This window comes from Streptomyces sp. NPDC104202 (assembly GCF_055584185.1).
In genome coordinates this window covers 1-56,101 of sequence record NZ_JBVJMN010000011.1, presented here as the reverse complement: position 1 = coordinate 56,101, position 56,101 = coordinate 1, and the positions used below count along the sequence as shown (strand labels likewise).

49 protein-coding genes (1 of these 49 cut by a window edge) are annotated in these 56,101 nt (G+C 73.3%); 25 read left to right on the top strand and 24 right to left on the bottom strand.

All coding sequences use genetic code 11. The annotated features are described in order from the left end of the window. The 5 genes from ACZ60W_RS10395 to ACZ60W_RS10375 form a co-directional block, all read right to left on the bottom strand. Positions 1-1,191: the 5' portion of a hypothetical protein gene (locus ACZ60W_RS10395; protein WP_469754930.1), read on the bottom strand. The gene continues 174 nt to the left of window position 1, outside the view; 1,191 of the gene's 1,365 nt are visible here — the first part of the coding sequence; it begins with the start codon at positions 1,189-1,191; the stop codon falls past the left edge of the window. A 109-nt stretch (positions 1,192-1,300) separates the two neighbouring features. Next, on the bottom strand, positions 1,301-1,651 hold the full coding sequence (locus ACZ60W_RS10390) for a hypothetical protein (protein ID WP_469754929.1): 351 nt from the start codon (positions 1,649-1,651) through the stop codon (positions 1,301-1,303). Beyond that, a complete protein-coding gene (locus ACZ60W_RS10385; protein ID WP_469754928.1) occupies positions 1,648-2,016 on the bottom strand; it encodes a hypothetical protein in 369 nt (122 codons plus the stop codon). The genes ACZ60W_RS10390 and ACZ60W_RS10385 overlap by 4 nt, the downstream gene beginning before the upstream one ends. Before the next feature lie 78 nt (positions 2,017-2,094). Next, a complete protein-coding gene (locus tag ACZ60W_RS10380; RefSeq protein ID WP_392301650.1) occupies positions 2,095-2,322 on the bottom strand; it encodes a hypothetical protein in 228 nt (75 codons plus the stop codon). Between the two features lie 4 nt (positions 2,323-2,326). Beyond that, positions 2,327-2,578 (bottom strand): helix-turn-helix domain-containing protein, encoded by a 252-nt coding sequence (locus tag ACZ60W_RS10375; protein ID WP_392301651.1) that lies wholly within the window; start codon positions 2,576-2,578, stop codon positions 2,327-2,329. 174 nt (positions 2,579-2,752) lie between these two features. Between ACZ60W_RS10375 and ACZ60W_RS10370 the strand changes: the two genes are divergently transcribed. The 3 genes from ACZ60W_RS10370 to ACZ60W_RS10360 all read left to right on the top strand — a co-directional run bounded on the left by ACZ60W_RS10370 (position 2,753) and on the right by ACZ60W_RS10360 (position 4,966). Beyond that, entirely contained in the window at positions 2,753-3,196 is a 444-nt protein-coding gene (locus tag ACZ60W_RS10370) for a hypothetical protein (RefSeq protein ID WP_392301652.1), read from the top strand. A 133-nt stretch (positions 3,197-3,329) separates the two neighbouring features. Then, a complete protein-coding gene (locus tag ACZ60W_RS10365; protein ID WP_392301653.1) occupies positions 3,330-3,530 on the top strand; it encodes a hypothetical protein in 201 nt (66 codons plus the stop codon). A gap of 71 nt (positions 3,531-3,601) precedes the next feature. Next, positions 3,602-4,966, top strand: coding sequence for a tyrosine-type recombinase/integrase (locus ACZ60W_RS10360; protein WP_469754927.1), 1,365 nt, complete (start codon positions 3,602-3,604; stop codon positions 4,964-4,966). A gap of 134 nt (positions 4,967-5,100) precedes the next feature. Here ACZ60W_RS10360 and sodN read toward each other — a convergent pair whose 3' ends face one another. Further along, on the bottom strand, positions 5,101-5,496 hold the full coding sequence (gene sodN, locus ACZ60W_RS10355; RefSeq protein ID WP_360786109.1) for a superoxide dismutase, Ni: 396 nt from the start codon (positions 5,494-5,496) through the stop codon (positions 5,101-5,103). A 162-nt stretch (positions 5,497-5,658) separates the two neighbouring features. On the opposite strand from sodN, the gene sodX reads away from it, so the two are divergent. Next, on the top strand, positions 5,659-6,093 hold the full coding sequence (gene sodX, locus ACZ60W_RS10350; protein WP_469754926.1) for a nickel-type superoxide dismutase maturation protease: 435 nt from the start codon (positions 5,659-5,661) through the stop codon (positions 6,091-6,093). On the opposite strand, the gene ACZ60W_RS10345 is transcribed toward sodX, so the two are convergent. Next, positions 5,997-6,626 carry a CGNR zinc finger domain-containing protein gene (locus tag ACZ60W_RS10345; protein WP_469754925.1) on the bottom strand — a complete coding sequence of 210 codons (630 nt, stop codon included), beginning with the start codon at positions 6,624-6,626 and terminating at the stop codon, positions 5,997-5,999. The genes sodX and ACZ60W_RS10345 overlap by 97 nt on opposite strands. A gap of 108 nt (positions 6,627-6,734) precedes the next feature. On the opposite strand from ACZ60W_RS10345, the gene ACZ60W_RS10340 reads away from it, so the two are divergent. Next, positions 6,735-7,484, top strand: a complete 750-nt coding sequence (locus ACZ60W_RS10340) for a class I SAM-dependent methyltransferase (protein WP_469754924.1) — start codon at positions 6,735-6,737, stop codon at positions 7,482-7,484. Positions 7,485-7,542: 58 nt separating this feature from the next. Here ACZ60W_RS10340 and ACZ60W_RS10335 read toward each other — a convergent pair whose 3' ends face one another. Genes ACZ60W_RS10335 through ACZ60W_RS10325 form a run of 3 tightly spaced genes read right to left on the bottom strand, consistent with a single transcriptional unit; the run spans position 7,543 to position 10,264 of the window. Further along, a complete protein-coding gene (locus tag ACZ60W_RS10335) occupies positions 7,543-8,304 on the bottom strand; it encodes an amino acid ABC transporter ATP-binding protein (protein WP_469754923.1) in 762 nt (253 codons plus the stop codon). Then, entirely contained in the window at positions 8,301-9,257 is a 957-nt protein-coding gene (locus ACZ60W_RS10330; RefSeq protein WP_469754922.1) for an amino acid ABC transporter permease, read from the bottom strand. The genes ACZ60W_RS10335 and ACZ60W_RS10330 overlap by 4 nt, the downstream gene beginning before the upstream one ends. Before the next feature lie 29 nt (positions 9,258-9,286). After that, on the bottom strand, positions 9,287-10,264 hold the full coding sequence (locus ACZ60W_RS10325; RefSeq protein WP_469754921.1) for an ABC transporter substrate-binding protein: 978 nt from the start codon (positions 10,262-10,264) through the stop codon (positions 9,287-9,289). A gap of 536 nt (positions 10,265-10,800) precedes the next feature. Here ACZ60W_RS10325 and ACZ60W_RS10320 point away from each other — a divergent pair. The 3 genes from ACZ60W_RS10320 (at position 10,801) to ACZ60W_RS10310 (ending at position 14,697) form a co-directional block, all read left to right on the top strand. Continuing rightward, entirely contained in the window at positions 10,801-12,012 is a 1,212-nt protein-coding gene (locus ACZ60W_RS10320; RefSeq protein WP_469754920.1) for an NAD(P)-dependent malic enzyme, read from the top strand. 194 nt (positions 12,013-12,206) lie between these two features. Beyond that, the gene (locus tag ACZ60W_RS10315) at positions 12,207-13,172 is read left to right on the top strand and encodes a zinc-binding dehydrogenase (protein ID WP_469754919.1); all 966 of its coding nucleotides are present in this window, start codon (positions 12,207-12,209) and stop codon (positions 13,170-13,172) included. A gap of 82 nt (positions 13,173-13,254) precedes the next feature. After that, positions 13,255-14,697: a cellulase family glycosylhydrolase gene (locus ACZ60W_RS10310; protein ID WP_469755028.1), complete on the top strand. Its 1,443-nt coding sequence runs from the start codon at positions 13,255-13,257 to the stop codon at positions 14,695-14,697. Positions 14,698-14,985: 288 nt separating this feature from the next. Here ACZ60W_RS10310 and ACZ60W_RS10305 read toward each other — a convergent pair whose 3' ends face one another. Next, a complete protein-coding gene (locus ACZ60W_RS10305) occupies positions 14,986-15,885 on the bottom strand; it encodes a helix-turn-helix transcriptional regulator (protein WP_469754918.1) in 900 nt (299 codons plus the stop codon). 1 nt (position 15,886) lies between these two features. Beyond that, entirely contained in the window at positions 15,887-16,756 is an 870-nt protein-coding gene (locus tag ACZ60W_RS10300) for a DUF4097 family beta strand repeat-containing protein (RefSeq protein WP_469754917.1), read from the bottom strand. Between the two features lie 149 nt (positions 16,757-16,905). On the opposite strand from ACZ60W_RS10300, the gene ACZ60W_RS10295 reads away from it, so the two are divergent. After that, positions 16,906-17,721: a hypothetical protein gene (locus ACZ60W_RS10295; RefSeq protein ID WP_469754916.1), complete on the top strand. Its 816-nt coding sequence runs from the start codon at positions 16,906-16,908 to the stop codon at positions 17,719-17,721. A 269-nt stretch (positions 17,722-17,990) separates the two neighbouring features. Here the strand turns inward: ACZ60W_RS10295 and ACZ60W_RS10290 are convergent, their stop codons facing one another. After that, positions 17,991-18,176 (bottom strand): DUF6104 family protein, encoded by a 186-nt coding sequence (locus ACZ60W_RS10290; protein ID WP_024761804.1) that lies wholly within the window; start codon positions 18,174-18,176, stop codon positions 17,991-17,993. Between the two features lie 96 nt (positions 18,177-18,272). On the opposite strand from ACZ60W_RS10290, the gene ACZ60W_RS10285 reads away from it, so the two are divergent. From ACZ60W_RS10285 to fxsT, 7 genes are all read left to right on the top strand, one after another. Continuing rightward, a complete protein-coding gene (locus tag ACZ60W_RS10285; protein WP_469754915.1) occupies positions 18,273-18,986 on the top strand; it encodes a CU044_2847 family protein in 714 nt (237 codons plus the stop codon). Beyond that, positions 18,983-21,010 (top strand): VMAP-C domain-containing protein, encoded by a 2,028-nt coding sequence (locus ACZ60W_RS10280; RefSeq protein WP_469754914.1) that lies wholly within the window; start codon positions 18,983-18,985, stop codon positions 21,008-21,010. The genes ACZ60W_RS10285 and ACZ60W_RS10280 overlap by 4 nt, the downstream gene beginning before the upstream one ends. 121 nt (positions 21,011-21,131) lie before the next feature. Beyond that, positions 21,132-22,148, top strand: a complete 1,017-nt coding sequence (locus tag ACZ60W_RS10275) for an AAA family ATPase (protein ID WP_469754913.1) — start codon at positions 21,132-21,134, stop codon at positions 22,146-22,148. Between the two features lie 7 nt (positions 22,149-22,155). Beyond that, on the top strand, positions 22,156-25,365 hold the full coding sequence (locus tag ACZ60W_RS10270; RefSeq protein ID WP_469754912.1) for an SAV_2336 N-terminal domain-related protein: 3,210 nt from the start codon (positions 22,156-22,158) through the stop codon (positions 25,363-25,365). Between the two features lie 114 nt (positions 25,366-25,479). Then, on the top strand, positions 25,480-25,677 hold the full coding sequence (locus ACZ60W_RS10265; protein WP_469754911.1) for a hypothetical protein: 198 nt from the start codon (positions 25,480-25,482) through the stop codon (positions 25,675-25,677). A gap of 198 nt (positions 25,678-25,875) precedes the next feature. Next, entirely contained in the window at positions 25,876-27,180 is a 1,305-nt protein-coding gene (locus ACZ60W_RS10260; RefSeq protein ID WP_469754910.1) for an HEXXH motif domain-containing protein, read from the top strand. A 37-nt stretch (positions 27,181-27,217) separates the two neighbouring features. Continuing rightward, on the top strand, positions 27,218-30,241 hold the full coding sequence (fxsT, locus tag ACZ60W_RS10255; protein WP_469754909.1) for an FxSxx-COOH system tetratricopeptide repeat protein: 3,024 nt from the start codon (positions 27,218-27,220) through the stop codon (positions 30,239-30,241). A gap of 78 nt (positions 30,242-30,319) precedes the next feature. On the opposite strand, the gene ACZ60W_RS10250 is transcribed toward fxsT, so the two are convergent. From ACZ60W_RS10250 to ACZ60W_RS10225, 6 genes are all read right to left on the bottom strand, one after another. After that, a complete protein-coding gene (locus tag ACZ60W_RS10250; RefSeq protein ID WP_469754908.1) occupies positions 30,320-34,111 on the bottom strand; it encodes a multifunctional oxoglutarate decarboxylase/oxoglutarate dehydrogenase thiamine pyrophosphate-binding subunit/dihydrolipoyllysine-residue succinyltransferase subunit in 3,792 nt (1,263 codons plus the stop codon). A 290-nt stretch (positions 34,112-34,401) separates the two neighbouring features. Next, a complete protein-coding gene (locus ACZ60W_RS10245) occupies positions 34,402-35,493 on the bottom strand; it encodes a HAMP domain-containing sensor histidine kinase (RefSeq protein WP_469754907.1) in 1,092 nt (363 codons plus the stop codon). Positions 35,494-35,519: 26 nt separating this feature from the next. Next, positions 35,520-36,257: a response regulator transcription factor gene (locus ACZ60W_RS10240; RefSeq protein ID WP_017236227.1), complete on the bottom strand. Its 738-nt coding sequence runs from the start codon at positions 36,255-36,257 to the stop codon at positions 35,520-35,522. 82 nt (positions 36,258-36,339) lie between these two features. Continuing rightward, entirely contained in the window at positions 36,340-37,011 is a 672-nt protein-coding gene (locus tag ACZ60W_RS10235; protein ID WP_469754906.1) for a spermidine synthase family protein, read from the bottom strand. Positions 37,012-37,114: 103 nt separating this feature from the next. After that, entirely contained in the window at positions 37,115-38,176 is a 1,062-nt protein-coding gene (surE, locus tag ACZ60W_RS10230; protein ID WP_469754905.1) for a 5'/3'-nucleotidase SurE, read from the bottom strand. Between the two features lie 183 nt (positions 38,177-38,359). After that, positions 38,360-40,105 carry a glycoside hydrolase family 3 protein gene (locus tag ACZ60W_RS10225; RefSeq protein WP_469754904.1) on the bottom strand — a complete coding sequence of 582 codons (1,746 nt, stop codon included), beginning with the start codon at positions 40,103-40,105 and terminating at the stop codon, positions 38,360-38,362. Positions 40,106-40,285: 180 nt separating this feature from the next. Here ACZ60W_RS10225 and ACZ60W_RS10220 point away from each other — a divergent pair, with 180 nt between their 5' ends. After that, a complete protein-coding gene (locus ACZ60W_RS10220) occupies positions 40,286-40,927 on the top strand; it encodes a TetR/AcrR family transcriptional regulator (protein ID WP_469754903.1) in 642 nt (213 codons plus the stop codon). 118 nt (positions 40,928-41,045) lie between these two features. On the opposite strand, the gene ACZ60W_RS10215 is transcribed toward ACZ60W_RS10220, so the two are convergent. Together ACZ60W_RS10215 and ACZ60W_RS10210 are read right to left on the bottom strand one after the other, a co-directional pair. After that, a complete protein-coding gene (locus tag ACZ60W_RS10215; RefSeq protein WP_469754902.1) occupies positions 41,046-41,594 on the bottom strand; it encodes a hypothetical protein in 549 nt (182 codons plus the stop codon). 195 nt (positions 41,595-41,789) lie between these two features. Further along, complete coding sequence (locus ACZ60W_RS10210) at positions 41,790-42,428, bottom strand: GNAT family N-acetyltransferase (protein WP_469754901.1); 639 nt, start codon at positions 42,426-42,428, stop codon at positions 41,790-41,792. A gap of 130 nt (positions 42,429-42,558) precedes the next feature. Between ACZ60W_RS10210 and lon the strand changes: the two genes are divergently transcribed. Both lon and ACZ60W_RS10200 read left to right on the top strand, forming a co-directional pair. Beyond that, positions 42,559-44,970, top strand: a complete 2,412-nt coding sequence (lon, locus tag ACZ60W_RS10205) for an endopeptidase La (protein ID WP_469754900.1) — start codon at positions 42,559-42,561, stop codon at positions 44,968-44,970. 109 nt (positions 44,971-45,079) lie between these two features. After that, positions 45,080-45,673, top strand: a complete 594-nt coding sequence (locus ACZ60W_RS10200) for a DUF4240 domain-containing protein (RefSeq protein WP_469754899.1) — start codon at positions 45,080-45,082, stop codon at positions 45,671-45,673. A 130-nt stretch (positions 45,674-45,803) separates the two neighbouring features. Here ACZ60W_RS10200 and ACZ60W_RS10195 read toward each other — a convergent pair whose 3' ends face one another. Both ACZ60W_RS10195 and ACZ60W_RS10190 read right to left on the bottom strand, forming a co-directional pair. Continuing rightward, the gene (locus tag ACZ60W_RS10195; protein WP_469754898.1) at positions 45,804-46,688 is read right to left on the bottom strand and encodes a lytic polysaccharide monooxygenase auxiliary activity family 9 protein; all 885 of its coding nucleotides are present in this window, start codon (positions 46,686-46,688) and stop codon (positions 45,804-45,806) included. Between the two features lie 208 nt (positions 46,689-46,896). Next, positions 46,897-47,727: a lysozyme gene (locus tag ACZ60W_RS10190; protein WP_469754897.1), complete on the bottom strand. Its 831-nt coding sequence runs from the start codon at positions 47,725-47,727 to the stop codon at positions 46,897-46,899. Positions 47,728-48,002: 275 nt separating this feature from the next. Between ACZ60W_RS10190 and ACZ60W_RS10185 the strand changes: the two genes are divergently transcribed. Continuing rightward, a complete protein-coding gene (locus ACZ60W_RS10185) occupies positions 48,003-48,581 on the top strand; it encodes a MarR family winged helix-turn-helix transcriptional regulator (RefSeq protein WP_469754896.1) in 579 nt (192 codons plus the stop codon). A 144-nt stretch (positions 48,582-48,725) separates the two neighbouring features. Here the strand turns inward: ACZ60W_RS10185 and ACZ60W_RS10180 are convergent, their stop codons facing one another. Next, complete coding sequence (locus tag ACZ60W_RS10180) at positions 48,726-49,517, bottom strand: hypothetical protein (RefSeq protein ID WP_469754895.1); 792 nt, start codon at positions 49,515-49,517, stop codon at positions 48,726-48,728. 372 nt (positions 49,518-49,889) lie between these two features. Between ACZ60W_RS10180 and ACZ60W_RS10175 the strand changes: the two genes are divergently transcribed. The 5 genes from ACZ60W_RS10175 to ACZ60W_RS10155 are packed head-to-tail and all read left to right on the top strand — an operon-like array spanning position 49,890 to position 55,804. After that, positions 49,890-52,940 (top strand): nitrate- and nitrite sensing domain-containing protein, encoded by a 3,051-nt coding sequence (locus tag ACZ60W_RS10175; RefSeq protein WP_469754894.1) that lies wholly within the window; start codon positions 49,890-49,892, stop codon positions 52,938-52,940. Then, positions 52,937-53,428, top strand: a complete 492-nt coding sequence (locus ACZ60W_RS10170; protein ID WP_469754893.1) for a roadblock/LC7 domain-containing protein — start codon at positions 52,937-52,939, stop codon at positions 53,426-53,428. The genes ACZ60W_RS10175 and ACZ60W_RS10170 overlap by 4 nt, the downstream gene beginning before the upstream one ends. Beyond that, positions 53,425-53,838, top strand: coding sequence for a DUF742 domain-containing protein (locus tag ACZ60W_RS10165; protein ID WP_469754892.1), 414 nt, complete (start codon positions 53,425-53,427; stop codon positions 53,836-53,838). The genes ACZ60W_RS10170 and ACZ60W_RS10165 overlap by 4 nt, the downstream gene beginning before the upstream one ends. Further along, positions 53,819-54,532 (top strand): GTP-binding protein, encoded by a 714-nt coding sequence (locus ACZ60W_RS10160; protein ID WP_469754891.1) that lies wholly within the window; start codon positions 53,819-53,821, stop codon positions 54,530-54,532. The genes ACZ60W_RS10165 and ACZ60W_RS10160 overlap by 20 nt, the downstream gene beginning before the upstream one ends. A gap of 36 nt (positions 54,533-54,568) precedes the next feature. Then, entirely contained in the window at positions 54,569-55,804 is a 1,236-nt protein-coding gene (locus ACZ60W_RS10155; RefSeq protein WP_469754890.1) for a styrene monooxygenase/indole monooxygenase family protein, read from the top strand. The last annotated feature ends 297 nt before the right edge of the window (positions 55,805-56,101 follow it).

Sequence of the window (56,101 nt, the reverse complement as noted above, 5' to 3'; positions counted from 1 at the left end):
GGCGGTGATCTGCTGGCGGAGGAACTCGCGGCGCGCGGCCTGCCCGGACACGTCGCCGGGGTCGGCGAGGCAGAGCGCGAGGCGGGTCCGCTCGAGCGGGTCGAGGAACAGCGCGGCCGGCCGTCCGGTGTCCGTGTTGGTGCAACAGACGATGGTGTTCGGGTCGTTGCCGTCCGGCGGCAGGACGGTCCGGTCCCAGCGCAGCGTGCTCGGCGTGGTGGTGGCCGGGGCAGCGGCGTTGTCGATGGCGGCTCGGACGGTGGTGACCCACTCGGGCACGGGGAGCGGCTGCTCCCAGCGGGTGGCCTGCTTCTCGGCGGCGTCGCACAGGTCGTGCACGGCGTCGAGGCAGCTGCTGAGGTAGGCCATCTCCTCGGCGATCGTCGGCTCGGCGCCGACGTACTTCTTCAGCTCGGTCTCCAGCTTGGCGACCTGGGTCCGCAGCTGGGCGCGGCTGCGCCGGGCGGACTCCCACGCGGTCCGGAGCCGCGGCGGGGGCTTGGCCGCGCGGTCGTACAGGGCGATGCCAGCCACGATCGCGTGGCAGCACCACAGGAACGCCGGGTCGTAGTCGCGGAGGTCCCACTCCCACGTGTCCTGGCCGAAGGTCCAACCCTTGAACTCGAAGTCGTCGATGAGCTCGCGGGCCTCGGCCTCGTGGTGCATGCTCCGGTTGAGGACCTCGGCGCGCAGGGCCTTGCCGAGCCCGGGCGGGGTGTCGCTCCAACGGACGGCCTCGACGAACTCCTCGGCGATGCGCTGGCGCGCCACGTCCTCGGAGTACTCCTGCACCGAGCGGCGGCCACCGCCGAGCTTCTCCGCCCAGTAGTGCGGGTTGATGCCCCCGCGCTCGCTGCGGAAGAACTCGAACATGTCGGTGAGCCGGGTGAACACGTAGCCGTCGCCGACGTCGCCCCGAACCGCCAGGGAGCCGGGCCAGGTGATGAGCTCGTACCAGTACTCCGAGTTCCGGGGGTTCCGGAGGAGGAGGTGGCGGTGGAGGCCGTCGTCGTGGAGGATCCGCAGCTCGTGGCCGGCGGTGTCCTTCCGGAACCGCTCGGCGACCTCGGCGGCGATGTCGTCGGACGTCCGGATCGGGCGGTGTGCGGGCTTCGGAGCGCGCCGAATCGGCTGCGGGCTGCCAATGAGCGCGGCGCCCTGCTCGACGGTCATGGGTTCGGCGGTCGTCACGAGGGCCTCCGGGTCTGGGCGGGGAGCAGCAGGGGGAGCGCGCGGCGGGTGTCGCGCTGCGAGGGGTGGCGGAGCGGCGCGCAGAGGCGGCAGGGGCGGGGGTCGTGGGTCATCCGAGCCGCCCCACGAGGAGCACGTGGGTGCTGCGGATCTCGTTGATCACGCGGTCCGTCTCGTCGCGGAGGCGGAGCAGCTCGTCGAGGGTCACCGCCACGTCGGCCGGGTCCATCTCGGCGGCGCACTCCACGGCCAGCACGCGGCGGTGGATCTCGTTCTCGTCCGTCGGGTCCGCCGCGACGACGGCCAGGTTGTCGAGGGTGGCGAGCACGTTCTCCCGCGACTCCTCGTCCGCCCAGTCGGCGACGAGGGACAGGAGCGTGGTCTGCCGCAGGATCGCGGCCGACAGTCGGCCCACCAGGGCACCCGGCGCGAGGCGTACGGCGATCGGGGCCATCGTCATCGGTCGCCACCCGTCTGCGTGCGCGGGGCGAGGGCCTCGAGCGCGTGGTCCAGCGGGTCGACGAGGTGCCGCTGCTCGGCCAACTCGCCGGCCGTCGCCGCGCGCTGGCCGGCGAGGAGCGCGCGCAGCTGCTGCACCTGCGGGGTGACGTCCTCGGTCTGCGGGGCGAGCGGCTGGGACAGCGGCTTGATGCCGTGCTCTGCCAGCTCGGCGAGCGTCGCCATGACGTGCTCGGGGCAGGGGGTCACGCCCTCGATGGCGTACAAGCCTCGGCCGGAGCGGGTCACGCCGGAGCGCTGCCACACGGTGCCGTCGTTCGTGGTGACGACCAACGGGTCCTGCGTCTGGGGGATATGGTTCTGCATCACGGTTCCTCTTCTCTGTGCAGTGAGGTGCCGAGGGGCTTCCTGGACCTGGCCGTCCGGGCGGCCCCGTTTCGTTGGTCAGGCGGCGCGGCGGCGGCGCTTCGCCTGCGCCGGGATGCGGTGCATGGCCGCGATCTCCGCCCGGTCCTGCGGGCTGAACATCAGCCGGCGGCCCATGCGGTGGGCGGGGAAGCCCATGTGGTTCACGCCGTCGCGGAGACGGCGGGCACCGATGCCGAGACGGCGGGCCGTCTCCATGACGTCGGTGAAGTCCTCGATGGTGGGTACGGCGGTCAGCGTCGCCATGGGGTCACCTCGGTGGGTGTCGGTCCTCGCTCACGGCAAGGAGCTGAGTGGTGTCGGGCGGCAGGCCGAGCGCTTCGCGGAGGGCCTCGTACTTCGGCGGGCGCATGTTGCGGCGTACGCCTGTTTCCAGCCGCGAGAGATAGCTGGGGGTGATGCCTGTGCGACGGGCGAGGTCGGCGATCGGGACACCGCGTGACATGCGGATCTTCCTGATGGCCGCCCCGTCCACCTCGAAAGTGGGTCGGGGTGCCTGCATGAAGAGAACCTAACAGGAGTTGCTAGCAGCTTCTAGCAGTACCAGGCAGTAACTAGCAGGAGTTGCGAGGAGCCTGCCATTCCGTCTTAAGGAATCCTCAAGGGACTGTCATGGACTCGTAGAGGCTGAAAGCTGTTCCTGGCGGTACCTAGGAGTTCCTGGGACCATGAGGGCATGACCACCCCCAGCCACGCCGACAGGCTGAGACTCGCCAAGCTCGTGATCCATCGCCGCCGAGAACTCGGCTGGCACAAGGTGGACGCAGCCAAGGCGGCCGGCCTCACGCACACGACGTACATGCGCGTCGAGACCGCGCAGGCAGTTCGTGACGTCACCTACTCCGCCGTCGAGAAGGCCTTCACCTGGGCGCCCGGCGCATGCCACGCCATCCTCGATGGGCTGGAAGAGGCGCCGTTGGCTGGCGACATCTCCGGCGGCGCCCGGTTCGCGCCGGCCGTCAACATCGACGAGGCGGCCAGGAAGAGTGTCCGGGATGTCGTCATCGCGGTGACCCCGGATATGCCGGCCGGGAAGATGGCCGAGCTGGAGAAGGGCATCGTGGAGATGCTCCGTCAACGCGGCGTGATTCCGCCTGAGGGTGAAGATTCAACCCCCTAGCTGTACAACCTTCCTGCTGTAACGACATCGTTACGGAGCGTTCGATTCTGTCTTCTGACATATGCCTTTCGGTCGAACGTTCAACGTGTGATGCTCGCAACCACTGGGGTTCCACCGCACCGAAGGGAGGCCCATGCACGAGTTCATCGCGTACGACCCTGTGCCGGGGTTCATCGGCATGGCTGGCAAGGTCGGCGAGAAGATCGTGTGCGTAGCGACGTCCAAAGTCCGTACCGACCCGGTCATCAGGCGGCAGGCGCGGGAGTTGATCAGTCGTCAAGGAGGTGACTGCGACGCGTGCGAGCAGAGTTGCCCGCTCCGCCGTGCCGCGTAAGCAGTCCATGAGTAGGTGATCGGCAGTCAGGGGTGCCTGTCGGCCACCGTCCGCACCGGGAGGGCGGCACTGTGGCGTACGCAGAGAAGCGCGGCAAGACCTGGCGGGTCCGGTACCAACTGCCAGATGGCAAGTACGACTCGGCGAGTGGCTTCGAGACGAAGCAAGACGCTCTCGACCACGGCCGGGCGCAGGAGACCGACGTCCAGCGGAAGGTCTTCGTCAACCCCAAGGACGGCCGCCAGACCCTCGGGTCATGGGCGGACGAATGGATCAAGGTGATGGACGTCGCTGAGACCAGCGACCGCACCTACCACAGCCGACTCAACGCGGTGATCCTCCCCAAGTGGAAAGACACCCCCCTCGGAGACATCACGGCCACCGCCTACAAGGCCTGGCGCAACAAGCTCTCCGACGAGTTCAGCAAGAACTACGTGGACGGCATCGAGGGCATGCTGCGCATGCTGCTCGACGACGCCGTCGAAGAGCGCCTCATCCCCTTCAACCCCATGCCCGCCAAGTCGAAGCGCCGCCGCGGCCGGCACGCGCCCGTGGACACCGAGGACACGTACGTCTGGCCCACTCCCAAGCAGGCCCTGCTCATCGCCGAGAACGCGCGCGCCCTCCGCGGCGACCAGTGGTACGTGATGATCCTGACCATGGCCTACACCGGCATGCGCATGGGAGAAGTCGCTGGCCTGCGCAGGGATCAGCTCCGCCTGCTCGGCCTGGAGTACGGCCGGCACCTCCGGGTGCAGTGGCAGGGGCAGTGGCTGTCGGCCCACGCCAAGCATGAGGTGGTGAAGGGCGAGACCTGCGAGTCGATTTCCGAGCTGCGGCTCGCGGACCCAGCCCGCGCGGGCGAGATCGCCGAGCTGAACGAGATCGACGTGGATGCCCGCCTTCGGGTCAAGCGGAAGCTGCTCCTGCCGAAGGGGTTCACGCTGGTCCCGCCGAAGTACAGCTCGTACCGGACCCTGATCCTGCCGCCGTTCCTCGCTGACCTCCTGGCCGAGCAGCTGGCCACGAACGCTCACGGCACGCTGGTCTTCCCGTCGCAGCGCGGGCGCCCTCTCCGGGTGGACGATCAGTTCTACGGCCGGTTCTGGCACCCGCTGCTGAACGGGCAGGACGAGGAGCCGAAGCGCCGCGGGCGCCCCGCCCAGAAGGCGCTGCCGGCCGTAGCCGGGGTCGAGGACATGGTTCCGCACGGCACCCGGCACGGGCACAAGGTCTGGCTCGACGGCCAGGGCCACCCGCGGGTGGCGGTCGAGGAGCGGATGGGCCACAAGCTGAAGGGCGTGGAGGGCACGTACTCGCACACGTCCGGAGAGATGGAGCTCGCCATCGCGAAGGGGCTACAGAAGCTGTGGGAGGCGTCGCAGGGCGCCGAGGAATCGGTCGGCGAGGACTGGGCGCACCGCCGGTCTGGGTGACCCTCGCCCACCTCGTCTCCCATCCCTCTCCCATTTGATCTTGGAAATGGCAACGGCCCGCCCAGGGGTGACCGGGCGGGCCGTTCCATTTGCCCTCTGACCTGCTATCGAGCAGAGGGCGGGAGGGGCCTGGATCAGGCCTTCTTCGTCTCCCAGAAGATGCGGTCGATCTCGGCGATGAGTTCCAGCGCCTTCTCGCCCGTCTTGGGGTCGGTGGACGCCTTGGCGGCCGAGAGGGCCTTGAGGGTGTCGTTGACCAGCTGGTTGAGCTCGGGGTACTTCTCGAAGTGCGGGGCCTTGAAGTAGTCGCTCCAGAGCACCGAGACGTGGTGCTTGGCGAGCTCCGCGCGCTGCTCCTTGATGACCGTGGCGCGGGCGCGGAAGTGCGCGTCCTCGTTCGCCAGGTACTTCTCCTGGACAGCCTTGACCGACTCGGCCTCGATGCGGGCCTGGGCGGGGTCGTACACGCCGCAGGGGAGGTCGCAGTGGGCGCTGACCGTCACCTTGGGGGCAAACAGGCGGGAGAGCATTGAGCCGTCCTTCCTCGTGATCGTCTTCTCAGGTGGGACATTACTCGGTGAGAAGGGCGTTTTCGCGGGCGCCCCCTGGGGCTTAGGTCAAAAGTCCAGGGTCACCATGGGACTCGTGTACGAGTGGACGAGCGGGCGCGCGGGCGGACCGGGAGGTGCCGGATGAGGGAATCGGGGCGGGAGCAGGTGGCGGAGGCGGCGGCGCCGTTCGGGATCGCCGAGGTGACGGGGGTGTCGATGGTGCCGACGCTGCTCCACGGCGACCGGCTGCTCGTGCACTACGGCGGGCGGCTGCGCCCCGGGTGCGTGGCGGTGCTGCGCCATCCGCTCCAGCAGGATCTGCTCATCGTGAAGCGGCTGATCGAGCGACGCGACGGCGGCTGGTGGGTGCTGGGGGACAACCCGGCCGCCGAGGGGGACAGCAGGGTCTTCGGGGCCGTACCGCCCGAACTGGTCCTCGGGCGGGTGCGGGCCCGGTACCGGCCGGTGACGCCGGGGCGTCAGCGGTCGGCCGCGGTGACGCTCTCCTGGCTCGTGTCGGCCGTCAGGCCGGTGTGGTCGGACCGTTCGGCCTCCAGGCGCTTGCGGGCGCGGTAGGCGGCGACGTTGGCGCGGGTGGCGCAGCGGTCGGAGCAGTAGCGGCGGGAGCGGTTGGTGGAGGTGTCGAGGTAGGCGTTGCGGCAGGGCGGTGCCTGGCAGAGGCCGAGCCGGTCGGCGCCGAACTCGGTGAGGTGGAAGGCGAGGCCCATGGCCGCGATCGCCGCGTACCCGGCGGTGGGGTTCGAGGGGTGGTCGGCGAGGTGCATGTGCCAGCGGGGGCGGCCCTCGTCGTCGAGGATGTCGTGGCCGGAGATCTGGGGGCTGACGGGGAACTCCAGGAGCAGGGAGTTCAGCAGGTCGACGGCGCCCGTGTGGTCGTCCTCGTCGGCCGCGGCGAAGACCGCGCGGAGCCGGGCGCGCACCGACCGGAAGCGGGCGACGTCCGGGTCGGTGACCCGCCGGGCCATCTGGGTGGCGGGGCCGAAGAGCTCCCGGATCACCTCGACGGAGGTCAGGGTGTCCTTGTTGCGAGCCGGCTCCTCGGTGTTGACCAGACGCACGGCATAGTCCGAGTAATAGGCCAGTTCCACTTGTAGTCCTTACTCCGGCGGGCTAGGGTCTCGGTCGTGAGGGGTAACGGCTGGGTAACGGCTGTGTCCCCTTCGAGGGTATTACGAAGGGGAAGGGACGGTACGGCGATGACCGGAACCGACTGGGCGGCCTGGCAGCAGAGCTGGGACCGTCAGCAGGAGTGGTACATGCCGGACCGCGAGGAGCGGTTCCGCGTGATGCTCGACATGGTCGAAGCGGTCGTGGGACCGAAGCCCCGCGTGCTCGACCTCGCCTGCGGTACGGGAAGTATCACGGATCGGCTCCTCCGGAGGTTCCCCGATTCGACCAGCACTGGAGTGGATCTCGACCCGGCGCTCCTGGCCATCGCCGAAGGGCACTTCGCCGGCGACCCCCGCGTCACCCTGGTGGAGGCCGACCTCAAGGACCCGGAGTGGACCGCGAGGCTGCCGCACGGCACGTACGACGCCGTCCTGACCGCCACCGCCCTCCACTGGCTCCACAGCGAGCCCCTGACGGCCCTCTACGGGCAGCTCGCCGGTCTCGTCCGGGACGGCGGGGTCTTCATGAACGCCGACCACATGATCGACACCGCCACCCCGCGGATCAACGCCGCCGAGCGGGCCCACCGCCACGCCGCCATGGACCGGGCCAAGGCCGCCGGGGCGCTGGACTGGGCCGAGTGGTGGGCGCTGGCCGCCGAGGATCCGGAGCTGGCCGGCCCCACCGCCCGCCGCTTCGAGATCTACGGCGAGCACGCCGACGGCGACATGCCCTCCCCGCGCTGGCACGCCGAGACTCTGCGCGCCGCCGGCTTCGCCGAGGCGCGGCCGGTCTGGGCCTCGCCCTCCGACACCCTGCTCCTCGCGGTCAGGTAGCCCGCCCGGACACGCGGAAGGGGCGGTACGGGAGACCCGTACCGCCCCTTCGCGCCGCTCACAGCACCTTGGAGAGGAACGCCTTCGTCCGGTCCTGCTGCGGGTTGCCCAGCACGTCACGCGGGTGGCCCGACTCGACCACCACGCCGCCGTCCATGAAGACCAGCGAGTCGCCGACCTCGCGGGCGAAGCCCATCTCGTGCGTGACGACGACCATCGTCATGCCCGACTCGGCCAGGTCCCGCATGACGTCGAGGACGTCGCCCACGAGCTCCGGGTCGAGCGCCGAGGTGGGCTCGTCGAAGAGCATCAGCTTCGGCTCCATCGCCAGCGCGCGGGCGATGGCGACGCGCTGCTGCTGGCCGCCGGAGAGCTGCGAGGGGTAGTTCCCCGCCTTGTCGCCCAGGCCGACGCGGTCGAGCAGGCGCTCGGCCCGCTCGCGCGCCACCGCCTTCGTCTCGCCCTTCACCTGGATGGGCGCCTCCATGACGTTGGCCAGGGCCGTCATGTGCGGGAAGAGGTTGAAGCGCTGGAAGACCATGCCGATGTCGCGGCGCTGGGCGGCGATCTCGGCGTCCTTCAGCTCGTAGAGCTTGTCGCCCTTCTGGCGGTAGCCCACCAGCTGGCCGTCGACGTACAGGCGGCCGGCGTTGATCTGCTCCAGGTGGTTGATGCACCGGAGGAAGGTGGACTTGCCGGAACCGGACGGGCCGATCAGGCAGAACACCTCGCCGTTCTGCACCTCCAGGTCGATGCCCTTGAGGATGTGCGCGGCGCCGTACGACTTGTGGACGCCCTCGGCCTTCACCATGGCGGTCATCGGGTCACCGCCTCACGGTTCGAGAATCGGGCGAGGTTCGCCTTGACCTTCTGCCACGGGGTGGGCGGCAGGGAGCGCAGCGACCCGCGGGCGTAGTGCCGCTCCAGGTAGAACTGCCCGACGCTGAAGACCGAGGTCAGGATCAGGTACCAGATCGAGGCGACGAAGAACATCTCCATGACCGCGAACGAGGTCGAGGCGATGTCCTGCGCGGCCCGCAGGAGGTCGGGATACTGCACCGCCACGACCAGCGACGAGGTCTTCAGCATGTTGATGAACTCGTTGCCCGTCGGCGGGATGATCACCCGCATCGACTGGGGGAGCACCACGCGGCGCATCGTCTTCGCCTGGCTCATGCCCAGCGCGTGCGACGCCTCCGTCTGGCCCTCGTCGACCGACTGGATGCCGGCCCGGACGATCTCCGCCATGTACGCGCCCTCGTTGAGGCCGAGACCCAGCAGGGCGGCCAGGAAGGGGGTCATGACATCGGTCATCTCGTCCTTGTAGAACCCGATGTTGAAGATCGGGAAGATCAGGGCGAGGTTGAACCAGATCAGCAGCTGCACGTAGACCGGGGTGCCGCGGAAGATCCAGATGTAGAGCCAGGCGACGGTGCTCGTCACCGGGTTCTTGGACAGGCGCATCACGGCGAAGACCACGCCGAGCACCAGTCCGAGCGCCATCGAGGCGACGCTGATCAGGACCGTGTTGCCGAGGCCCTCGAGGATGCTGGGGTCGAACAGCTTCTCGGGGACGGTCGCCCAGCGGACATCGCCCTGGGAGAACGCCACGCCGAGCAGCACCAGCAGTGCCACCACGACGACACCGGCGACCCAGCGACCGTAGTGGCGGACCGGAATGGCCTTGATGGCCTCCGGCGGGATCGTCGCCGGGGCGGAGGCCGCCCCGGCGGGAACCTTGTCGACCTTGTCTTTGTCGAACTTGTCAGTCACAGCGACTGCCCTTCAGTGGTGCCGGGAAGTCAGGAGCCGCCGTTGATCTTGGCCGCGGGGATCGCGCCGTCGCCCGCGTTCCACTTGTCGAGGGCGGCCTTGTAGGAGCCGTCCTTGATGGCGGCGTCCAGGGCTTCCTTCAGTGCATCACGGAGCTGCGTGTTCTTCTTGTCGACGGCGATGCCGAAGAGGCCGGCGTCGGTCTTGTTGGCGATCGCCTCGAAGTCGTTGCCGCCGCCCGCGGTCTGCGCGATGTACGCGGCGACCGGGGAGTCGTTCAGGTCGGCGACGGCGCCGCCCGCCTTCACACGGGTCTGGGCCTCGGCGTCGGTCGGGAAGGACTCGAAGGTGAGGGCCGGCTTGCCGTCCTTCTTGCACTTCTCGGCCTGGTCCTTGGCGGCCTGCTCGTACGTGGTGCCGCGCTGGACCGCGAGCTTCTTGCCGCACAGGTCGTCGAGCGACTTGATGTTCTCGGGGTTGCCCTTCTTCACCAGGATGCCGGTGGAGGCGGTGAAGTAGTCGACGAAGTCGACACCGGTGCCGGTCTTCTGGCCCTTGTCGTCCAGGCCCTCCTGGCGGGCCTTGGTGTCGGTCATCGACGACATGACGATGTCGGTGCGGCCGGTCGGCAGGGCCGTGAGCAGCGTGTCGAAGGTGCCGCTCTCGAACTGGAACTTCACGCCGAGCTGCTTGGAGAGCGCCGCGGCGATGTCGGGGTCGACACCGACGATCGTCGAGCCCTGCTTGAACTCCATCGGGGCGTAGGTGGCGTCCGTGCCGACCTTGATGACGCCGGCCTTCTGGATGTCCGCGGGGAGCTTGGCGAAGAGGGGGGCCGTGGAGGCCGCGCCGGACGTCGTGCCGCCCTCGGGCGTCGAGCCGCCCTCGGTCTGGTCGCCACAGGCGGTCAGCAGCATCGAGCCGGCGACCGCGATGGCGGCGACCGCGGCAAGACGGGAGGTGCGGGTCTTGGCGACGGTCGTACAGCGCGTGGAGCGTGCGGTCATGGTCGGGTTCCTCCGGCGTTGAGGGAGTTGCCAGTAGGTCACGTACGCGTCTTCGAGCGCCGCGACCTCGTGTGATTACGGCATCTTGCCATTCGGACCGCCTCAAACCGACGGCCAGTGATGTCAAAATCGGGTAACGGGTGACCCCCGAATCGCGACAGGCCGGTACATCAAGGCCGGACCTTCTCCGGAATCCCTTCCCCCTCACCGAAGAATCTCCGGTTCATCTCGCCATTCGGACGAATGGAAGGCCGCCATTCGGGTGGGGTCTGCATCTATCCGGACATCGAGTGACGTGTCGTTCTCCGTCCGCGTCCGGATGCGCTCGGTATGAGTCGCGTCACCGAGCGGTTATGGACTCGTCTGCGGTGCCGTCCGTCCGGTAAGAAGGATCCTTACACCCCTCATCCGGGGCTCAGGGCGCGTTGTGCGGCGCGCCCGAGCGGCTGCCCGACAAGGCGGCCGCGGTGCCTCCCCACCCCTCCTCAACCAGGAGCGGCCACCCTCAAATGAAGAAGACTTAAGGGGTCAACCCAATGGCAGCGGAGATCGTCAATCCTCGCAACGACAGCGGTACCGAAGCGGCTCCCGAGGAGCCCTTCGACGCTGTCTTCGCCCTCCACCGGGGCGGCAAGATGGCCGTGCAGGCCACCGTGCCCGTCCGGGACAAGGACGACCTTTCCCTCGCGTACACGCCCGGCGTCGCCAAGGTGTGCACCGCGATCGCCGAGCAGCCCGATCTGGTCAACGACTACACCTGGAAGTCCAACGTCGTCGCGGTCGTGACCGACGGGACGGCCGTGCTCGGGCTCGGCGACATCGGCCCGGAGGCATCCCTCCCGGTCATGGAGGGGAAGGCCATCCTCTTCAAGCAGTTCGGCGGCGTGGACGCGGTCCCGATCGCCCTGGCCACCACCGACACCGACGAGATCGTCGAGACCGTCGTCCGGCTCGCCCCGTCCTTCGGCGGCGTGAACCTGGAGGACATCTCGGCCCCGCGGTGCTTCGAGATCGAGCGCCGGCTCCAGGAGCGCCTCGACATCCCCGTCTTCCACGACGACCAGCACGGCACCGCCATCGTCACCCTCGCGGCCCTGCGCAACGCGGCGAAGCTGACCGGCCGGACCCTCGGCGAGCTGCGCGGCGTCATCTCCGGAGCGGGCGCGGCCGGCGTGGCCATCGCCAAGTTCCTGCTGGAGGCCGGCCTCGGCGACGTGGCCGTCGCCGACCGCAAGGGCATCGTCAGCCGGGACCGCGACGACCTCACGGACGTCAAGCGTGAGATCGCCGAGCTCACCAACAAGGCGGGCCTGAGCGGCTCCCTGGAGACCGCCCTGGAGGGCGCCGACGTCTTCATCGGCGTCTCCGGCGGCACGGTCCCCGAGGCGGCCGTCGCCTCCATGGCCCCGAACGCCTTCGTGTTCGCCATGGCCAACCCGAACCCCGAGGTCCACCCCGACGTCGCGCACAAGTACGCGGCCGTCGTGGCGACCGGCCGTTCGGACTACCCGAACCAGATCAACAACGTCCTGGCGTTCCCCGGCATCTTCGCGGGCGCGCTCCAGGTCCGGGCCTCCCGGATCACCGAGGGCATGAAGATCGCCGCGGCGAACGCCATCGCGGACGTCGTCGGCGACCAGCTCGCCGCCGACTGCGTGATCCCGTCGCCGTTCGACGAGCGGGTCGCCCCCGCCGTCGCGACCGCCGTCGCCGCCGCCGCCCGCGCCGAGGGCGTCGCGCGCCGCTGACGCGGTGCCGGGGGCTGTCCGGCAGGCGTGCCGCTCCGCACGCCGGCCGGTACGCCCCGGCCACGGGAAGGGCCTCGTTCCGCACCGCGGGACGGGGCCCTTCCGCATGCCCGGCGGAACCGGGGCGGCGGCGCGACACGGGTCACACCGGGGGCTGGTTCCGCGCCCGCCCGCGGGCCCCTAGGGTCGGGGCCATGTTCGCTGCCTACGCTGCCCGAATCGACCGTGACCAGCCGCTGAACGGCCTTGAGTTGGGCGAACGCCCCGAACCCGGGGTGCGGCCCGGATGGACCACCGTGACCGTCAAGGCGGCCTCGCTGAACCACCACGACCTCTGGTCGCTGCGTGGCGTGGGGCTGCCCGAGGAGAGGCTGCCGATGATCCTCGGCTGCGATGCCGCGGGCATCGACGAGGACGGCAACGAGGTCGTCCTGCACTCCGTGATCGGCCAGTCGGGCCACGGCGTCGGCCCGGACGAGCCCCGGTCCATCCTCACGGAGCGCTACCAGGGCACCTTCGCCGAGCGGGTGACCGTGCCCCGCTGGAACGTGCTGCCCAAGCCGAAGGAGCTCTCCTTCGAGGAGGCCGCCTGCCTGCCCACCGCCTGGCTGACCGCCTACCGCATGCTCTTCACCAACGCCGGGGTGCGGCCCGGTGACTCGGTGCTCGTCCAGGGCGCCGGCGGCGGCGTGGCCACCGCCGCGATCGCCCTCGGCAAGGCGGCGGGCCTGCGGGTCTTCGCCACCAGCCGCGACGAGGCGAAGCGCAAGCGGGCCGTCGAGCTCGGGGCCGTCGAGGCGTACGAGCCGGGGGCGCGGCTTCCGCAGCGGGTGGACGCGGTCATCGAGACCGTCGGCGCCGCCACCTGGTCCCACTCGGTGAAGTCGCTGCGGCCGGGCGGCACGCTCGTCATCTCGGGCGCCACCAGCGGCGACCGGCCCGCGCACGCCGAGCTCACCCGGATCTTCTTCCTGGAGCTCAGGGTCGTCGGCTCCACCATGGGCTCCAAGGACGAGCTGGAGGACCTGCTGTCCTTCTGCGCGGCGACCGGAGTGCGGCCCGTCATCGACGACGTGCTGCCGCTGGACCGGGCGCGGGAGGGCTTCGAGCGGATGGCCACCGGCGAACTCTTCGGAAAGATCGTCCTGACGACCTCTTGATGACACGTCAGGAAAGCTGATGGGATCTCCGGCACGCGAAAGGTGAACAACGCTCACATCCTTGTGCCGGAGGTCTTCCTTGCTGCGAACCACCCCTGCCGCACCGCGCACCGCCCTCGTCGCGGCCCTCGCCGTCGCCGCGCTGCTCGCCCCGACCGCCGCCCGCGCGCAGACGCCGACCGGGGCCGGGGCGGCCTCCGCCGCCGTTCCGGCCGGGACCGGAGCCGAAGGCCTCGACGGGATACCCGCCCTCACCGACGCCCGGGGCCGCACGCTGACCCTGCGCGGCTGGAACGTCGAGGACAAGGCCAACCGCGGCGACGCCGCCCTCTCCGCGATCACCGAGAAGCACTTCCGCGACATGCGCGCCAAGGGCTTCAACCTCGCCCGTCTGCTCGTCTTCTGGGACGACCTGGAGCCGCGGCCCGGGCGCTACAGCCAGGACTACCTCCGGAGGATCGAGCGGATCCTGGACTGGGCCGACACCCACGACGTCAAGGTCGTCCTCGACGCCCACCAGGACGTCTTCGGTCCCGCCTTCGGCCACCGGGGCATTCCCGCCTGGGCGACCAGGACCGACGGACTGCCCTTCACCCCGCACCCGGACGACTGGTTCTCCGAGTACTTCGAGCCCGCCGTCCAGCGGGCCTTCACCCACCTCTACGAGGACGAGGACCTGCGGCGCGCCCAGGCCCGCATGTGGCGGGTGCTCGCCGACCGCTTCGACGACCACCCCGCCGTCCTCGGCTACGACCTCGTCAACGAGCCCATGGGCGAACTGCGCGAGGGCGAGGACCTGCCGACGGCGGCCCGGCGCATCGAACGCGACCAGCTGACCCCGATGTACAACCGCCTCGCGGACGCGGTCAGGCCGGTCGACCGGGACGCCTGGCTGTTCGTCGAACCGACCCCCATCGTCGGCGAGGGCGTGCCCACCGGGCTCGGCCGGATCGACGATCCCAAGGTCGTCTACGCCCCGCACTTCTACAACACCGCCATGGAGGCCGGCGCCGACTACGATCCCGCCGCCGGCTGGATCGAGAACTACGAGCGGGCCGTGACCCGCTACCCCCGGCAGTACAAGGTCCCCGTGCTCGTGGGGGAGTGGGGCCCGCTCGACACCACCCTGCCGGGGATGAACCGCTTCTACCGCGACGCCATGGCCTCCCTCGCCCGCTACACCTCCGGCTGGGCCGGCTACGTGTGGTGCTACGGCGGCGGCTACTGCGCGGTCGACGGCACCGGCGCCTTCCGCGCGAACAAGGAGCTGACCGCCGAGCCGTACGCCGAGGCCGTCGCCGGCACGGTCCGCTCCGGCGCCTACGATCCGGCGGCCGGGGTCTACCGGCTGTCGTACGACTCCGCCGGGCGGCGCGGCTCCCGCGTCACCGAACTCTCGCTCCCGCCCGGCGCCTGGCGGGTGACCGCCCGCGGCGGCGCCGTCGTCCTCCGCACGGCCCCCGGCCGCGCCTGGGTCCTCGCCGCTCCCTCCGCCCGTGTGACGGTGACGGCCGTCCGCGGTTGAACGGCGCGCTTCCTCGGGCCGGGACCGCGTCCCGCCCGGGCCGGGCCCCACCTGTGCTCGGGGCCGGCCCCATGCGCGCTCGGGTCTGGCCTCATGGGGGCTCGGGTCCGGATCCGGCCCCGCCCGGACGTCGGCCGGCCCTCCTCGGGGGCCGCTCCCGTCCTGGTGGGCTCCGGGTCGCGCCCGAGCCGGCTCCGCTCGGGCCCCGGGCCACCCGGTCGGGCCGCGGTGGGCCTCCCGTCCGGGCGGCGCTCCGGGGCTCCGGGTCGCGCCCGAGCCGGCTCCGGGTCAGGGCTTCGCGTGCGGGCGGAGGACGCCGGTGATGCGGACCGCCGCGGCGGAGAGGTGGTGGCGGGTCTCGGTGAGCTGCTCCTGGGTCACTCCGTGGTCGCGGGCGGCGTCGCGGATCTCGTCGCGGAAGCGGTCGAGGAGACGGTCGAGGTCGCGGGCGGGGTCGGTGGAGGGCTCGGTCTCGCGGGCCCACTCCGGGGCGTCACCGGCCGGGGCCGTCGCGAACGGCGGCTCCTGGGCCGCGGCCTTGGGGTGGGTCGTGCCGGAGACCAGCCCGCCGAGCTGGGCGGTGATGCCCGAGAGGCCCTCCCAGACACCCTTCGGCCAGTCGCCCCGCGCGAAGCGGTCCTCGACCTCCTCCTGCACCTGCTGGGCGATCCGCTGGAACTCCTTCGCCTGGCGGCGCGCCGACCGGGCCTCCGCGCGGGCCTCGCGGGCCTGCTCCTTCCACTCCTGGCCGACCCGGCGCAGCTCCTCCTTCGCCTCGGCGAAGGTGGAGGACTCCGCCGTCCGGGTCCGTCCCGCCGCCGCGCGCATCTCGCTGCGCACCCGACCGGCCGCGCCGCGCACGTCGTCGCGGATCTCCGCCGCCAGCTCCGACACCGACTCGCGGATCTCCCGCTCCAGATCCTCCAGTTCGGCGTCGCGGCCGGCCAGTTCGGCGCGGCCCGCGTCGGTGATCGAGTAGACCTTGCGGCCGCCCTCGCTGGCGTGGGTGACGAGGCCCTCGGCCTCCAGCTTGGCGAGCCGCGGGTAGACGGTGCCGGCCGAGGGCGCGTACAGCCCCTGGAAGCGCTCCTCCAGCAGGCGGATCACCTCGTAGCCGTGGCGCGGGGCCTCGTCGAGCAGCTTGAGCAGGTAGAGGCGGAGGCGGCCGTGGGCGAAGACGGGCGGCATGTCAGAGCACCTTTCCGGTCGCGGGGGAGGCGGAGGAGGGGGCGGTGTCCCCGTCCGGTTCGGGACGGCGGAGCAGGGCGATGGAGCCGGAGACGGTGGTGGCCTTGAGCGTCCCCCGGCCCTCGCCGAGGGTGCCGGTGATGGACTTGGCGCCCCACTGGCCGCCCACGCGCAGGTCCTCGAAGGCGTTCGACACGGAGCCGCTGGTGGTGCTCGCCTCGACGCGGGCGTCGGCCGGGTGCGGGAGGCGGATGGCGACCTCGCCGGAGACGCTGGTGAGCCGGATGTCCGCGGGAGGACCGTCGAGTTCGGCCGGGTCGAGGTCGATGACCATGTCGCCGCTGACCGTGTCGGCCTTCACGGAGGCGCCCGCGCCCTCGATGACGGTCACGTCGCCCGTCACCGAGTTGGCCCGCAGGGCTCCCGTCACCGACTGGGCCTCCAGGTTGCCGGAGACGCTCTCGGCGCGGACCGGCCCGGAGAGCCCGAGCAGCGTGGTGTCGCCGGTGACGCCGCGCACCTCCGTGCGCCCCCGGATGCCGGAGACGACCGCCTCGGCGCCGACCACGCCCACCTCGACGTCGACGCCCGCGGGGACGGCGACGGAGACGACGGCCCGGCGGCGGTACTCCTTGCGGTCGAACCACTTGAGGATGCTCTTCCAGTGCAGGTCCTCGTAGCTCACGGTCAGCGTCGAGCCGTCCTGCGACACGATCAGGGGCGGGCCCTCGATCTCGGAGATCTCCACGCGGGCGGAGTCCTCGTCCGTCCCCACCACGTTCACCGCGCCGTTGACGATGCGGACCTGGAGGCGGGTGACGGGGTCGGCCGGGGCGAGTTTCACCGGCTCGGTGACGGACCACTCGGTCATGGTGCTGGCCTCCCGTTTCGACAACGCAACATATCGTGTTTCCCGATGGACACGATATATCGCGGTCGGGTGAAGTCAACCCTGACTCTCCCCTGACAGGGTGGTGGCAATTAACCTCATATGCGGACAAATTCGCCTAGCGTGGGGCCATGAACGCGACATCCGGACCCAGCTCCGTCGGGGCGCTGCTGCTCTGCCGCGCCGATCCCACCGCGGTCCGCCCGCCGGCCCGACTGCTCAGGGAGCATCTGCTCCTCGCCCCCGCGGGCCCCGAATGGAGCGTGCTCGTCCCCGAGGGGAAGCCGTGGCTGCACGGCGGGGAGCCGGTCGAACAGGTCGTCACCGGCTGGGCCACCGCGCTCGCGGTCTCCGCCGCCACCTGGCCCGTCGTCGCCCTCTGGTGGGACCGCGACCGGGCCGGACTCACGCTCGCCGCGGGCTTCCGTCGCACCGTCGGCTACACGTGGCTCGCGGACGGCACCCCCGTCGGCGAGGACGAGGCCATGCGCACCTTCGCCGCCCGCCTCGCCCTCGACCCGGTCCTCGACGTACAGGCGCTGGAGCCGCTCACCCGGGCCGACCCGGACGCGGACGCCGACAGCCGGCTCGTCGGCGTCGTCGCCGTCCTCGCCCGCGCCGGTCTCGCCCTGCCGACCGGCCTCGTCCCCGGCGAGAACGCCGACCGGCTCCGCTCCGTCGCCCTGGCGCAGGGCGCCGAACAGCTCGAATGGCCCGGCTGGCGCGACGCCGTGCGCGCCGAACTGGACGCGGTGGAGGAAGGGCCCCTCGGCCCGTACCTGCGCGGCCCCAAGGCCCGCGCCCTCAGCGGCGTGCAGCTCGTGGCGGGCGCCCCGCTCCTCGTCTGGGGCGCCGTCCGCCGCAGCGGCGGCTGGGCGACGGCCGGGGCGCTGCTCGTCGCGCACGGGGTGCTGGGGTTCGCCTACGACCGGCTGCGGGAGGGCTGACCGGGCCTGACCGACCGGCTGCCCGGGTCCTCGCCCACGGACCGACCGGGCCTCACCGACCGCCTGACCGGGTCCTCGCCCACGGAGTGACGGAGTCCTCACCGACCGGCCGGGCGAGGGCTGATCCGGACCGTCACCGACGGGCTGCGGGACGGCTGATCCGGTCCGTCGGCGACCGGCTGACGCGAGTCCGGCACGCACCGGCCGCGGGAGGGCCGGCCCGGTCCGTCACCGACCGGGGGACCGGACCCCGCCGGCGGTCGGCTCGGCTACTCGTCGTCGTCCTCGTCGTCGTCCAGACGGGCCAGCCAGGTCGCGAGGCGCTCGACCGGCACCTCGAAGTCGGGGTTGAGGTCGACGAAGGTCCGCAGCTGCTCGGCGAGCCACTCGAAGGTGACCTCCTCCTCGCCGCGCCGCTTCTCCAGTTCCTCGATGCCACGGTCGGTGAAGTACATGGGATCAGGATAGGCCGTGCCCCGCACGTCCCCTGTCGCCCGTCAGTGGCACCGACTAGCCTTCCTCATCATCGTTTCGGGGAGCGGGGGGCCGCCGTGGCACAGGGGATCGCTCGGATTCGACTGGACGACGGGACGCCCGTCTGGGCCCGCGTCGGCGACGTGGAGGAGCTGGGCAGGGGCGGCGGGTTCCAGGACACCGGCGTCCGCGACCGGGTGGTCTCGATGGCCGGCGGACTCACCGACGTGGTGCGCGGGGTGGTCGGCTCGCTGCGCGCCGGCCTCGACCCGCAGGGCCCGGTGGAGGTCGCCGTCAGCTTCGGCATCGAGCTGTCCGCCCAGTCGGGCAAGGTGATCGGGGTCCTCGCGGACGGCGCGGGCAAGGCGTCGGTCAACGTGTCCCTGACCTGGACCGAACCGGGACCCGCGCCCGCCGCCGCCCTGCCCGCCGTCTCCGCCGCCGCCGGCACGGAGGCCGATCCCGCCCCCGATCCCGCGCCTCCGGCCGCGCCCGCCCCGTGGCCGCGGACACCGCCGCGGCCTGCGGCGCCCCCACGTCCGGCGACCTCCCCGGAACAGGCGGCGGCGCCGGGACAGGCCGCACTCCCGGAACCGGCGGCCGCCACGGGACAGGCCGCACCCCTGGAGCAGGCGGCCGCCACGGGACAGGCCGTATCCCCGGGACGGGCGGCGCCCCCGGGTGACGCGGCGGCCCCGGCCTCCGCCCCCGTCCCGCGGCCCGCGCCCGCCCCGGATTCCGCTCCCGCGAGAGACCCGCACGGGAGCCCGGCGGCCGATGGCCGCGCATGAGCGCCTTCAGCGCGCTCGTGCGCCCCGCGCTGGTGCGCATCGGCGACCCCGGCGGCGGGTATGACCCGCACGGCGACCGGTACTGGGGCACCGGGTTCTTCATCGCCCCCGGCTGGGTGCTGACCTGCGCCCATGTGGTGGCCGAGGGGGGAAGCGCGGTGTGGAGGAGCGAGCCGGCCGTCGGCATCGTGTGGGAGGACGGCGCCGTCACCCGCGAGACGACCGGCACCGTCGTGCTCGCCCTGCCGCGCCCGGCCCGCCCCGACGACCGGCCGTCCGACCCCTGGGGCCTCCCCGACCTCGCACTGGTCCGCGTGCCCGGCGCGCGGAAGGCGTCCTGTGTGCGCCTCAGCGAGCGGCCGGCGGTCTGGCCGACGGCGGTCAGCCTCCACGGCTGGTCGCGGGAGACCGGCGAGCTCGGCGTGCGGCACGTCCACGGCACCCTGAACGGCAGCGACGGCCGGGCCCTCGTCACCGACGGGGTCAAACCCGTGCCGGGGTGCTCCGGCGGCCCCGTCGTCGACCAGACCCAGGGCGCGGTCGTCGGCGTCAGCAAGGGACGCGGCCCCGACGGGGGAGCCGTCGTGCCCGTCACCGCCCTGCGGGCCCTGCACGACCTCCCCGGCGGCGAGGCGATGGGCGAGGCGCTGCGCGCCCACGACCGCTACCACCTCGACCGCTACCTCTCGCTCGACGACCGGCCCGACTGGACCCGCGAACAGCTGCTGCTGCCCGGCGGCCGGGGCGTCGGACCCGCGCTGCGGACCCGGCTCCACGGCCACCTCGCCCGGCTGCCCGCGCCCACCGCCCCCGGCGAGATCATGGGCCTGACCGACCAGGTCAAGGCGTGGATCAGGGACGACGGCCTGCCGGACGCGCTGGAGAGCGACCCGCGGACCTGGAGCGAGGGCGCCGGGCTGCTGCGCGGACTGCGCGTCCCCCGCCGGGACAACGCGCGCGACCTCGACCTGGACGCCCTGCTCCTGTACGCGGCCCACGTCGTCCGGCACGTCGCCGAGCGGTACGGCGACCGGGCCGACACCTCGGGCCTGCACCGGTGGATCCTGGAGGAGTCGGGCGACGCCGACCGCCACCTCCGGCGTGAGATCGACCGGCTCGTCACCCCGGGCCGGCCGGCGCCGCTCTCCGTACGCGAACCCCGCGCGCGTGCCGACGTCCTCCTGGAGATCGACACCCCCCGCTGGGACCGCCGCTACCCGTGGCGGGTCAAGCTCCTCCTCGACGGACACACCGTCAGCCCGCTGCACTGCGACGACCGGGGCGTCGAGCGGGCCCGGCTGCGGGAGACCCTGCGCGAACCGCTCGCGGACGCCCTGCGGCGCGGCGACAACGGGACGCACCTGGCGGGCGTGGAGGCCGTCCTGCCGCGCGAGCTCTTCGACGAACCCCTCGACACCTGGCGGCTCGAACCGCCCCACGGGGAGGACGACCCCTGGGCGACCACGCTCGGCCAGCGCAGGATCGTGGTCATCCGCGACGCCCGCCGCCACGACCACGAGCCGGCCCCCGAATGGCGCGAGCGCTGGGAGGCGGCGCGGCGCGGCCCCCTGGACGCGGCCCCGCTGCGCGCCGAGGTGCCCGGTGCCGGCCGGGACGCCCACACCCCGAGGGTCCGCCGGGAGACCTGGGCGGAGACGTACGACCGGCTCCGGGAGGCCGACGGCGGCACGGTCCCGGTGTACTGCGGACCGGTGGGCAGCGGCGACGGGCTCATGGCGATGAACGCGGCGCTGGCCGCCGGCCATCCGCTCGCCCTCTGGCGCACCGGGGCCCACGACCACGACGACTGCGCGGAGTTCCACGAGGGGGCCGAGCGGCTCCTCGCCAAGGCGATGACCGCGGAGGGCCTGCGCCACCCGATCCGCTCCCTGCGCACCCGCGCCCCGGACCGGGCGGACCTCGCCTGGGCCGAGACCATCGCCGTGCTGCTCGACCCGCCCGGACGCCCGCCGCACGGGGGGCGCCTGGAGGCCCCGCCGCTGCTCGGGGAGGGGGAGTTGTGACCCGAGCGGCCACCGGGGCGCGGGCCCCGCGATCCGTCCGGTTACCGCATCGGCAGGCGCCGCCCCCGGGCGGTACGGTCGACGGGCCCGGCACCGACACCACAGCCAGGAGGAGTCCATCGTGAGCGATTGGCGGATCTACCGTGGTGCCGGTCTTCCGCACGACGAGATAGGCCGGCTGCCCGCCCCGCCGCCCTGGCGCGACTTCTCGGCCGGCGGCGCCGACGACACCCTGGCCGGCTCCGACCGGCGGCTCGGCGTGCGGCGCAGGCTCGTCCAGAACCACCACCCCAGGCCCGCCGAGACCGACGCCGTCAACGCCGCGCTCTACCTGCGCCGTCCGCTGCTCGTCACCGGCAACCCCGGCACCGGCAAGTCCACCCTCGCCCACGCCGTCGCCCACGAACTGGGGCTCGGCCGGGTGCTCCGGTGGCCGATCGTCAGCCGCTCGACGCTCCAGGACGGCCTCTACCGGTACGACGCCATCGGCCGCCTCCAGGACGTGCAGCTGGAGCGCGCCCAGGCCGGATCGCCCGGTTCCGCCGCCGCGGCCCCGGCCGGCATCGGCTCGTACATCCGGCTCGGACCGCTCGGCACCGCCCTGCTCCCCTCCGCGCAGCCCCGGGTGCTGCTCATCGACGAGCTCGACAAGAGCGACCTCGACCTGCCGAACGACCTCCTGAACGCCCTGGAGGAGGGCGAGTTCGCCATCCCGGAACTGGAGCGGATCGCCGACCGGGAGCCGGCCGTCGAGGTGCTCAGCGACGACGGGCGCAAGGTCGCGGTCGTCGGCGGCCGGGTCCGCTGCTCCACCTTCCCCTTCATCGTGCTCACCTCCAACGGCGAACGGGACTTCCCCGCCGCCCTGTTGCGCCGCTGCATCCGGCTGGAGCTGGAGGCGCCCGGCGAGGAACAGGTCGGCGCCATGATCGCCGCCCACCTCGGCACGGAGGCGGCGTCGGGGGAGGGGGAACAGGAGCTCGTGCAGCGCTTCCTGAACCGCGAGCCCGGCGAGGTGATCGCCACCGACCAGCTCCTCAACGCCCTCTACCTCACCCAGCACGCCTCGCGGGCCGAGCGGCTCACCCGGGAACGCATCGCGGACATGCTCATGCAGCCGCTCGATCAGCCGAGGTGATGACCGGATGCGCCGGATGCATCTGGAGGAGCTCACCCGAAGACTCCGGGCCGGCGGCCAGGACCCGACCGCCGAGGACCTCGCCGACGCCGTCTGGCTCGCCCGCTGGCTTCCCGGCCCCTCGGACGCGCCCCCGGCCGGCCCGCAGCCGGGGCGAGCCGGGGACGGCGCCCCGGACGAGGACGGGGAGTTCCGCGCGGACGCCGCGCCCGGCGGGACCGAAGCCGCCCCGGAGGCCGTACGGGGCGAGCCGGCGCGGACCGGGACCGAGGACGCGGCCCGGGGCGTCCGGGAGTCCGTCTCCCTCCACATGGAGGCCGGGCCGGGCGGCGCCGACGGCCGGACCGCACGGCGGACGGAGCGCGGCACGGCCCTGCCCGTCCGCGCCCCCGGGGCGAACGCCCTGCCCGGACTCCTCGGCCTGCAGAAGGCCCTGCGGCCGCTGCGCGACTACGCCCTGGCGCCCGGCCGCCCCGACGAGGGCACCCTCGACGAGGAGGCCACCGCCGAGCACAGCGCCGCCGCCGGCATCCTGACCCCCGTCCTGCGGCCCGCCGCCGGACGGCGCCCCGACATCCAGCTCCTCATGGACACCGGCCCGGCCATGGTCGTCTGGGGCCGGATGGTCGAGGAACTCCGACAGGCGTGCCAGCAGTCCGGCGCCTTCCGCGACGTCCAGGTCCACCGGCTGTACGACACCGGCGACGGGCCCCCGCTGGTCACCACCACCTCCGGCGCCGACGGCCGGCCGCGGCTGCGCCCCGTCGACCAGCTCCACGACCCCACCGGGAGCCGGCTCACCCTGGTCGTCAGCGACTGCGTCGGTCCCCTGTGGCAGCGCGGCGCCGCCCAGCGCTTCCTGCGCCAGTGGCCCCGCCACTCCCCGATCGCCCTCGTCCAGCCGCTGCCGCCGCGGCTGTGGCCCCGCACCGCGCTCCCCGCCGTCCCCGGCACCTTCCAGCGCTCCGCCGCGCCCGGCGGCCCCGCCGCCTTCCGCTCCGACGACGAGCCCTGGGGCCCCCTCGTCCCCGGCCGCCGTCCCGTCCCCGTCCTCACCCCGACGCCGGAGGCCTTCGGTTCCTGGGCGCGGCTCCACACCGGCCACGGCGGGGACTCCGTGCGCGGCTGGGCCGCCTGGATCGCCCCCGAGCCCGCCGGGCCGCGGCCGCCCGCCGTCCCCCGGGCCGCGCGCTCCGACGAGGACGTCCTGCGGGCCTTCCGGGCGGGCGCCTCGCCCGGCGCGCTCAAACTCGCCGTCCACCTCGCGGCCGCCCCGCTGACCCTCCCCGTCATGCAGCTCGTCCAGCGGGCGATGCTGCCCGACACCGGGCCCATGGAGCTGGCCGAGGTCCTGCTCAGCGGTCTGCTGCGGCGGCTGCCCGGCCCGACCCCGTACCCCTGCTTCAGCTATCCGCCCGGCATCCAGCAGCACCTGCTGGCCTCGCTCGACCCGAGCGCCGCGGCCCTCGTCCTCAAGCACTGCTCGGCCTATGTGGAGCGCAACTTCGGCCAGGGCATGCGCAACTTCCCCGCGTTCGCCGCCGCCCGCCTCGCGGGGGCGGCCACCGGGACGGTGCCCGGAGCGGGTGCCGACCCGGACACCGAGGCAGGGGCCGGGCCCGCGACGGGACCGGCGGGCGGCACCCGGCGCCCCACCGACGGCGGCGGCGGCCCCGGCGCGGCCCGGCGGCCCGGCGGCGAGGCGGCCCTCACCGAGGAGGGCGACGACGCACCCGGCCCCGGGGGCACGGAGACCGAGCTGTTCGCCCGCATCCCCGCGCGCGTGCTCCGCTTCTACCATCCCGACCTCGTCACCCCCGACCCCCTCACCGAGGCCCGCCGCCTCCTCGCCCAGGGCCGTGACCAGTCCGACCCCGCCCTGCTGGCCCGCGCCCGTGAACTCGCCGAGGCCGCGCTCCCCGACGAACCGGTCGAGGCCCGGATCGTCCTCGCCCGCGTCCTGTACGCCGAGGCCGGCACCGCCGCCGCCCGGCGCACCCCGCGCCGCGGGGAACTCCTCGCCCAGGCGGCCGACACCCTCGCGCGGGCGGCGGAGCCCGCCCGCCCCGGCGACGAGGCATGGGCCGAGGCCCGGCTCGAACTCGCCGTCGTCCACCACGCCCTGTGGCGCGACACCGCCGCACCCGGCCACCTGGACGCGGCCCTCGCCGCCCTCGCCGAGGACGACGGCCAGTGGCCCGACACCGTCCGCCCCACCCTCCACCTGCGCCGCGGCCGGCTGCTCCTGGCCCGGGGCGACGGCGACGCGGCGGCCCGCGAACTCGCCGCCGCCCTCGACCTGCACGAGAGCGCCGCCGCCTTCCTCGACCTCGCCGACGCGCTCGCCCTCACCGGCGCCGCCCCCGACCGCATCGGCCCCGTCCTCGACCGTGCGGAACCCCTCCTCGGCGACGGACGGGCGCTGCGGCTGCGCTTCACCACGGCACGGGCGCGGCTGTACGACACCGCCGGCGACGGGGCCGCCGCCGACGCGGCCTACGAGGAGGCCGCCCTGCTCGCCCCCGCCGAGAGCGCCCAGCGCGGCACGCTCCTGCTGACCTGGGGCGGTTCGCTGCTGCGGCGCGCCGCGGCCGGCAGGGGCACGGGCCCCGTCGACCGGGCCGAGGGCGTGCTGCGCGAGGCCCTCACCCGGCTGCCGGCCGACGCGCCCGAACGGGCCGGGGCGCGCGCCCTGATCGGCAGCGTCCTCGCGCTCCGCTTCCACCGCGCGGGCTTCCTGCCCGACCTCTTCGAGAGCCGCCACCTCCTCGAACAGGCCCTCCGGAGCACCACCGACCCGGGCGAACGCGCCCGGGTGTGGCTGCAGCTGGGGCGGGTGCGGCTGGAGCTGGCCGAGACGGCGCGGGACGGCGTGACCGGCGACGCGCTCACCGCCTACCGCAACGCCGCGGACGAGGACCGGGCCGCCCACGGCGACGCCCCGGGCACCGTCACCGGCGCCCGCGCCCTGCACGCCCAGGGGGCGGTGCTCTGCCTCATGGGCCGCCCCGAGCGGGCCCGCACGGCGCTGCTCGCCGCGGCCGGGCGCTGGCGGCTGCTCACGGGGGAGCTGGTGGAGGTCGACTGGGAGGACGTGGAGCGGACCCGGCTGCTGCTCGCCGGGGTGGAGAGCGCCAGGGCGAGGGAGGGGACGCCGCTCACGCCCGAGGAGCGCCGCCGCGTCCTGCCGCCGTGGTGGTCCTGGACGGCCGGATAACGGGGGCGCACATGGGGGCAGATGAATCGAATGGGTTTCCGGTCTCCCGGCGTCGGGAAGAACCGCCGCACCGCTACGACCGTGGGGGACAGCGTCGGTGAGGAGGAGCCGAGAGTGTTCGAGCACACGGGGTGGGCGACCGGTGTCGACCGGGAAGCCGTCAGGCCCCCGCAACTGTCCGATCTCGCGGCTGTCGATCTGCGGACCCTGCGGGTCATGGAGGACGCCGCGCTCGGGGCGGCGGTGGAGAGAGTGCTGCTCCACCCCTCGGACCTCACCGCCTCCTGGCAGGAGGACGAGTCCGTCGGCTGACGACCGGGGGCCGGCGAGCGGCGGCCGGGGTCCCGCGCGGCACGAGCGGGACCCGGCGCGGCACGACCGGGACCTCGCGCCGGACGACCGCCCGCCGCGACGGCCGGAGCTCCGCGGAGGGCGCTCCGACGCCCGCGCGCAGCGGTGGTTTTCGGCCGTATCGACGTCCGGCCGCGTTCCGTCCGCCCGGGGCGACGGGTGATCACCGCCCCGCCGGACCCGGCGGTCCTGGCCGCCCTGGCCACCACACGCCCCGAACCGCTCGGGGCGTGCTTCCTGCGGTCCGGGCTGCACGCCCGCAGGCTGCTCCTGCTCAAGTCCCTCCTGGTCCGGGCACGGCGCCACCGCGAGGCGGTCGCGCCCCCGGCGCTGCGCGCCTTCGAGGAGGGCTGGCTCCTGCTCGAACGGGCCGAGCGCATGCGCCCGGACGTCGTCCGCGCCGTCCTCGACTACCCGACCACCGGCGCCTGGCTCGCCGCCGCGCTCACCGAGCCGGTCGGAGCCGGCTTCGACCGTCACCTGGCCCATCTCCACCTGCTCGCCGTCACCGCCGCCCTGCGCGGCGGGCTGCCGGTGGACCTGGTGGTCGACGCCCCCGGCGGAGTGCTTCCGCTCCCCGGTGTCGGCCGGGTCGAGACGGGCGGCGCGGGGCGGCTCCGGATCGACGCCCGCGCCCGCTCGGTGCGGATCGGCGCGGAGGAGGGCACGGGCTCCCGCGCGGTGCTCCGCCGCCCCCGGCGCGCCCCCGCGGGACGGCTCCTGGGCGGCGGACCCGGATGGCACGGGCTGCGCTCCCTGCCGGGCGGCACGACCCGGCTGGAGGACCTCGATCCGTACCGGCTGCCCCCGGACATGGGCATCCCGGCCCGGGCCGCCGCCGAGCACGCCGACACCGACCACGCCGGCTGGGCCGGCCGCTGGACCGCCGCCCGCGCCCTGCTGCGCGCGACGGACCGGGCGCGGGCGGTCGAGGTGGGACGCTCGGTGGGCGCCGTCGTGCCCCTCGTCCCGCGCGGGACGCGCGCGATCGGGGCCACGCTCGGCGCCGCCCCCGGGGCCGTCCTCATGACGCCCTCCGCCGGGGCCACGGACATGGCCGAGACCCTCGTCCACGAACTGCACCACAGCAAACTCGCCACGCTCCACGAGCTGGTGCCGCTCTACCGGCCCCCCGACCGGACGGAGCCCACCTACCGGGTCGGCTGGCGCACCGACCCCCGCCCCGTCTCCGGCGTCCTCCAGGGCGCCTACGCCCACCTGGCGCTCGCCGACCTGTGGCACCGGGCGGGCCGCGCGTCCGGCGTCCCTGGCCCCTGGCGCGCCCGGTCCGCACGACGGTTCGACGACGTCCACGATCAGGTGGCCGGAGCCCTTGCGATTTTGATCGGATCCGATGAACTGACCAGTACGGGGCGGGAGTTCGCCCGGCAAATGAGGAAGCACCATGCGAGTCTGAGCCCCGGCCGACGGGCCCACGGGTCACACTGTGCCCAGGGCACATGACACTGCGTTGCGCGCACGCGGGACGGGAGATGCACACATGGCGGAACAGCGGTCGGGCGGCACCGCGGCGGACCACGGCGGCAGGGGCGCTCCCGAACACGTCCTCGTCGTCTTCCCCGGCTACCACCGCCCCTGGGCGGCCTGGATCAACCAGCGGCTCGACACCCACGGCGTCCGCGCCACCCTGCAACGCTGGGACCCGCCCCGCGAGGTCCCCCTGGAGGACTCCCTCGGCGACCTGCTCCTCGCCCGCGGCCAGGTCCTCCTCGTCCTCGACGACTGGTTCTTCGAGCTCGGCCCCCGCGCCGCCGGCGAGTGGAACGACGTCCTGCGCAGCTTCGTCGCGGCCCACGCCCACCGCTTCGCCGCCGTCAACCTCACCAACCGCACCCTGCTCCCCTCCACGGCCGTCCTCGAACCCGTCAGCCTCTGGGGAGTCGGCGAGGAGGAGGCCGAGGCCCGGCTCCTCAGCAGGCTCGGCATCGAGCCCCGCCGTTCGCCCGCCCGGCGGATCGCGCCCGGAGCGCTCGTCCGCTACCCCGACACCCCGCCGGACATCTGGGGCGAGGTCCCCCGCCGCAACCCCCGCTTCACCGGCCGCGACGACCTCCTCACCGAGCTCCAGGAACGGCTCATGGACGCCGAGCGCGGCAACGCCGCGTACACCCTCCTGGGGATGTCCGGCATCGGGAAGACGCAGATCGCCGCCGAGTACGCCCACCGCTTCAGCTCCGACTACGACGTCATCTGGTGGGTCAGCTCCGACGACCGCAACGTCCAGCGGGACCGGCTCGGCGAACTCGCCGTCGCCCTCGAACTGACCACCGGAAGCGAGCCCGGCGAACGCATCCGCGCCGTCCGCGAGGCCCTCCGCCGAGGGGCCCCGCACGGCCGCTGGCTCGTCGTCTTCGACGGCTGGGACGACGTCGAAGGCGTCAACGTCATGCTCCCGCACGGTCCCGGACACGTCCTCATCACCTCCCGCAACCACGCCTGGCGCGAACACACCGACGTGCTCCCGGTCCGCAACTTCGACCGCGCGGAGTCCACCGGCTACCTGATGCGCCGCGCCCCGCACATCACCGCCGCCGAGGCCGACGAGGTCGCCGCCGAGTTCGGGGACGTACCCCTGCCCCTCGTCCAGGCCGCGGCCTGGCTCGGCGAGTCCGGCATGGAGGCGTCCGAGTACCTGCGCATGGTCCGCGAAGGACGGCTCTCCACCGTCGACGAGCCCGTCTCCGGCGAGGGCATGCCCAACACCTCCCTCACGTCCTGGTCGATACTGATCAACCGGCTCCGCCGCGCCCAGCCCCAGGCCATCGACATCCTGAGCCTCTGCGCCTCGTTCGCCCCCGGACGCATCCCCCTCGGCATCGTCCGCGCACACCCGCAGGCCCCGCTCCCCGAGGACCTGCGGTGGATGGCCTCCGACCTGCCCGCCTGGACCAGGGCCCTCGACACCCTCGTCAACTACTCGGTGCTCACCCGGGAGACCCGCGGCCCCGTCACCAGCGAGGAGGCGGCGCCGCAGCAGGAGTCGGTCCACATGCACCGGCTCGTCCACGACATCGTCTCCCGCCTCACCGACGGCGAGCACCGCGACGCCCACCGCAAGGCCGTCCGCACCCTCCTCGCCGAAGCCGACCCCGGGAACCCCACCGACAGCCGGAACTGGCCCCGCTACTCCGAACTCCTGCCCCACCTGGAACCCGCAGGGGCGCTGCGCAGCACCGATCCGCGCATCCAGGCCACCGTCCTCAACTGCCTGCGCTACTGCGACCGCAGCGGCGAGCACAAGGCGGGCACCCGCCTCGCCGAACGCATCCGCGGCAGCTGGACCGGCCTCATGGACCCCCTCTCCCCGCAGATGCAGGAACTCACCACCGTGGAGGGCGACATCCTGCGCCGCAGCGGCGGTTTCCGCGAGGCGTACGAACTCGACCTCGCCCGCCGCACCCTGCTCGCCGGCGCCGACCACCGCGACGAGCTCGCCGACCTCAAGTCCAAGATCTGCATCGCCCGCGACCTGCGCTTCCTCGGCCAGTACCGGGAATCCGAACGCCTCCAGCGCGAAGTCCTCGCCGAGGCGCAGACCCTCCTCGGCGAGACCCAGCAGCTCACCCTCGCGGCCCGGCACAACGTCGGCGTCGTCCTGCGGATGCTCGGCCGCTACCAGGAGGCCCACGAGCAGGACACCGACACCCTCGCCCGCTGCGAGAACATCCTGCGCCCCCACCACCCCTCCACCCTCAACTCCAACAACGCCGTCACCCAGGACCTCCGGCTGCTCGGCCGCTACCGGGAGGCCCTCGGCCGCCAGGAGGCCAACGTCCGCCTCCACGTGAAGATCCTCGGCGCCCAGCACCAGCAGACCCTCTACGCGCGCAGCCAGCTCGCCCTCTGCCGGCGCCGCGAGGGAGGCTTCAAGGAGGACATCGGCGCCGTCATGGCCGGCGTCCTCGACCACCTCGAACAGGCCCAGGGACGCGGCCACTACCTGACGCTCTCCGCCGTCACCAACTACGCCAACTACCTGCGGGAACACGGCGACCTCGACCAGGCCCGGGAACTCATCAACGAGGCCGAGGCCGGCTACCGCGCCCTGCTCGGCCCCGCCCACCCCGTCTCCACCGGCGTCCTCGCCAACACCGCCCTCGTCATGCAGGCGTCCGGCGAGCGCACCGAGGCCATGACGATGCTGGAGGCGGCCCTCGCCGGCCTCACCGCCGCCCTCGGCCCCGACCACCCCTGGGTCCTCGGCTGCGCCCTCAACGCCACCGCCGCGCGCAACTTCAACGGGCGCGTCTCCGACGCCGCCGAACTCAGCCGCGACACCCTGCGCCGGGCCCGCCACGTCATGGGCTCCGAGCACCCGCTGACCCTGTCCTGCCAGGTCTCGCTCGCCACCGACCTGCGCGGCCTGCGCGAGGTCGAGGAGGCCGGGAAGCTGGAGGAGGACGCCCTCCTCACCCTCACCCGGACCCTCGGCGCACAGCACCCGCACACCCTGTCGGCCCGTCAGCGCAACCGTCCCTACTGGGACTTCGAGGCCAACCTCTGAGCTCCCCCGGAAACGCCGGAGGCCCGGCACCCCCTCGGGGGTGCCGGGCCTCCTCGCCGTACGGGACGGCGACGTCGGTCAGGCCTCGAAGACCTCGTTGACCAGCTGCTGCTGCTCCGCCTGGTGACGCTTGGCCGAGCCGACCGCCGGGGAGGACGAGTGCGGACGCGAGATCCGGCGCAGGCGCTCGCCCGCGGGGATGTCCGCACCGACCGCCAGGTCCAGGTGGTCGATCAGGTTGAGCGCGATGAACGGCCACGCGCCCTGGTTCGCCGGCTCCTCCTGGGCCCAGATGTACTTCTCGGCCTGGGAGTACTTGGCGATCTCGGCCTGCAGCTCGGCACCCGGCAGCGGGTACAGGCGCTCCAGACGGATGATCGCGGTCTCCGTGTCACCGCGCTTCTGGCGCTCGGCCTCCAGGTCGTAGTAGACCTTGCCGGCGCAGAAGACGACCTTGCGGACGCCGGCCGGGTCGACCGTCGTGTCGCCGATCACCGGACGGAAGCCGCCGGTGGTGAACTCCTCCACCGAGGACGCCGCGGCCTTCAGACGCAGCATCGACTTCGGGGTGAAGACGATGAGCGGCTTGTGGTGCGGGTTGTGGACCTGCCAGCGCAGCAGGTGGAAGTAGTTCGACGGCAGCGTCGGCATGGCGACCGTCATGTTGTCCTGGGCGCACATCTGGAGGAAGCGCTCCGGGCGCGCGGACGAGTGGTCCGGGCCCTGGCCCTCGTAGCCGTGCGGCAGGAGCAGCGTGACGCCGGAGGTCTGGCCCCACTTCTGCTCGGCCGAGGAGATGAACTCGTCGACGACGGTCTGCGCGCCGTTGACGAAGTCACCGAACTGGGCCTCCCAGATGACCAGCGCGTCCGGGCGCTCCAGGGAGTAGCCGTACTCGAAGCCCATCGCCGCGTACTCGCTGAGCAGCGAGTCGTAGACGTTGTAGTGGGCCTGCTCGTCGGTCAGGTAGAGCAGCGGGGTGTAGTCCTCGCCGGTCTCCTGGTCCACCAGGACCGCGTGACGCTGGCCGAAGGTGCCGCGGCGGGAGTCCTGGCCGGAGAGCCGGACCGGGGTGCCCTCCATCAGCAGGGAGCCGATGGCGAGGGTCTCGCCGAAGCCCCAGTCGATGCTGGCGTCGTCGATGGAGGCGGCGCGGCGCTGCATCTGCGGCAGCAGACGCGGGTGGACCGCGATCCGCTCCGGGATGGTGACCTGCGACTCGGCGATCCGCTTCACGACCTCGGCGGAGACCGCGGTGGTGACGCCGACCGGGAAGGCCGCCTTGGCGTCCGGCACCACGGCGGTGGCCGGGGCGTTGGTGGCCTCGCGGACCTCCGCGAACACCTTCTCCAGCTGGCCCTGGAAGTCCTGGAGCGACTGCTCCGCCTCTTCCAGGGTGATGTCGCCGCGACCGATGAGCGACTCGGTGTACAGCTTGCGCACCGAGCGCTTCTTGTCGATCAGGTTGTACATCTGCGGGTTGGTGAACGAGGGGTTGTCGCCCTCGTTGTGACCGCGGCGGCGGTAGCAGATGAGGTCGATCACGACGTCCTTGTTGAACGTCTGGCGGAACTCGAAGGCGAGCCGCGCGACGCGGACCACGGCCTCCGGGTCGTCGCCGTTCACGTGGAAGATCGGCGCCTCGATCATGCGGGCCACGTCGGTCGCGTACATCGAGGAACGCGACGACTCCGGGGCGGCGGTGAAGCCGACCTGGTTGTTGATGACGATGTGGACCGTGCCGCCGGTGCGGTAGCCCCGCAGCTGCGACATGTTCAGCGTCTCGGCGACGACGCCCTGGCCCGCGAAGGCCGCGTCGCCGTGGAGGGCGACGGGCAGGACGGTGAAGTCCGTGCCGCCCTTGTTGATGACGTCCTGCTTGGCGCGGACGATGCCTTCCAGGACCGGGTCGACCGCCTCCAGGTGCGAGGGGTTGGCGGCCAGGGAGACGCGGATCTCCTCGCCGTCGAGGCCCACGAAGGTGCCCTCGGCGCCCAGGTGGTACTTGACGTCGCCGGAGCCGTGCATCGACTTCGGGTCGAGGTTGCCCTCGAACTCGCGGAAGATCTGCGCGTACGACTTGCCCACGATGTTCGCGAGGACGTTCAGACGGCCGCGGTGGGCCATGCCGATGACGACCTCGTCGAGGCGCGACTCGGCGGCCGAGTCGATGACCGCGTCGAGCAGCGGGATGACGGACTCGCCGCCCTCCAGGGAGAAGCGCTTCTGGCCGACGTACTTCGTCTGCAGGAAGGTCTCGAAGGCCTCCGCCGCGTTCAGCCGGCGCAGGATCCGCAGCTGCTCCTCGCGCTCCACGCGGGAGTGCGGGCGCTCGACGCGGTCCTGGATCCACTTGCGCTGCTTCGGGTCCTGGATGTGCATGAACTCGACGCCGGTGGTGCGGCAGTACGAGTCGCGGAGCACGCCGAGGATGTCGCGGAGCTTCATCATCGACTTGCCGGCGAAGCCGCCGACCGCGAACTCGCGCTCCAGGTCCCACAGGGTGAGGCCGTGCTCGGTGATGTCCAGGTCGGGGTGCTTGCGCTGCTTGTACTCCAGCGGGTCGGTGTCGGCCATGACGTGGCCGCGGACCCGGTAGGAGTGGATCAGCTCGAAGACCCGCGCGGCCTTGGTGACGTCGTCGTCGTGCGACGCGTCGATGTCCTTGAGCCAGCGGACCGGCTCGTAGGGGATGCGCAGGGCCTTGAAGATGTCGTCGTAGAAACCCTCCTCGCCGAGGAGGTAGTTGGCGACGACGCGCAGGAACTCGCCGGAGGCGGCGCCCTGGATGACGCGGTGGTCGTACGTCGAGGTCAGGGTCATGACCTTGGAGATGCCCAGCTTGTTCAGGGTGTCCTGGGAGGTGCCCTGGAACTCGGCCGGGTAGTCCATCGAGCCGACGCCCATGATGACCGACTGTCCGGGCATCAGGCGCGGCACGGAGTGGACGGTGCCGAGGCCGCCGGGGTTGGTCAGGGAGACCGTGACGCCGGTGAAGTCGTCCATCGACAGCTTGCCCACGCGGGCCCGCTTGACGATGTCCTCGTACGCCTGCCAGAACTCGAAGAAGTTGAGCGTCTCGGCCTTCTTGATGCCCGCGACGACGAGCTGGCGGTCGCCGTTGGGCTTCACCAGGTCGATCGCGAGACCGAAGTTCACGTGCTCCGGCTTGACCAGGGTCGGCTTGCCGTCCTTCTCCGCGAAGGAGTAGTTCATCGACGGCATGGCCTTGATCGCCTGCACCATCGCGTAGCCGATGAGGTGCGTGAAGGAGATCTTCCCGCCCCGGGCGCGCTTCAGGTGGTTGTTGATCACGATCCGGTTGTCGAAGAGCAGCTTCACCGGGACGGCACGGACGGACGTGGCCGTCGGCACCTCCAGCGAGGCGTTCATGTTCTTCGCGACCGCGGCGGCCGGGCCGCGCAGCGTGATCAGCTCGGGGCCGGCGGGGGCCTCGGCGGCCGGGGCGGCCTTGGCCGGAGCCGGAGCGGCGGCGGCGGGCTTCGCGGCGGCCGGCGCGGCGGGGGCCGCCGCGGGCTTGGCGGCCGGGGCCGCGGCCGGAGCGGCCGGAGCCGGGACGACCGCCGGGGCGGCAGGCGCGGCCTGTGCGGGGCCCGCCTGCGGCGCGGCGGGCGCGCTCGGGGTGGTGGTGGGCGCCGGGGCGGCGGCCGGGGTCTCCGACGTCGCTCCGGGCTTGTAGTCGGCGAAGAAGTCCCACCAGGCACGATCGACCGAATTCGGGTCCTGGAGGTACTGCTGGTAAATCTCGTCGACGAGCCACTCATTGGCACCGAAGGCGGTCGCAGGGTTCTGGCCCTGCCCGTCTTGGTCGGTCGGGGAGCTCGGGGTACTGGGGGACTGAGACGACACGGCGGCAACCGCCCTCTTCCGCTTCACAAGGTGATGGACAGCGGAAATAAAGGCTACGCCTGTCCGGCCGGGAGGTGCAGGCCGGGCACTCCAACGTCGCGCAAGTCACACTTGACGGGGTGTTTCGGAGCCGTGAATGGCGGGAAACAAGCGTGGTTCCGGCGGTGTGAGGGTACGGAAAAGCGCAGGCACGGCCCGCTTCGGCCGCATCCCTGACCGCACCCCGCCCACCTGCACGCGAGTCCTGATCACGTACACGCAGAACGTGCGCTTCCGGTTCGAACCCTACGTCAATCTCTCACTCGAAGATTGCCCGGAAGAGTGACTCTGATGCGGCACCCACGTGACGATTCGGCCACACCGATCCCGCCGCCGTGCAGATCCACCGCCCAGCGGGCGATCGCCAGGCCCAGTCCGGTGCCGCCGTCGCTGCCCGGACCGGGGCGGTGCGGGGCCGAGCCCCGGTTGAACCGCTCGAAGACCTTGTGCCGCTCCGACTCAGGGATGCCGGGGCCCTCGTCCTCGACCTCCAGCTCCAGGGAGTCCGGATAGGGGCCGCGCCGGGCCCGGACCGTCACCCGGCCGTGCGGCGGCGAGTGCTTCACCGCGTTGTCGATCAGGTTCGCCATCACCTGGTGCAGCCGCTCCGCGTCCGCGTGGGCGACCAGCTCGGGCGGCGACACGTCCAGGTGCAGGTGGACGTCGGTCCGGTTGTGGAGGCCCGAGGTGGAGGACAGGCCGCGCTGGGACGCGGCGAGATTGGCCTCCCGCAGCACACCCGACAGATAGGGCCAGACCTCGAAGCGGCTCGCCCGCAGCGCCACGACACCGTTGTCAAGACGTGACAGGTCCAACAGCGTCTCGACGAGCCTGCCGAGCCGCTCGGTCTGCTTCAGCGCCGACCGCATCGTCTCCGGATCGGCCTCCGAGACCCCGTCCACGACGTTCTCCAGGACTGCCCGGAGCGCGGCGATCGGCGTGCGGAGCTCGTGCGAGACGTTGGCGACCAGCTCCTTGCGGTGCCGGTCGACGGCCTCCAGGTCGTCCGCCATGCGGTTGATCGTCGAGGCCAGGTCGCCCAGCTCGTCCCGCCGGTCCGCGCCCCGCACGCGGCGGGTGAAGTCGCCCCGCGAGATCGTCCCCGCCACCGTCGTCATCTCGTCGAGCGGTGCCGTCAGCGACTGCGCCACGAACTGGGTGATCAGCAGCGTCGCGATCATCGCGAAGACCGTGATGTAGCGGAACTCGGTGGAGGTCCGGATCGCCACCAGGGCGAGACCGGAGGTGAGCAGGACCGCCCCGACGACCAGGGCGCCCAGCTTCGTCTTGATCGAGATCACGATCCGGCGGGTCCGAGCCGGCCGGTGCGGTCCTTCTCCCACGTGCGGCCTCCCCGGCCCCGGCCGGCTCACGGCGCCGGGGTCTCCAGCGCGTAGCCGACCCCGTGGACCGTGCGGATGCGCTCGGCTCCGATCTTCCGGCGCAGCGCCTTGATGTGGCTGTCCACGGTCCGGGTGCCCGAGGCGTCCGCCCAGTCCCACACCTCGGCGAGGAGCTGCTCGCGGGAGAGCACCGCCCGCGGGGTGCCCGCCAGACAGACCAGCAGGTCGAACTCGGTCGGGGTCAGGTGCACGTCCTCCGCGCGGACCCGCACCCGGCGCTGCGCGTGGTCGATCTCCAGCTCGCCCAGCCGCAGGATGCCGCTGCGCGGCGTGACCGCCGCCAGCGCGGCCCGCTCCACCCGGCGGAGCAGGACGTGCACCCGGGCGGCGAGCTCGCGCATCGAGAACGGCTTCGTCATGTAGTCGTCGGCGCCGACGCCGAGCCCGACCAGCATGTCGGTCTCGTCGTCGCGGGCGGTCAGCATGAGGACCGGCACGGGGCGCTGGGCCTGGACCCGGCGGCACACCTCCAGGCCGTCGAAACCGGGCAGCATCACGTCCAGGACCATCAGGTCCGGCTGCCACGCCTCGGCGGCGTCCACGGCGGCGGGTCCGTCGGTCGCGGTCTGCACGAGGAAGCCCTCGGCGCGCAGCCGGGCGGAGATGGCCTCGACGATCGTGGCGTCGTCCTCGACCACCAGGACGCGCCGCTGGGCCCCCGGAGTGGCCGCCGCACCGTGGTGAGTGGTGTGTGTCTGCTCCATTGCCCCGCCTCGCGTCGCCGATGTCGGTGCAGCAGCCTAGAGGTACGGGCGGCGTCCCGGCTATCCGGCGGCGGTCCGGGCGCTATTCGGGGCGGACGGCGAGGTGGACGGCGTCGGGGACGCCCCGGGCAACCGGGATCTCTTCCGTCCGTACCCCGCTGAATCCGGCATTCCGCAAGGACCCTTCGAAATCGGCGGAGGGGCGGGCGGACCACACGGCGAGCACTCCGCCGGGGTTCAGGCGGGCCGCGCAGGCCGCCAATCCCCCCGCCGCGTACAGGGATTCGTTGTCCTCGGTGACCGTCCAGTCGGGGCCGTTGTCGATGTCCAGGCAGAGGGCGTCGTAGGTGTCGGGCGAGGTGTGGAGGTGCTCCACGAGGTCCGTGTGCAGGATCACGGTCCTCGGATCGGCGAGCGCGGCCCCGGAGATCGCCGCGAGGGGTCCCTGCCGGTGCCAGTCGATGATCGCGGCCTCGCGCTCGACGACGGTGATGCGGCTCCAGTGGGGGCCGGCGGCGGCGTGGGCGAGCGAGAAGCCGACGCCGAGGCCGCCGATGAGGACGGAGGCGCCGGTCCGGGTCCGCTCGGGGAGGGCGGCCAGCGCCGCGTCGACCAGGAGGCGCTCGGAGCGCCCGTCGGAGGTGTCCATGAGGAAGGTGCCGTTGGCGATGATCTCGAAGTGCTCGTCGCGGCGCCGCAGCACGACCTCTCCGTAGGGTCCTTCGCGGCGGTCGAGGGTGAGGGGGGAAGTCATCGTCGCTCTGTCCGCTCTCGTCTCGGCAGTCGGTCCCGGCCATCCTCGCGGGGAGGGCGGCCGGGATCAACACGCCGGGGAGTCAGGGCGTCACGCGCCGGGGTCAGGGGCGCGGGGCCTCGTGCCGCACGTACTGCTCGACGCGGTTCAGCTCCCGGCGGGCGTCGACCGGGGAGCCGTACGTCCGGTCCCAGGTGACCGGGGCGATCGTGACGTGGCCCCGGTCGAGCAGCCAGGTGGAGTCGGCGTCCGGGCGGCCCTCCGCGCACTCGCCCTCGCCGCTGCCGTCGAACGGGCAGAGGCCGAGCGCGATGTCGAACGAGTCGCTGCGCCCGCGCTGTGCGAAGGCGTGGAAGACGACCGCGCCGTCGCCGACGCGGGTCCAGACGGGGGCCCCGGCCCGCGCGCCCGCGCTGACGTCGGGGTAGTCGACCTTCAGGGCGAACTTCGGGGTCAGCAGTCCGCGTTGCCTCAGGCCGGCGACGAGGCGGGCGCCGAACTCGGCGTGGGCCCGGTAGTTGACCCGCGGGAAGCTGACGTTGCTCGCGTCCCCGGAGGACGAGAAGGCGAGGGCCGGAACCCCCTGGTCGATGGCGGCGACGGCCGCGCCGACGGTGCCGGAGTCGTTGACGCTGGCGGAGACGTTGGGGCCGGAGTTGATGCCGGTGAGGACGAGGTCCGGGGCGTCCTTCCAGCCGGCCTTGGCTCTGAGTCCGCCGCGCAGGGCGAGCTTGACGGTGTCGGCCGGGGTGGCGCTGGGGGAGTCCTGGGTGCAGGGCCCGGCGGAGAGGCAGACGCCGTAGACCGCGCCGCCGGAGGGGGCCTGGGCGCAGTCGCCCTCGTAGCCGGCGGGCAGGACGGTGCGGCGCTGGACCGTGACCACGCCGCCGTTGGTCACGGCGGTGCCCTTGCCGGACTGGACCTGCCAGGGCGCCATGACGACGACGTCGGCGCCGGCGGCGCACATCGCGCGGCGGAGCTCGTACAGACCGAGCCCGTCTGAGTTGCTCGCCTTCGCGGCCTGCATGGAGTCGTCGTTGGAGAGGAGGATCCGCATCCCGGCGAGCGGGCGGGCGGACGGGGCGCCGGGCACCGCCTGGGCGGTGACGCCCGTGGCGGCGAGGAACACGGCTCCGGCGGAGGCGAGGACGAGGTACGAGCGCATGGAGAACCTTTCAGGTGCATGACATGCGGGCAGGGGAGGGTGATCCGGGGCCCCGCCCCCCAGGGAGGGCCCCGGATCGTGCGCGGAGTCGTTCAGGTACTCCGCGGTCCTTGGGTGGGCCGGCCCGGGCGGGCCGGCGTCCGCCGGGTGCGCGGCGCGGGGCCGCGCCGGCGGGCCGCGGGCCTACAGCGACAGGCCGTGGCCGTGCGGGAAGACCGGATCGGCCGTGTCGTTCGGGACGTCCGGCCGGGACGCCTCGACGGCCGCCATCGACCGCGGCAGCTCGAAGGGCAGCCGCCCCTCGGCCCGCGCGTGCCCGAAGGCCACGTCCAGCAGGGCCTCGTCGCTCGCGCCGTAGTCGGCGATCAGCGCGGCCGCCCGCTCGGCGATCTCGGGCAGCACGGCCGGGCGCTCCAGGTTGACGCAGACCACGGTCGGCACGGTGGCGAGGAGGCCGAGGATCCGGGTCAGCTCCTCGTCGGGGAAGGCGAGGGAGCCGGAGTGGAAGAAGGACTCGAAGCGGTTCGGCCGCTCCTCGTACGGGGTCCGCAGCCGCAGGACCGCGACGTCGGCCCCGGCCGGGTCGTCGACGACCTCGCCGTACGCCGCGGCGACCGCCGGGTCGACGTTCTCCGCGTACAGCCTCGGCCGGCCCGTCAGGGGGAGCGGTCCGTCGGTGAGGACGGTGAGGGAGCGGCGCTGGGCGGCGGCGCCCGCGGCCGTGAAGTCGGCGCGGCCGACCGTCTCGGCCGCCTCGTCGGGGTCGACGTACCGCCGCGCGTCGAAGAGGCCGAGGACGAACTTCTCGCGCAGCAGCCGCCGCACGGAGGCGTCGACCCGCTCCTCGGACACCCGGCCCGTCGCCATCAGCTCCACGATCACCTCGGGGCACTGCTCGCCGCCGAACTGGTCGACGCCCGCGTCGAGCGCCTTCGCGGCCCGCCCGGCGACGTCGAGGTGCTCCACTCCCCAGGCCCGCGCCTCGTGCTTCTCGCCGAAGATGACCGCGTCGGTCAGCAGCCCCCAGTCGGCGCAGACGATGCCGGCGAAGCCGAGCTCCTCGCGGAGCAGCCCGGTGAGGACGCCCCGGTTGAAGCCGAAGCCGACCTCCTCCCAGTCGGTACCGACCGGCCGGCCGTAGTACGGCATCATCTGCGAGCAGCCGGCGGCGATGGCCTCATTGAAGGGCTCCAGGTGCAGGCCGCGCAGGCCGCCGGGGTAGACCTGCTCCTTGCCGTGCGGGAAGTGCGGGTCCTCGCCGTCCTTCTGCGGGCCGCCGCCGGGGAAGTGCTTGACCATCGCGGCCACCGACTCGGTGCCCAGGGTGTCGCCCTGGAGGCCGCGGACGTAGGCCCGCACGAGGGCGCCGGTGAGCTTCGCGTCCGAGCCGAAGGTGCCGGACTGGCGGGACCAGCGCGGCTCCGTGGCGAGGTCGATCTGCGGGTGGAGCGCGGTGCGGAAGCCGACGGAGAGGTACTCGCGGCGGACGGTGTCGGCGAAGCGGAAGACCAGCTCGGGGTCGCCCACGGCGGCCAGGCCGAGCGCCTCGGGCCAGGCGGAGAAGGCGCCGGCGTCGAAGGAGGCGCCGATGTTGTCGGTGAAGGCGTGCCGCGGGTCGGTCGAGAGCGTGACGGGGATGCCGAGCCGGGTGCCCTCGGCCATCTCCTGGACGGCGTTGTGCCAGAGCGCCATCTCGCGGGCGCCGTAGGTGCCGAGCAGGTTGAAGTGGGTGAGCCGACGGCCCTCGATCAGCTCCGGGGTGGCGAACGGCAGCATCGAGCCGTCCGTCTCGGTCACGGGGGTGCCGTCCGGATTCATCATCAGCATGGAGTGGAAGAGCTGTCCCGCCTTCTCCTCCGGAGTCATCCGGGCGAGGAGGTCCTCCACGCGCTCCTCCACGGGGAGGGTGGGGTCCTGGTAGGGGTTCATGCCGTACGTCCCTGCTTGCGTGACCGGCGGTGCGACCGGCTCGACCGACCTCGGACGGCGGCGCTGCCGGCCTCTGGCGCCCTCAGGCTAAGTGTGAAAACCGAGTAACCACTAGGTTTCTGAAATGTGACCTGAGTCACGCAAAAAAAGCCTCATTCCGGGCCCGGTTAAGGTGGCCGCATGCCGGAGAACACGGGCCGAACGCCCCGCAGGAGCGCAGGCAGGGGTGGTTACGCGGTCGGTGACGCGCGCCGCCAGAAGATCCTGGACACCGCCGTCGACCACTTCGGGCAGTGGGGCTTCCACGCCTCCTCCCTCGCCCGCATCGCCCACGACTGCGGCATCACCCAGGGCGGCCTGCTGCACCACTTCCGCAGCAAGGAGGACCTCCTCCTGTCGGTCCTCGCGCAGAGCGAGCAGCACGACGAGGAGCGCCTCTTCGCCGTCGACCCCGACACCTACGAGGCGTACCTCGACGCCCTCGTCGCGCTGATCGAGGAGAACACCCGGCGCCCCGGCATCGTCCGCATGTTCAACGTCCTGGTGGGCGAGTCCGGCAACGTCGGCCACCCCGCCCACGCCTACTTCAAGGAGCGCTACGCGCGCGTGCTCCGGCACACCGTCGACCTCCTGGAACGGGCGGTCCGGCGCGGTGAGCTCCGCCCCGACACCGACTGCGCCGCCGTCGCCCAGGAGCACCTCGCCGTCATGGACGGCCTGCAGATCCAGTGGGCCCTCGACCCCGCCTCGATGGACATGCCGGACCGCGTCGGCGCCTCCCTGCGGCGCCAGTACGCCGCGATCGCCGCCCCGAAGGACTGACGCGCCCCGCGCTCCCGGGCCCCCCGGGCCGCACGGCCTGGGCTCCGGCGGCGGACTCCGGTCGTACGGGTGCGGCGCCGGCCGTCCGCTCCCGCGCACGGCCCCGACCCGCGGGCTCTCAGGGGGCGGTCGGCGGGCCGCCCTCCGGGAGGGCGGCGAACACGCGCCGGAGGGCCTCCGGGCGGTCGCCGTCGTCCGCGACGACGAGGCGGTGGCGGTAGGTCACGTAGTACTGGAAGCCGTCGGCGATCGGGCTGCCGGACGGGCGCTCCGGGACCCGGGCGTACGCGGGGTCCTCCAGGGCGGCCCTGAGCGCGGCCGTCTCGGCGGGGGTCTGCTGGCCGGTCCGGGGCGGCTTCGTGCCGGAGCGCAGGGTCCAGGTGCCGTCGTCGTGGACGACGAGCTGGTTGCGGACCCCGGCCAGGCCGCCGTTGACGACCACCTCGACGAGCACCCCGGCGGGCACCGGGTCCCGCGTGGGGGTGGCCGGCGCCGTCGTGGCGGTGGAGGGGGTGCCCGCCGGGGGCGCGGTGGGCGCGCTCGACCCCGAGGGCGGCCCGCCGGGCGCGGGCGCGCCCGCCTCCGGCCCGCAGCCGCTCGCTCCGCCGACGGCCAGCGCAGCCGCCAGCAGCGCCCCGCACCACGTTCCCCGTACGCCTCGCACCATGGGTCGAGCATGCCCCGTGGAGGCCGCCCCGCGCAGCCGGACGGGGCGGATTCTCCGGGGCCGCCCGTCCGGCCGCGACGCCATCGGGGCCGGGCGGCCGGCCGCGCGGGACGCCCGGCCGCGCGGACACATGGTTCGTCCCGCCGCTGACGGGCGAGCGGTCCGGCCCCGCGACGGGCGTGAGGTCCGCGCCCCTCAGTCGCCGTCGCGGACGATGCCGGTGAGCGGGCCCCGGTAGCGCCAGTCGAGCGAGTCGTAGAGGGCGAGGCCGTCCGTGGTGGCGGCGAGCACGCCGGTCGTGGCGCCCGCCTGGGCCGCGGCGGCCTCCAGGGTGCGCATCACGTTGGCGCCCAGGCCCCGGCGCCGGTGGGCGGGGTCGGTCTCGATCTGGTCGGCGACGGCCGTGGAGCCGGTCGGGGCGATCTGGCCGCGGGCGGCGAGGGTGCCGTCCGGCGCGAGGATCCGGACCCGGATGACGCCGTCCCGCGTCTCGGTCGTCCGGACGTACGCCTCCGGCGGCGCGGGCCGGGCGCCGGGGTCCAGGTGCTTGACCATCATGAAGCCGGGGTCGTCGGGGACCGTCCACCCCTCGGTGATCCACGGCGCCACCTCCTCCGGGGCCGCCATCACCTTGAGCCAGCTGAACGGCTGGGTCAGCCGGGCGCAGAGCGCGCCGACGGAGGCCGCGTCGGGGGCCGGCAGGACGTGGCGCACGACGTGCCGGGGCAGGCCGACGTCGATGCGGTGGCCCCAGGGCTCGGTGACGGCGGCCGGAGTGCCGCGGGAGACGGTCCAGCCCGCCACCCAGGCAGATGTAATGGCTGCAATATCCATGGAGGTATTACATCCCGCCTCGCGCGCCCACGGGAGGCTGATCGCTCAGAGCGAACGAACGTCCGGGAACAATCCCGGGCTCAGGTGCATTGAGTCGGTACAGCTCAACTTGACTGCCGAAGGGGAGATCATGGCTTCTGAGTCCATGGCGTCCGTGCCGCTGACACTGCCTGTGCTGCCGCTCGACGACGAGGTCGTGCTGCCCGGCATGGTGGTGCCGCTCGACCTGTCCGACACCGAGGTGCGCGCCGCCGTCGAGGCCGCACAGGCCGCCGCCCGGCCCGGCGCCGGCAAGCCGCGGGTGCTCCTGGTGCCCCGCGTCGACGGCACCTACGCCGGAACCGGCGTCCTGGGCATCGTCGAGCAGGTGGGACGCCTGTCCGACGGCGACCCCGGCGCCCTGATCCGCGGCATCGGGCGCGTCCGCATCGGCGCCGGGACGACCGGACCCGGCGCGGCCCTGTGGGTCGAGGGCGGCACGGTCGAGGAGATCCTGCCCGACCCGCTGCCCGGCTCCGTGACCGAACTGGTCAAGGAGTACAAGGCGCTCGCCACCAGCTGGCTGAAGAAGCGCGGCGCCTGGCAGGTCGTCGACCGCGTCCAGCAGATCGACGGCGTCGGCGCCCTCGCCGACAACTCCGGCTACTCGCCCTTCCTCACCGTCGAGCAGAAGGTCGCGCTCCTGGAGACGGCCGACCCGGTCGCCCGCCTCCGCCTCGCCACCGCCCAGCTTCGCGAGCACCTCGCCGAGCAGGACGTCGCCGAGACCATCGCCAAGGACGTCCAGGAGGGCGTCGACAAGCAGCAGCGCGAGTTCCTGCTCCGCCGCCAGCTCGACGCCGTCCGCAAGGAACTCCGCGACCTCAACGGCGAGGCCGAGGGCGACGAGTCCGACGACTACCGCGCCCGCGTGGAGGCCGCCGACCTGCCCGAGAAGGTCCGCGAGGCCGCCCTCAAGGAGGTCGAGAAGCTGGAGCGGTCCAGTGACCAGTCCCCGGAGGGCTCCTGGATCCGCACCTGGCTCGACACCGTCCTCGAACTGCCCTGGAACGAGCGGACCGAGGACCGCTACGACATCCGCGGTGCCCGGGCCGTCCTCGACGCCGAGCACGCCGGCCTCGACGACGTGAAGGAGCGCATCACCGAGTACCTCGCCGTGCGCAAGCGGCGCTCCGACCGGGGTCTCGGCGTCGTCGGCGGCCGCCGCGGCGGCGCCGTGCTCGCCCTCGTCGGCCCGCCCGGGGTCGGCAAGACCTCCCTCGGCGAGTCCGTCGCGCACGCGATGGGACGCGAGTTCGTCCGGGTCGCCCTCGGCGGCGTCCGGGACGAGGCCGAGATCCGCGGCCACCGCCGGACCTACGTCGGCGCCCTGCCCGGCCGGATCGTCCGGGCGATCAAGGAGGCCGGGACCATGAACCCGGTCGTCCTGCTCGACGAGATCGACAAGGTCGGCTCCGACTTCCGGGGCGACCCGGCGGCCGCCCTCCTGGAAGTCCTCGACCCGGCGCAGAACCACACCTTCCGCGACCACTACCTGGAGGTTGAACTCGACCTCTCCGACGTGGTCTTCCTGGCCACGGCCAACGTCCTCGAAGCCATCCCCGAGGCCCTCCTCGACCGCATGGAGCTGGTCAGGCTCGACGGCTACACCGAGGACGAGAAGGTCGTCATCGCCCGCGACCACCTGCTCCCGCGCCAGCTGGAGCGCGCCGGCCTGGAGCCCGGCGAGGTCGTCCTGGCGGACGGGGCCCTGCGGAAGCTGGCCGGCGAGTACACCCGCGAGGCGGGCGTGCGCACCCTGGAGCGGTCGATCGCCCGGCTGCTGAGGAAGATCGCCGCCCAGCACGAACTGGGCGACCGCGCGCTGCCGTTCACGGTCGGACCCGAGGACCTGAGGGAGCTCATCGGGCGCCCGCACCACGTGCCGGAGTCGGCCCAGGACCCGGCCGAGCGGCGCACGGCGGTGCCGGGCGTCGCCACCGGGCTCGCGGTCACGGGCGCGGGCGGCGACGTGCTCTTCGTCGAGGCCTCCCTCGCCGACCCGGAGACCGGCGCCGCCGGGCTGACCCTCACCGGTCAGCTGGGCGACGTGATGAAGGAGTCGGCGCAGATCGCGCTCTCCTTCCTCCGCTCGCACGGCGCGGAGCTGGAACTGCCCGTCACCGGCCTCAAGGACCGGGGCGTGCACATCCACTTCCCGGCGGGCGCGGTGCCGAAGGACGGCCCGAGCGCGGGCGTCACCATGACGACCGCGCTGGCGTCCCTGCTGAGCGGCCGACTGGTCCGCACCGACGTCGCCATGACCGGCGAGGTCTCCCTCACCGGCCGGGTGCTCCCGATCGGCGGGGTGAAGCAGAAGCTCCTCGCCGCGCACCGGGCGGGCATCACCACCGTGGTGATCCCCAAGCGGAACGAGGCCGACCTGGACGACGTCCCGGCCGAGATCCTGGAGAAGCTGGAGGTCCACCCGGTGACGGACGTCCGGCAGGTCCTGGAGATCGCGCTCGCCCCGGCGGCCGTGCCGGTGGGCGTGGCCGCGTGACCCCCGCGCGGCGGCGCGCCGCGTAGCTCCGCGTCCGGACCGGGGTGCCCCGCGGGGCACCCCGGTCCGGCGTATCCGGATGTCGGTGAGGGCTGTCATGCTCGTACACATGAACGACGACGCCTTCTGGGCTCTCATCGACGAGTTGGGCCGCCGGACCGGGGAACGGGACGAGCGGCTGGAGTGGCTGCGGACGGAGCTGCTGCGGCGCCCGGCGGCCGAGAGCGTGGAGTTCCAGGTCCGGCTGGAGGAGGCGTGCGAGGCCGCCGACACGCGCGTGATGTGGCGGGCGGCGAACCGGGTCGAGGGCGGTGCCTGCAGCGACGACGGCTTCCACTACTTCACGCTCTGGCTGGTGGGCCAGGGGCGCAAGGTCTACGAGTCGGTGCTCGCCGACCCGGACGCGCTGGCCGACGTGCCCGGCGTCCGGGCGCTGGTGGGCCGGCACCACGACGTCTGGGACGACGACGAGTGGCCCGAGTGGGAGGAGCTCGACTACGTCGCCCAGGACGCCTACGACGAGCTGACCGGTCAGGAGGACGACGAGGGCGAGGAGTTCCTCGACGCCGTCGAGGAGCTGGAGCAGGAGCGCGAGGACCGGGAGGAGCGGGAAGAGGACGGGGTGACCCGGGGGACCAGGCCGGAGGGGTTGGCCCTGCCCCGGCTCACGGCCCTCTTCCCGCTCGGTTCGTCCGGCTCCTAGGCCGTCCCTCGGGAAGGGACGGCCAGGGGGTGTCTCGCCGCTCGCGCCGGGCTCGGCAAGCCCCCCTGGGGCGGCCGGTGTCCGGCTCCCCGGGGTGCCGCGGGGCGTCGGGAGCCGGACGGTGCCGCCGTCAGGAGGCGGACGGGTTCCGGCGGCGGCCCAGGAGCAGGCTGCCGGCCGCGAAGGCGGCGACGGCGCCCGCGCCGCCCAGGGCCAGGGGGAGCGGCGAGGAGGGGGCTCCGGCGGCCTCGGAGGAGAGCGCCGGCGGCTGCTCGTCGCCGCCGTGGCCCGCGTGGCTCACGGTGGAGAGCTCGGCCCCGGCCGCGATCTTCGCCTCGCTCGGGGCCTTGGCCTGCGTCGTGCCGGCCGTGGCCGCCGCGGCGCCGAAGGTGACGTCCGAGCAGCTGTAGAAGGCCTCGGGGCTGTCGTTGCGCTGCCACACCTGGTAGACGATGTGGCGGCCGGTGCGGGCCGGCAGGTTGCCGGTGAACTGGTAGTAGCCCTCGGTCGAGGTGCGGGTGGTCGGGAAGACGGCGACGGGGGTCGCGTCCAGGTCCGACCACTTGAGGGGCTGCGTCGGGTCGAAGCCGGGCTTCGTGATGTAGAGGGTCATGGTGCCCGCGTGGGGGGCGGTCACCCGGACCTTGAAGTCGAAGGAGCCGGCGGCGACGGCGGTGGCCGGCCAGTCGGTGCGGGCCCAGTCCAGGGCCCGGTACTTGGCGCGGTTCGCCGAGCAGAGCTTGCCGTCCGGGATGATCGTCCGGTGCTGCCCGTCGGCGTTGGCGATGTTGACCTCGTTCCAGTCGTAGAGCGGCTGGGTGCCGGAGTCGGCGACGAGGTCCTTGCAGACCTGGGACTTGGGCGTCTCGGGGCCCTCGGCGTAGCAGGAGGCCACCCGGCTGACCGGGTTGAAGACGGCTCCGTGGGCGCCGGCCGCCGTGGGGGTGAGGCCGACGAGCGCGGCGGCGGACAGGGTGGCGGCGGCCACGGTGGTGGTGCGGCGGTGGGAGGCCATGCGGGGGCTCTCTCTCGTGCGTGGGGGAGTACGGGACGAGCAACGCGCGCCGGGCACACGGAAGTTGCCTTCCGGGCGACCGGCACAGAGCCTCGCATTGGTCCATACCAATGGGCAAGGGGGTGGGTGGAAAAAGCCGTGGCGGCCCCCCGGGGTGCCGCACACCCGGGGGGCCGCCACGGCCCGTGCGTCCTCGCGGAGCGGCAGGTCAGCCGTTGGCGAGCGCCTGTACGCGCGAGTAGTCGCCATTGAAGTGGTTGTGGTCCCCGACCGTCGGTCCGGACGAGGTGTACTGCCAGATCGTCTGGTAGGCCCAGCCGGCCGGGAGTTCACCGACCGTGGAGGCGTACCGCGCGATCCACAGCGGGTTGGTGGAGGCGAACGCGGAGGAGTTGCCGGTGCACTGCTTCCACCAGCTCGTGGCGGTGTAGATGACCGGGTCGCGTCCGGTGCGGGTCCGGTAGCGGTTCACGAAGTCCCGGATCCACGTGACCATGCCGGACGCGGTCTTGCCGTAGCAGGCCGCCCCGTACGGGTTCCACTCGATGTCGAGGACGCCGGGCAGGGTCCTGCCGTCCTTCGACCAGCCGCCGCCGTTGTTCACGAAGTAGTCGGCCTGCGCGGCGCCGCCCGTCGTGTCCGGGGTGGCGAAGTGGTACGTCCCCCGGATCATCCCCACGTTGTAGGAGCCGGTGTACTGCTGGTCGAACGAGGTGTTCTTGTAGTACGTGCCCTCCGTGGCCTTCACGTAGGCCCACTTGACGCCGCTGTTCCACAGGGTGGACCAGGCCACGTTGCCGTTGTGGCTGGAGACGTCGACGCCCTCGGTCTGGGCGGCCAGGGCCGCGCCGCCGGCGGGCCCGGCGCCCGCGCCGTCGTGGGCGATCACGCCCATGCCCATGAAGGCGGAGCCGCGCGCGGGGACGGCCCGGGCGCCCGGGTCCTGTGCGGCGCCGGCGGGACCGGCGAGGGGCAGGAGCAGGGCCAGGGCCGCCAGGGCGGCGCCGGCCAGGGTCGTTCCGGATCTGTGCACACGCATTGCGTGCCTCCGAAAGGCTCGGTGGGGGGAGCTGCTGGGGGTGGGGGCGCACGGTGCCGATGACGCATGGTGTGGACATGTCATCCTGGCGCCGGGAACGACGCTACGCACGTAGACCCACCCGGGGAAGGGCCCCCGGATGCCGCCGTTGGTCTACTCCTGCGAAATACTGGAGGAGCTGCGGAGATGGCCGCGGCGGGAAGAAACTTTCAGCGGCCGGAAACCGGCGGCCGGACCACCGGGCGGCCGCCGGAGAACGCGTGGGAGGTGCCGACGTGCACACAAGCGGTACGGGAAGCGAAGGGCCGGCCCCGGACGACGGCCGCACCGGCACCCCGGCGGCCGGAGGCCGCGCCACGGCCGCCCCGCCCCCGGCCGGCGACGACCGGCCCGGCCGCGCCCCGGTCCCCGCGCCCGTCGGCGTGGACCCCGAGTTCCTCGCCCTCGAACGCGAACTGGCCGTCTTTCTGCGCCGCGCCCGGGCGCAGTCCGGCGAGATGGCGCGAGAGGTCCACCCGGAGCTGGAGCCGGCCGCGTACGGCCTGTTCGTCCGGCTCGACGACGCCGGACCCCAGCGGGCCACCGAACTCGCCGGGTACTTCGGGGTCGGCAAGGCGACGATGAGCCGCCAGCTGCGCGCCCTGGAGATGCTCGGCCTCGTCGTCCGGGACCCCGACCCGGCCGACGGCCGCGCCTCCCTCGTCCGCCTCACCGAGGAGGGACGCGACCGCTTCCGCCACGTGCGGGACGCCCGGCGCGAGCGGTACGTCCGCAAGCTCGTCGACTGGGACCGTGCCGAGGTCGCCGAACTGGCCCGGCTGCTCCACCACTTCAACGTCCGCTCGGAGGGCTGACCGCCGGCGCCCGCGCGCTCGCCCCGCCCACGGGATCCCGCGGGCTCGCCCCGCCCACGGGATCCCGCGGGCTCGCCCCGCCCACGGGATCCCGCGGGCTCGCCCCGCCCACGGGATCCCGCGGGCGGGCGGAGGGGCGGGTGCTCAGCCCTCGCCCGGCTCCGCGTAGACCGCCGTCGCGTCGTCGTGGATCTTCCACCGGTGCGTCCCGCCCGCCGCCGCGTCCCCGGCCTCCAGGCTCCGCACCCGGCACAGCAGCCCCGACGGCCCCTCCCCGCGCAGGACGCCGAGGCACTCCGCCCAGTCGCCCGCGCCGAACAGCTCCACCCAGCGGGACGCCCCGTCCGTGAGCGCCGCCAGCGACCGCACCCGCGCGCGGGGGGTCGAGCCGGTCACGGCCCGCTCCGCGACCGCCGGATCGGCCGCCGCGGTGAAGAAGCCGCCCTCCCGGTTCCGCAGCCGGTCCGTCGCCGCGAGGGAGCGCCGGACCTCGTCCGGCACCCGGTCGAGCCGGTCGTCGAGCACGGCGCGGACCGAGCCGTCCGGCGCCTCCAGGAGCAGCACCGAGTCGGACAGCACGAGATGCTCGACCACGTCCGCGTCCCACCGCGCGAGGACCACCGTCGCCTGAGGCGTGCGCACGTGAGAAAGGTCACAGGTGTCCCGATGGGCGTCCGCGGTGCGCCGGATTGCCCGCGACAGGATCTCGGACAGGGACATGTCCGGCCGGGAAGCGGACAGTTCGGTCAAAGCCCCGCCGAGGCGCGCCGTGAACCACGGCACCGTGTGCACACAACCGTCATCCCCGGCCGGGGGTGTGACGCCGTCGAGCACGACGACGGTTCCCCCGCGTCCCGCGGCGGGCAGGACGGCGGCCGCCCAGTCCTCGTTGGGGCGTTCGGGGCTGCCGGGGAGGGAGGCGACGTCGCTGCGCATGGGCTCCAGTGTGCCCGCCCCGGAACCACCGCTTCCCGTACTCCTTCACGGGACCTGCATATGACCTGAAATGGCCTGTACCAACGGGTCGGCCGGGCCGGGAAGGAGGGGGCGGACGCCTCCGCGGAGCTGCAGGCGGGCATCCTGCCAAAGCCCGCCCGGAAGATCCAACCGGGGCCCCGTCGGCCCCCGGCGGGACCGCCCGGGGAAGTTGTTCGCCAACTCATGAGTGTTGTTCACTCGTTCGGGTGGCGGAGCGGCCGATGCGCGCCCCCTTCCCAGAAGCGCTGGAATGGTCGGAAGCCGTACCAGGGGTGGGGGCGCTCCATGTGACCGGTCGTCACCTCTGCTTTGTGGGCGGACGAGTCAAGAATGCGAGCACCGGTGCAGAAGAAGCGGCCTCGGAGCAACAACGGCACGCGGAGCCAGGCCCCCGGTGCGGAGCCGACCCCCGGCGGGACCCCGGCGTCCCCCGCGCAGACGCAGCCCCAGCCCCCCGCCGGCCGTACCAAGCGCGTCCGCAACCGCCTCGTCGCCGGCGTCGCCCTCGTCGGCGTCACCGTCCTCGCCGCCGGAGCGCCCGCGGTCCTCGCCGCCTCCGCCGAGCTGACCGACTCCCAGCGCCTGGTCACCCTCGCCGAACTCGACCGGCAGGCCGTCACCCTGGCGCACTCCCTCGCCGACGAGCGCGACGAGATCGTCGCCTACGTCGCCGCCGGCCGCGACGCCCAGACCGGCGACGCCGAGGACCGGCGCCAGATCACCGACGCCCGGTCCGGCCGGGTCGACCGCCAGATCGACGAGATCAGGCCCGTCGCCGGCGCCGAGCTCCGCCGCGACCTCGCCGGCGTCCCGTCCCTCCGCCGTGCCGCCCTCACCGGCAAGGGCACCGCCCTGGAGGCCCACAAGGCGTACTCGGACGTCATCGGCAAGCTCCAGGCCCTCGCCGACGAGCTCGCCGACAAGACCCCCGCCCGCGCCGCCGACACCTCGCTGACCGAGGCCACCCGCGCCCCCGCCGCCCTCGGCCGCGCCGTGGAACAGGCCTCCGCCAGCCGCGGCCTGCTCGTGGCCGCGCTCTCCGTGCCGCAGCCCAAGCCCACCGGCGAGGTCCACTACGACTCCGACACGGGCACCTACGTCCCCGACGTGCCCGAGGGCGCCGCCGAGGCCGAGCGCGCCCGCGACGCCCTCAGCGCCGCCGCCCAGCAGGCCCGCGTCCGCGAACTCGCCGCGCTCGGCGACTTCGACCAGGCCGCCGGGTCCGCCGCCCGCGACTCCCTCGCCGCCACCGTCACCGGACCCGACGTCAAGAGCGCCGAGCGCTCCCTGTCCGCCCTCACCGACCAGCCCCGGCTGAGCGAGTCCGAGCGCGAGACCGACCCGGCCGCCCTGGACGCCGCCCTCTCCGCCCGCGTCGAGCAGATGCGCGGCGTCGAGTCCGCCCTCTCCGCCGAGCGCGTCGAGCGGCTCGCCGCGCTCCGCGACGACGACGTCACCGCCCTCGAACTGCGCATCGCCTACCTCGGCGGCTGCCTCCTCCTCGCGATCGGCATCTCCACCTACGTCGCCCGCACCCTCACGCGCCCGCTCGCCGTCCTGCGCATCGGCGCCGCCCGGCTCGCCGCCGCCCCCGCGCCGCACACCGAGGAGCCGGTCCGCTTCACCGGCCGCAACGACGAGTTCGCCCAGGTCGTCCGCTCCCTCAACGGCCTCCACGGCAAGCTCTCCGGCCTCGCCGCCCACACCGAGCGGCTCACCGACGAGCGGGCCGACCTGGCCGAGGCCAAGGAGGCCGTCGGCGCCGAGCTCGCCGCCCAGCGCGCCGAGCTCCAGGGCCGCGTCGCCCTCCTCACCGCCGAGCTCGAACGGCTCCGCACCACGGTCCACCACACCTTCGTCAACCTCTCGCTGCGCAGCCTCGGGCTCGTCGAGCGCCAGCTCGGCGTCATCGAGAAGCTGGAGGAGCGCGAGCAGGACCCGGACCGCCTCGGCACCCTCTTCAAGCTCGACCACATGGCCACCGTCATGCGCCGCCACAGCGAGAACCTGCTGGTCCTCGCCGGCCACGAGCACGTCCACGGCCACGCCGGGCCCGTCCCGCTGGTCGACGTCCTGCGCGCCGCCGTCAGCGAGATCGAGCGCTACGAGCGGGTCACCATCCAGTCCCTCCCGCCGCACGCCCAGGTCGCCGGCTTCGCCGCGGACGACCTGAGCCACCTCGTCGCGGAACTCCTGGAGAACGCCACCTCCTTCTCGCCGCCGGACGCCGAGGTCCAGCTCTCCGGCTGGCTCCTGGAGAGCGGCGAGGTGATGCTCTCCGTGCAGGACTCCGGCATCGGCATGACCGCCCACCGGTGCGCCGAGCTCAACGCCCGGCTCGCCGACGCCGACCCGGACGCCTTCGACGGCGAGGGTCTCGGCATGCGCGTCATCGCCCTCCTGGCCGCCCGCCACGGCGTCCGCGTCGAGCTCCGCGAGCAGCAGCCGGGCGGCACGACCGCCGTCGTCGTCCTCCCGCTCCCGCTGCTCCCCGCCGCGCCCCCGGCCACCGTCTCGCACCCCGTGCGGGTCGCGGGCGCCGCGCCCGCCATCCAGCTCCCCGGCTCGGTGGCCGAGGCCAACTCCAACACCCTGCCGTCCCGCACCCGCGACCCCCTCGTCGAGGCCGCCGAGCGCGCCGTCCTCGCCGCCGAGGTGGCCGGCGAGACCGTCACCCGTGCCCCGGAGCCCGCGCCCGGGCCCGCGTACGCCCCCGAGCCGCAGACGGACGTCGCTCCCGAGCCGGCGTACGCCCCGGAGCCGGAGCCGCAGCCCGCCACGGAGTACGCCCCCGAGGCCGCGTACACGCCCGAGCCCGAGGCCGCGTACGCCCCCGAGCCCGAGGTCCGGTACGAGCCGGAGCACGCCCCCGAGCCCGCGCCCGAGCCGGGGTACGACACCGGGACCGCTCCCCTCGGGGAGTCCGTCTCCGAGACCACGCTCCAGGTCCGGCTGCCCGACCCGCCGCCGGAGCCGGACGCCCACGAGCGCGCGGCCGAGGACACCGGGCCCGCCCACGCCGTGGACCCCCAGGCCCCCTCCGACCCCGGACCGGTCACCGCCCCCGTGCCGGCCGCCGACCCGGCGGTTCCCGGGCCCCGCCCCGCGCAGTGGGAGAGGGTCACCGACAAGGGCCTGCCCAAGCGCACCCCGCAGGTGGTGCGTCAGCCCGACGCCACCGCCACCACCCGTAAGAGCGGTGTGGACGCCGAGGCCCTGCGGAGGCGCCTCGGTGGCTTCCACCAGGGAGCCAAGGCCGGACGGCGTGACGTGGAGGCCGAGTTGGGCACGGAGCGGATGGACACGGCGCGGAGTGAGGCCGTAAGGACTGCACGTACAGAGGAGATGACGGGGGACTCAGGCGAGGAGGCACGCAGTTGACCGCGACGGGAACGTTCGGACTGAGCACGGAGGCCCGCAACCTGCAATGGCTGCTGGGCAATCTGGTCGAGGAGGTGCCCGGCGTCCGCTCGGTCGCCGTCGTCTCCTCCGACGGGCTGCTGCTGCTGTCGTCCGACCCCGCTGTCCAGCAGGCCACGACGGTCACCGGTGAGCCGGTCCGCCCAGGCGGACCCCGCGGCTCCAGCGCGGACCTGGCCACGATCGTCTCCGGCATCGGCAGCCTCACCATCGGCGCCGCCCGCCTGATGGACGGCGGCGGGGTCAAGCAGACGATGGTCGCGATGGAGGACGGCAGCGTCTTCGTGATGTCGATCAGCGACGGCTCGCTGCTCGGCGTGCACGCCACGCCCGACTGCGACATGAGCGTCGTGGCGTACCACATGGCGCTCTTCGTGGGCCGCGCCGGGCACGTACTCACCCCCGAAGTCCGCAGCGAGCTGCGCAAATCGATGGAGAGCCCCCAGTGACGTCCGCCTCGTACCTCCACAAGCTGCCGGTACGGGGAGAGGGCCGGCGCCCCGCGCGGGTGCGCCCCTACTCGCTGACCGGCGGCCGGACCCGCTTCGGACACATCCTGCTCGTCGAGACCTTCGTGGCGGCGCTCGAAGCGCCCGCCGCCCGCAAGGTCCTGACCGACGGCGGGCCCGCCGCCCGCGGGCTGATGCCGGAGATGCGGGCCATCGTCGAGATCTGCCGCCGGATGCGGACGGTCGCGGAGATCTCGGCGCTCCTCAAGATGCCGTTGGGGGTCGTCCGGGTGCTGCTCAGCGACCTGGCCGACCAGGGAAAGATCCGTGTGTACGGGACCGGTCACGGCACCGGCCAGCCCGACCGCGCGCTCCTCGAAAGGGTGCTGAGTGGACTCCGTCGTCTCTGACGCCTCCGCCGTCTCCGAATCACCGGCCGCCGCGGCCATTCCCGCACAGCCGGGGACCGGTTCTCTCGCCCCGGACACCCCCGCTCCGGACACCCCCGTCCCGGACGCCGAGGACGGTGCCCAGGACTGGCAGCTGGACCACACGCGCGCCCCGATAGCCACGAAGATCGTGGTCGCGGGCGGCTTCGGCGTGGGCAAGACCACCTTCGTCCGCGCGGTCTCGGAGATCACCCCGCTCCAGACCGAGGCGCTGATGACCCGGGCGAGCGAGGAGACCGACGACCTCACGGCCACGCCCGACAAGCTCACGACCACGGTCGCGATGGACTTCGGCCGCATCACGCTCGACAACGACCTGGTGCTCTACGTCTTCGGCACTCCGGGGCAGCAGCGCTTCTGGTTCATGTGGGACGACCTGGTGCGCGGCGCGATCGGCGCGATCGTGCTCGCCGACACCCGGCGGCTCACCGACTGCTTCCCGGCCCTTGACTACTTCGAGAGCTGTGGACTTCCGTACATCGTGGCCGTCAACCACTTCGAGGGAACCGAGGTGTTCGAGGTGGAGGACGTCAGGGAGGCCCTGACCGTCCCTCCGCACGTACCCGTGGTGATCATGGACGCGCGCAAGCGCTACAGCGTCGTCGAGAGCCTGCTCGCGATGGTCGCGCACGCGCTCGAAGCCACCCCCGAATAGCCTCCCCCTCGCACACAGTCGCCAGGAGCACCACCCATGCGGAAGATACTCATAGTCGGCGCCGGACAGTCCGGCCTCCAGCTCGCCCTCGGCCTCCAGTCCCAGGGGTACGAGGTCACCCTCATGTCGAACCGGACGGCGGACGAGATCCGGTCCGGCCGCGTCATGTCCACCCAGTGCATGTTCCACACCGCGCTCCAGCACGAGCGCGACCTCGGTCTCGACTTCTGGGAGTCCCAGGCGCCCCGCATCGAGGGCCTCGGCGTCTCCGTCGCCGGCCCCGACTCCGCCCGCGTGATCGACTGGGTCGGGAAGCTCGACGGGTTCGCCCAGTCCGTCGACCAGCGCGTGAAGATGGCCGGCTGGATGGACACCTTCGTCCAGCGCGGCGGCCAGCTGGTCATCCACGGCGTGGCCGTCGGCGACCTCGACTACTTCTCCCGCAGCTACGACCTGGTGCTCGTCGCCGCCGGCAAGGGCGAACTGGTCTCCATGTTCGGCCGCGACGCCTCCCGTTCGCCCTACAGCGAGCCGCAGCGCGCCCTGGCCGTCAGCTACGTCCACGGCCTCGGCCCGCGCCCCGAGCACCCCGACTTCGACGCGGTCCGCTGCAACGTGGTCCCCGGCGTCGGCGAGCTCTTCGTCATGCCGACCCTCACCACCGGCGGCCGCGCCGACATCCTCTTCTGGGAGGGCGTCCCCGGCGGCCCGCTCGACGCCTTCCAGGGCGTGAAGGACCCCTCCGAGCACCTCGCGCTGACGCTGGAGCTGATGGAGCGCTTCACCCCCTGGGAGTACGCGCGCGCCACCAAGGTCGAGCTGACCGACGCCGGCGGCACCCTCGCCGGCCGGTACGCGCCGACCGTCCGCAACCCCGTCGGCCGGCTCCCCGGCGGCGGTCTGGTCCTCGGCGTCGCCGACGTCGTCGTCGCCAACGACCCCATCACCGGCCAGGGCTCCAACTCGGCCTCCAAGTGCGCCGCCGCCTACCTCGCCGCCATCGTCGAGCAGGGCGACCGGCCCTTCGACGAGGAGTGGATGCGGGGCGCGTTCGACCGCTACTGGCAGACGGCCCAGCACGTCACCAAGTGGACCAACGCCATGCTGGCCCCGCCGCCGGAGCACGTCCTCCACCTCCTCGGCGCGGCCGGCGGGCTCCAGCCCGTCGCGGACCGCTTCGCCAACGGCTTCAACGACCCCTCCGACTTCGAGAACTTCTTCTTCGACCCGGAGAAGACGTCCGCCTACCTGGCCTCCGTCACCGCCGGCTGACGCGCCGTCCGCCGGCGGCGCGTCCGCCGGCGGCTCGCATCCTCCGGGGCCTTCCACCGCCCCGGGGGGCTCCGTCACACGAACGGCACCGCATCCGGGTGCGGTGCCGTGACCGCTCAGGTGCCCGGACGTTCCTCCGGGCGTGAACACCACCCTGCGACGTACCGTCGCTTCCCTCACCCTCGCCGGGTCCCTGCTCGGCGGGGGGGGGGGGGGGGGGGACGACACCCCCCCCCGCCCCCCCCCCCGACCCCCCCCGGGAGAAACGCCCCCGGCGGGGGGGGGGGAAAGCCCCCC

What these genes read in the sequence shown, in the direction of transcription:
- fxsT (WP_469754909.1), top strand. Translation starts at nt 27,218, where the DNA reads ATGGCGGAACAGCGGTCGGGCGGCACCGCGGCGGACCACGGCGGCAGG.
- ACZ60W_RS10380 (WP_392301650.1), bottom strand. Translation starts at nt 2,322, where the DNA reads ATGGCGACGCTGACCGCCGTACCCACCATCGAGGACTTCACCGACGTC.
- ACZ60W_RS10290 (WP_024761804.1), bottom strand. Translation starts at nt 18,176, where the DNA reads ATGTACTTCACCGACCGTGGCATCGAGGAACTGGAGAAGCGGCGCGGC.
- ACZ60W_RS10390 (WP_469754929.1), bottom strand. Translation starts at nt 1,651, where the DNA reads ATGACGATGGCCCCGATCGCCGTACGCCTCGCGCCGGGTGCCCTGGTG.
- ACZ60W_RS10210 (WP_469754901.1), bottom strand. Translation starts at nt 42,428, where the DNA reads ATGGATATTGCAGCCATTACATCTGCCTGGGTGGCGGGCTGGACCGTC.
- ACZ60W_RS10270 (WP_469754912.1), top strand. Translation starts at nt 22,156, where the DNA reads ATGCGCCGGATGCATCTGGAGGAGCTCACCCGAAGACTCCGGGCCGGC.
- sodX (WP_469754926.1), top strand. Translation starts at nt 5,659, where the DNA reads ATGAGGGAATCGGGGCGGGAGCAGGTGGCGGAGGCGGCGGCGCCGTTC.
- ACZ60W_RS10300 (WP_469754917.1), bottom strand. Translation starts at nt 16,756, where the DNA reads ATGACCGAGTGGTCCGTCACCGAGCCGGTGAAACTCGCCCCGGCCGAC.
- ACZ60W_RS10215 (WP_469754902.1), bottom strand. Translation starts at nt 41,594, where the DNA reads ATGGTGCGAGGCGTACGGGGAACGTGGTGCGGGGCGCTGCTGGCGGCT.
- lon (WP_469754900.1), top strand. Translation starts at nt 42,559, where the DNA reads ATGGCTTCTGAGTCCATGGCGTCCGTGCCGCTGACACTGCCTGTGCTG.
- ACZ60W_RS10155 (WP_469754890.1), top strand. Translation starts at nt 54,569, where the DNA reads ATGCGGAAGATACTCATAGTCGGCGCCGGACAGTCCGGCCTCCAGCTC.
- ACZ60W_RS10335 (WP_469754923.1), bottom strand. Translation starts at nt 8,304, where the DNA reads ATGACCGCCATGGTGAAGGCCGAGGGCGTCCACAAGTCGTACGGCGCC.
- ACZ60W_RS10180 (WP_469754895.1), bottom strand. Translation starts at nt 49,517, where the DNA reads ATGCGCAGCGACGTCGCCTCCCTCCCCGGCAGCCCCGAACGCCCCAAC.
- ACZ60W_RS10340 (WP_469754924.1), top strand. Translation starts at nt 6,735, where the DNA reads ATGACCGGAACCGACTGGGCGGCCTGGCAGCAGAGCTGGGACCGTCAG.
- ACZ60W_RS10240 (WP_017236227.1), bottom strand. Translation starts at nt 36,257, where the DNA reads ATGGAGCAGACACACACCACTCACCACGGTGCGGCGGCCACTCCGGGG.
- ACZ60W_RS10295 (WP_469754916.1), top strand. Translation starts at nt 16,906, where the DNA reads ATGAACGCGACATCCGGACCCAGCTCCGTCGGGGCGCTGCTGCTCTGC.
- ACZ60W_RS10280 (WP_469754914.1), top strand. Translation starts at nt 18,983, where the DNA reads ATGAGCGCCTTCAGCGCGCTCGTGCGCCCCGCGCTGGTGCGCATCGGC.
- ACZ60W_RS10370 (WP_392301652.1), top strand. Translation starts at nt 2,753, where the DNA reads ATGACCACCCCCAGCCACGCCGACAGGCTGAGACTCGCCAAGCTCGTG.
- sodN (WP_360786109.1), bottom strand. Translation starts at nt 5,496, where the DNA reads ATGCTCTCCCGCCTGTTTGCCCCCAAGGTGACGGTCAGCGCCCACTGC.
- ACZ60W_RS10385 (WP_469754928.1), bottom strand. Translation starts at nt 2,016, where the DNA reads ATGCAGAACCATATCCCCCAGACGCAGGACCCGTTGGTCGTCACCACG.
- ACZ60W_RS10190 (WP_469754897.1), bottom strand. Translation starts at nt 47,727, where the DNA reads ATGCGTGTGCACAGATCCGGAACGACCCTGGCCGGCGCCGCCCTGGCG.
- ACZ60W_RS10325 (WP_469754921.1), bottom strand. Translation starts at nt 10,264, where the DNA reads ATGACCGCACGCTCCACGCGCTGTACGACCGTCGCCAAGACCCGCACC.
- ACZ60W_RS10315 (WP_469754919.1), top strand. Translation starts at nt 12,207, where the DNA reads ATGTTCGCTGCCTACGCTGCCCGAATCGACCGTGACCAGCCGCTGAAC.
- ACZ60W_RS10320 (WP_469754920.1), top strand. Translation starts at nt 10,801, where the DNA reads ATGGCAGCGGAGATCGTCAATCCTCGCAACGACAGCGGTACCGAAGCG.
- ACZ60W_RS10365 (WP_392301653.1), top strand. Translation starts at nt 3,330, where the DNA reads ATGCACGAGTTCATCGCGTACGACCCTGTGCCGGGGTTCATCGGCATG.
- ACZ60W_RS10200 (WP_469754899.1), top strand. Translation starts at nt 45,080, where the DNA reads ATGAACGACGACGCCTTCTGGGCTCTCATCGACGAGTTGGGCCGCCGG.
- ACZ60W_RS10375 (WP_392301651.1), bottom strand. Translation starts at nt 2,578, where the DNA reads ATGCAGGCACCCCGACCCACTTTCGAGGTGGACGGGGCGGCCATCAGG.
- ACZ60W_RS10175 (WP_469754894.1), top strand. Translation starts at nt 49,890, where the DNA reads ATGCGAGCACCGGTGCAGAAGAAGCGGCCTCGGAGCAACAACGGCACG.
- surE (WP_469754905.1), bottom strand. Translation starts at nt 38,176, where the DNA reads ATGCGCTCGTACCTCGTCCTCGCCTCCGCCGGAGCCGTGTTCCTCGCC.
- ACZ60W_RS10305 (WP_469754918.1), bottom strand. Translation starts at nt 15,885, where the DNA reads ATGCCGCCCGTCTTCGCCCACGGCCGCCTCCGCCTCTACCTGCTCAAG.
- ACZ60W_RS10235 (WP_469754906.1), bottom strand. Translation starts at nt 37,011, where the DNA reads ATGACTTCCCCCCTCACCCTCGACCGCCGCGAAGGACCCTACGGAGAG.
- ACZ60W_RS10220 (WP_469754903.1), top strand. Translation starts at nt 40,286, where the DNA reads ATGCCGGAGAACACGGGCCGAACGCCCCGCAGGAGCGCAGGCAGGGGT.
- ACZ60W_RS10195 (WP_469754898.1), bottom strand. Translation starts at nt 46,688, where the DNA reads ATGGCCTCCCACCGCCGCACCACCACCGTGGCCGCCGCCACCCTGTCC.
- ACZ60W_RS10225 (WP_469754904.1), bottom strand. Translation starts at nt 40,105, where the DNA reads ATGAACCCCTACCAGGACCCCACCCTCCCCGTGGAGGAGCGCGTGGAG.